General features: G+C 68.7%; 58 protein-coding genes and 4 pseudogenes (1 of these 62 cut by a window edge). 41 read left to right on the forward strand and 21 right to left on the reverse strand.

The window, feature by feature from the left end:
- Positions 1-17 precede the first annotated feature (17 nt).
- From ACWCPY_RS04795 to ACWCPY_RS04805, 3 genes are all read left to right on the forward strand, one after another.
- A complete protein-coding gene (locus ACWCPY_RS04795) occupies positions 18-218 on the forward strand; it encodes a hypothetical protein (RefSeq protein WP_451262878.1) in 201 nt (66 codons plus the stop codon).
- 81 nt (positions 219-299) lie between these two features.
- Positions 300-920 carry a hypothetical protein gene (locus ACWCPY_RS04800; protein WP_451262879.1) on the forward strand — a complete coding sequence of 207 codons (621 nt, stop codon included), beginning with the start codon at positions 300-302 and terminating at the stop codon, positions 918-920.
- Positions 917-1570: a hypothetical protein gene (locus ACWCPY_RS04805; protein ID WP_451262880.1), complete on the forward strand. Its 654-nt coding sequence runs from the start codon at positions 917-919 to the stop codon at positions 1568-1570. The genes ACWCPY_RS04800 and ACWCPY_RS04805 overlap by 4 nt, the downstream gene beginning before the upstream one ends.
- A gap of 152 nt (positions 1571-1722) precedes the next feature.
- Here ACWCPY_RS04805 and ACWCPY_RS04810 read toward each other — a convergent pair whose 3' ends face one another.
- Entirely contained in the window at positions 1723-2241 is a 519-nt protein-coding gene (locus ACWCPY_RS04810; protein ID WP_451262881.1) for a hypothetical protein, read from the reverse strand.
- 331 nt (positions 2242-2572) lie between these two features.
- Between ACWCPY_RS04810 and ACWCPY_RS04815 the strand changes: the two are divergent.
- From ACWCPY_RS04815 to ACWCPY_RS04830, 4 genes and pseudogenes are all read left to right on the forward strand, one after another.
- Positions 2573-2716 (forward strand): annotated as a pseudogene (locus ACWCPY_RS04815) (diguanylate cyclase domain-containing protein); the annotation flags it as partial.
- 485 nt (positions 2717-3201) lie between these two features.
- Positions 3202-3648, forward strand: coding sequence for a hypothetical protein (locus ACWCPY_RS04820; protein ID WP_451262882.1), 447 nt, complete (start codon positions 3202-3204; stop codon positions 3646-3648).
- A gap of 110 nt (positions 3649-3758) precedes the next feature.
- Positions 3759-3857, forward strand: a pseudogene (locus ACWCPY_RS04825) (SAM-dependent methyltransferase); the annotation flags it as partial.
- A gap of 141 nt (positions 3858-3998) precedes the next feature.
- Positions 3999-4379, forward strand: coding sequence for a hypothetical protein (locus ACWCPY_RS04830; RefSeq protein ID WP_451262883.1), 381 nt, complete (start codon positions 3999-4001; stop codon positions 4377-4379).
- 34 nt (positions 4380-4413) lie between these two features.
- On the opposite strand, the gene ACWCPY_RS04835 is transcribed toward ACWCPY_RS04830, so the two are convergent.
- A complete protein-coding gene (locus tag ACWCPY_RS04835) occupies positions 4414-4995 on the reverse strand; it encodes a hypothetical protein (RefSeq protein ID WP_451262884.1) in 582 nt (193 codons plus the stop codon).
- Positions 4996-5181: 186 nt separating this feature from the next.
- Here ACWCPY_RS04835 and ACWCPY_RS04840 point away from each other — a divergent pair, with 186 nt between their 5' ends.
- Positions 5182-5730, forward strand: a complete 549-nt coding sequence (locus ACWCPY_RS04840) for a hypothetical protein (protein WP_451262885.1) — start codon at positions 5182-5184, stop codon at positions 5728-5730.
- Between the two features lie 212 nt (positions 5731-5942).
- On the opposite strand, the pseudogene ACWCPY_RS04845 reads toward ACWCPY_RS04840, so the two are convergent.
- Both ACWCPY_RS04845 and ACWCPY_RS04850 read right to left on the reverse strand, forming a co-directional pair.
- Positions 5943-6389: pseudogene (locus ACWCPY_RS04845) on the reverse strand (Tn3 family transposase); the annotation flags it as partial.
- A 13-nt stretch (positions 6390-6402) separates the two neighbouring features.
- On the reverse strand, positions 6403-7161 hold the full coding sequence (locus tag ACWCPY_RS04850; RefSeq protein ID WP_451262886.1) for an SDR family NAD(P)-dependent oxidoreductase: 759 nt from the start codon (positions 7159-7161) through the stop codon (positions 6403-6405).
- Between the two features lie 235 nt (positions 7162-7396).
- On the opposite strand from ACWCPY_RS04850, the pseudogene ACWCPY_RS04855 reads away from it, so the two are divergent.
- Positions 7397-7617, forward strand: a pseudogene (locus tag ACWCPY_RS04855) (DUF6009 family protein); the annotation flags it as partial.
- A 131-nt stretch (positions 7618-7748) separates the two neighbouring features.
- Positions 7749-9014, forward strand: coding sequence for a cytochrome P450 family protein (locus ACWCPY_RS04860; RefSeq protein ID WP_451262887.1), 1266 nt, complete (start codon positions 7749-7751; stop codon positions 9012-9014).
- Between the two features lie 550 nt (positions 9015-9564).
- On the opposite strand, the gene ACWCPY_RS04865 is transcribed toward ACWCPY_RS04860, so the two are convergent.
- Positions 9565-9924, reverse strand: coding sequence for a DoxX family protein (locus tag ACWCPY_RS04865; RefSeq protein ID WP_451262888.1), 360 nt, complete (start codon positions 9922-9924; stop codon positions 9565-9567).
- Positions 9925-10096: 172 nt separating this feature from the next.
- Complete coding sequence (locus tag ACWCPY_RS04870) at positions 10097-10591, reverse strand: cupin domain-containing protein (RefSeq protein WP_451262889.1); 495 nt, start codon at positions 10589-10591, stop codon at positions 10097-10099.
- A gap of 81 nt (positions 10592-10672) precedes the next feature.
- Between ACWCPY_RS04870 and ACWCPY_RS04875 the strand changes: the two genes are divergently transcribed.
- The 11 genes from ACWCPY_RS04875 (at position 10673) to ACWCPY_RS04925 (ending at position 20407) form a co-directional block, all read left to right on the forward strand.
- Positions 10673-11524, forward strand: coding sequence for a LysR family transcriptional regulator (locus ACWCPY_RS04875; RefSeq protein ID WP_451262890.1), 852 nt, complete (start codon positions 10673-10675; stop codon positions 11522-11524).
- A 438-nt stretch (positions 11525-11962) separates the two neighbouring features.
- Positions 11963-12160, forward strand: coding sequence for a hypothetical protein (locus tag ACWCPY_RS04880; protein ID WP_451262891.1), 198 nt, complete (start codon positions 11963-11965; stop codon positions 12158-12160).
- A gap of 1529 nt (positions 12161-13689) precedes the next feature.
- Positions 13690-14118, forward strand: a complete 429-nt coding sequence (locus ACWCPY_RS04885) for an Asp23/Gls24 family envelope stress response protein (RefSeq protein WP_385327609.1) — start codon at positions 13690-13692, stop codon at positions 14116-14118.
- A 38-nt stretch (positions 14119-14156) separates the two neighbouring features.
- Entirely contained in the window at positions 14157-14387 is a 231-nt protein-coding gene (locus ACWCPY_RS04890) for a hypothetical protein (RefSeq protein WP_266692790.1), read from the forward strand.
- A gap of 248 nt (positions 14388-14635) precedes the next feature.
- Positions 14636-14854, forward strand: coding sequence for a hypothetical protein (locus ACWCPY_RS04895; RefSeq protein WP_451262892.1), 219 nt, complete (start codon positions 14636-14638; stop codon positions 14852-14854).
- Positions 14851-15531, forward strand: a complete 681-nt coding sequence (locus ACWCPY_RS04900) for a DUF6286 domain-containing protein (RefSeq protein ID WP_451262893.1) — start codon at positions 14851-14853, stop codon at positions 15529-15531. Before ACWCPY_RS04895 ends, ACWCPY_RS04900 begins: the two co-directional genes overlap by 4 nt.
- A gap of 8 nt (positions 15532-15539) precedes the next feature.
- Complete coding sequence (gene amaP / locus ACWCPY_RS04905; protein WP_451262894.1) at positions 15540-16136, forward strand: alkaline shock response membrane anchor protein AmaP; 597 nt, start codon at positions 15540-15542, stop codon at positions 16134-16136.
- A 665-nt stretch (positions 16137-16801) separates the two neighbouring features.
- Positions 16802-16957 carry a DUF6131 family protein gene (locus ACWCPY_RS04910; RefSeq protein WP_391745480.1) on the forward strand — a complete coding sequence of 52 codons (156 nt, stop codon included), beginning with the start codon at positions 16802-16804 and terminating at the stop codon, positions 16955-16957.
- 112 nt (positions 16958-17069) lie between these two features.
- The gene (locus tag ACWCPY_RS04915; protein WP_451262895.1) at positions 17070-17516 is read left to right on the forward strand and encodes an SRPBCC family protein; all 447 of its coding nucleotides are present in this window, start codon (positions 17070-17072) and stop codon (positions 17514-17516) included.
- An 884-nt stretch (positions 17517-18400) separates the two neighbouring features.
- Positions 18401-19270: a histone protein gene (locus ACWCPY_RS04920; protein ID WP_451262896.1), complete on the forward strand. Its 870-nt coding sequence runs from the start codon at positions 18401-18403 to the stop codon at positions 19268-19270.
- A gap of 6 nt (positions 19271-19276) precedes the next feature.
- On the forward strand, positions 19277-20407 hold the full coding sequence (locus ACWCPY_RS04925) for an SRPBCC family protein (protein ID WP_451262897.1): 1131 nt from the start codon (positions 19277-19279) through the stop codon (positions 20405-20407).
- A gap of 421 nt (positions 20408-20828) precedes the next feature.
- Here ACWCPY_RS04925 and ACWCPY_RS04930 read toward each other — a convergent pair whose 3' ends face one another.
- On the reverse strand, positions 20829-21116 hold the full coding sequence (locus ACWCPY_RS04930) for an FAD-dependent oxidoreductase (RefSeq protein ID WP_451262898.1): 288 nt from the start codon (positions 21114-21116) through the stop codon (positions 20829-20831).
- A 398-nt stretch (positions 21117-21514) separates the two neighbouring features.
- Positions 21515-21706 carry a hypothetical protein gene (locus ACWCPY_RS04935; protein ID WP_451262899.1) on the reverse strand — a complete coding sequence of 64 codons (192 nt, stop codon included), beginning with the start codon at positions 21704-21706 and terminating at the stop codon, positions 21515-21517.
- Positions 21707-21912: 206 nt separating this feature from the next.
- On the opposite strand from ACWCPY_RS04935, the gene ACWCPY_RS04940 reads away from it, so the two are divergent.
- The 10 genes from ACWCPY_RS04940 (at position 21913) to ACWCPY_RS04985 (ending at position 27449) form a co-directional block, all read left to right on the forward strand.
- Positions 21913-22320, forward strand: coding sequence for a gas vesicle protein GvpO (locus ACWCPY_RS04940; protein ID WP_451262901.1), 408 nt, complete (start codon positions 21913-21915; stop codon positions 22318-22320).
- 61 nt (positions 22321-22381) lie between these two features.
- Positions 22382-22846, forward strand: coding sequence for a gas vesicle structural protein GvpA (locus ACWCPY_RS04945; protein ID WP_451262902.1), 465 nt, complete (start codon positions 22382-22384; stop codon positions 22844-22846).
- Between the two features lie 3 nt (positions 22847-22849).
- Positions 22850-23563, forward strand: coding sequence for a GvpL/GvpF family gas vesicle protein (locus tag ACWCPY_RS04950; RefSeq protein ID WP_451262903.1), 714 nt, complete (start codon positions 22850-22852; stop codon positions 23561-23563).
- A 9-nt stretch (positions 23564-23572) separates the two neighbouring features.
- Complete coding sequence (locus ACWCPY_RS04955; protein WP_403774516.1) at positions 23573-23824, forward strand: gas vesicle protein GvpG; 252 nt, start codon at positions 23573-23575, stop codon at positions 23822-23824.
- Between the two features lie 81 nt (positions 23825-23905).
- On the forward strand, positions 23906-24358 hold the full coding sequence (locus ACWCPY_RS04960; protein WP_451262904.1) for a gas vesicle protein: 453 nt from the start codon (positions 23906-23908) through the stop codon (positions 24356-24358).
- The gene (locus ACWCPY_RS04965) at positions 24355-25170 is read left to right on the forward strand and encodes a GvpL/GvpF family gas vesicle protein (RefSeq protein WP_451262905.1); all 816 of its coding nucleotides are present in this window, start codon (positions 24355-24357) and stop codon (positions 25168-25170) included. Before ACWCPY_RS04960 ends, ACWCPY_RS04965 begins: the two co-directional genes overlap by 4 nt.
- The gene (locus ACWCPY_RS04970; protein ID WP_451262906.1) at positions 25167-25415 is read left to right on the forward strand and encodes a gas vesicle protein; all 249 of its coding nucleotides are present in this window, start codon (positions 25167-25169) and stop codon (positions 25413-25415) included. Before ACWCPY_RS04965 ends, ACWCPY_RS04970 begins: the two co-directional genes overlap by 4 nt.
- Entirely contained in the window at positions 25405-25812 is a 408-nt protein-coding gene (locus ACWCPY_RS04975) for a gas vesicle protein K (RefSeq protein WP_403774528.1), read from the forward strand. Before ACWCPY_RS04970 ends, ACWCPY_RS04975 begins: the two co-directional genes overlap by 11 nt.
- A 16-nt stretch (positions 25813-25828) precedes the next feature.
- Positions 25829-26002: a CsbD family protein gene (locus tag ACWCPY_RS04980; protein WP_266735693.1), complete on the forward strand. Its 174-nt coding sequence runs from the start codon at positions 25829-25831 to the stop codon at positions 26000-26002.
- 442 nt (positions 26003-26444) lie between these two features.
- On the forward strand, positions 26445-27449 hold the full coding sequence (locus ACWCPY_RS04985) for an iron-containing redox enzyme family protein (protein ID WP_451262908.1): 1005 nt from the start codon (positions 26445-26447) through the stop codon (positions 27447-27449).
- On the opposite strand, the gene ACWCPY_RS04990 is transcribed toward ACWCPY_RS04985, so the two are convergent.
- The 4 genes from ACWCPY_RS04990 to gndA form a co-directional block, all read right to left on the reverse strand.
- Positions 27429-27632 (reverse strand): CDGSH iron-sulfur domain-containing protein, encoded by a 204-nt coding sequence (locus tag ACWCPY_RS04990; RefSeq protein WP_451262909.1) that lies wholly within the window; start codon positions 27630-27632, stop codon positions 27429-27431. The genes ACWCPY_RS04985 and ACWCPY_RS04990 overlap by 21 nt on opposite strands.
- Positions 27633-27669: 37 nt before the next feature.
- Positions 27670-28332 carry a HemK2/MTQ2 family protein methyltransferase gene (locus ACWCPY_RS04995; RefSeq protein ID WP_451262910.1) on the reverse strand — a complete coding sequence of 221 codons (663 nt, stop codon included), beginning with the start codon at positions 28330-28332 and terminating at the stop codon, positions 27670-27672.
- Between the two features lie 162 nt (positions 28333-28494).
- The gene (locus ACWCPY_RS05000; protein WP_451262911.1) at positions 28495-28668 is read right to left on the reverse strand and encodes a CsbD family protein; all 174 of its coding nucleotides are present in this window, start codon (positions 28666-28668) and stop codon (positions 28495-28497) included.
- 761 nt (positions 28669-29429) lie between these two features.
- On the reverse strand, positions 29430-30869 hold the full coding sequence (gene gndA / locus ACWCPY_RS05005) for an NADP-dependent phosphogluconate dehydrogenase (protein ID WP_451262912.1): 1440 nt from the start codon (positions 30867-30869) through the stop codon (positions 29430-29432).
- 391 nt (positions 30870-31260) lie between these two features.
- On the opposite strand from gndA, the gene ACWCPY_RS05010 reads away from it, so the two are divergent.
- The gene (locus ACWCPY_RS05010; RefSeq protein ID WP_451262914.1) at positions 31261-31857 is read left to right on the forward strand and encodes a TetR/AcrR family transcriptional regulator; all 597 of its coding nucleotides are present in this window, start codon (positions 31261-31263) and stop codon (positions 31855-31857) included.
- Positions 31850-32737, forward strand: coding sequence for an alpha/beta fold hydrolase (locus ACWCPY_RS05015; protein ID WP_451262915.1), 888 nt, complete (start codon positions 31850-31852; stop codon positions 32735-32737). The genes ACWCPY_RS05010 and ACWCPY_RS05015 overlap by 8 nt, the downstream gene beginning before the upstream one ends.
- A gap of 32 nt (positions 32738-32769) precedes the next feature.
- Here the strand turns inward: ACWCPY_RS05015 and ACWCPY_RS05020 are convergent, their stop codons facing one another.
- The 4 genes from ACWCPY_RS05020 to ACWCPY_RS05035 form a co-directional block, all read right to left on the reverse strand.
- Complete coding sequence (locus ACWCPY_RS05020; RefSeq protein ID WP_451262916.1) at positions 32770-34086, reverse strand: haloacid dehalogenase-like hydrolase; 1317 nt, start codon at positions 34084-34086, stop codon at positions 32770-32772.
- A gap of 87 nt (positions 34087-34173) precedes the next feature.
- A complete protein-coding gene (locus ACWCPY_RS05025; protein WP_353791529.1) occupies positions 34174-34959 on the reverse strand; it encodes a 3-oxoacyl-ACP reductase in 786 nt (261 codons plus the stop codon).
- 5 nt (positions 34960-34964) lie between these two features.
- Entirely contained in the window at positions 34965-36353 is a 1389-nt protein-coding gene (locus ACWCPY_RS05030) for an aldehyde dehydrogenase family protein (protein WP_451262917.1), read from the reverse strand.
- A gap of 38 nt (positions 36354-36391) precedes the next feature.
- Positions 36392-37756, reverse strand: coding sequence for a glutamine synthetase family protein (locus tag ACWCPY_RS05035; RefSeq protein ID WP_451262918.1), 1365 nt, complete (start codon positions 37754-37756; stop codon positions 36392-36394).
- A 286-nt stretch (positions 37757-38042) separates the two neighbouring features.
- Between ACWCPY_RS05035 and eat the strand changes: the two genes are divergently transcribed.
- The 3 genes from eat (at position 38043) to ACWCPY_RS05050 (ending at position 41773) form a co-directional block, all read left to right on the forward strand.
- Entirely contained in the window at positions 38043-39503 is a 1461-nt protein-coding gene (gene eat, locus ACWCPY_RS05040; RefSeq protein WP_451262919.1) for an ethanolamine permease, read from the forward strand.
- Positions 39504-39612: 109 nt separating this feature from the next.
- On the forward strand, positions 39613-40335 hold the full coding sequence (locus ACWCPY_RS05045) for a gamma-glutamyl-gamma-aminobutyrate hydrolase family protein (RefSeq protein WP_451262920.1): 723 nt from the start codon (positions 39613-39615) through the stop codon (positions 40333-40335).
- 112 nt (positions 40336-40447) lie between these two features.
- Positions 40448-41773 carry a transglycosylase family protein gene (locus ACWCPY_RS05050; protein WP_451262921.1) on the forward strand — a complete coding sequence of 442 codons (1326 nt, stop codon included), beginning with the start codon at positions 40448-40450 and terminating at the stop codon, positions 41771-41773.
- On the opposite strand, the gene ACWCPY_RS05055 is transcribed toward ACWCPY_RS05050, so the two are convergent.
- Entirely contained in the window at positions 41743-42894 is a 1152-nt protein-coding gene (locus tag ACWCPY_RS05055) for a DMT family transporter (protein ID WP_451262922.1), read from the reverse strand. The two genes, ACWCPY_RS05050 and ACWCPY_RS05055, sit on opposite strands and share 31 nt — an antisense overlap.
- Before the next feature lie 235 nt (positions 42895-43129).
- On the opposite strand from ACWCPY_RS05055, the gene ACWCPY_RS05060 reads away from it, so the two are divergent.
- The 3 genes from ACWCPY_RS05060 (at position 43130) to ACWCPY_RS05070 (ending at position 49076) form a co-directional block, all read left to right on the forward strand.
- Entirely contained in the window at positions 43130-43810 is a 681-nt protein-coding gene (locus tag ACWCPY_RS05060; protein ID WP_451262923.1) for a (2Fe-2S)-binding protein, read from the forward strand.
- 159 nt (positions 43811-43969) lie between these two features.
- Complete coding sequence (locus tag ACWCPY_RS05065; protein WP_451262924.1) at positions 43970-46579, forward strand: PA14 domain-containing protein; 2610 nt, start codon at positions 43970-43972, stop codon at positions 46577-46579.
- Positions 46580-46712: 133 nt separating this feature from the next.
- Positions 46713-49076, forward strand: a complete 2364-nt coding sequence (locus ACWCPY_RS05070) for a GH92 family glycosyl hydrolase (protein WP_451262925.1) — start codon at positions 46713-46715, stop codon at positions 49074-49076.
- A gap of 42 nt (positions 49077-49118) precedes the next feature.
- Here the strand turns inward: ACWCPY_RS05070 and ACWCPY_RS05075 are convergent, their stop codons facing one another.
- The 3 genes from ACWCPY_RS05075 to ACWCPY_RS05085 form a co-directional block, all read right to left on the reverse strand.
- Complete coding sequence (locus tag ACWCPY_RS05075; protein WP_072488966.1) at positions 49119-49574, reverse strand: ATP-binding protein; 456 nt, start codon at positions 49572-49574, stop codon at positions 49119-49121.
- Between the two features lie 99 nt (positions 49575-49673).
- The gene (locus ACWCPY_RS05080; protein WP_451262926.1) at positions 49674-51284 is read right to left on the reverse strand and encodes a sensor histidine kinase; all 1611 of its coding nucleotides are present in this window, start codon (positions 51282-51284) and stop codon (positions 49674-49676) included.
- Complete coding sequence (locus ACWCPY_RS05085) at positions 51281-52555, reverse strand: PP2C family protein-serine/threonine phosphatase (protein WP_451262927.1); 1275 nt, start codon at positions 52553-52555, stop codon at positions 51281-51283. The genes ACWCPY_RS05080 and ACWCPY_RS05085 overlap by 4 nt, the downstream gene beginning before the upstream one ends.
- 246 nt (positions 52556-52801) lie before the next feature.
- Between ACWCPY_RS05085 and ACWCPY_RS05090 the strand changes: the two genes are divergently transcribed.
- Together ACWCPY_RS05090 and ACWCPY_RS05095 are read left to right on the forward strand one after the other, a co-directional pair.
- Positions 52802-54286, forward strand: a complete 1485-nt coding sequence (locus ACWCPY_RS05090) for an SDR family NAD(P)-dependent oxidoreductase (protein ID WP_451262928.1) — start codon at positions 52802-52804, stop codon at positions 54284-54286.
- 348 nt (positions 54287-54634) lie between these two features.
- Complete coding sequence (locus tag ACWCPY_RS05095) at positions 54635-54811, forward strand: hypothetical protein (RefSeq protein ID WP_451262929.1); 177 nt, start codon at positions 54635-54637, stop codon at positions 54809-54811.
- A gap of 84 nt (positions 54812-54895) precedes the next feature.
- On the opposite strand, the gene ACWCPY_RS05100 is transcribed toward ACWCPY_RS05095, so the two are convergent.
- Positions 54896-55080, reverse strand: partial view of a fluoride efflux transporter FluC gene (locus tag ACWCPY_RS05100; RefSeq protein ID WP_451262930.1) — the final stretch only. 190 nt of this gene lie beyond the right edge of the window; the window shows 185 of its 375 coding nt (coding positions 191-375); its start codon lies beyond the right edge, outside the window; the stop codon is at positions 54896-54898.

Here is a 55080-nt window from a genome sequence, read left to right on the forward strand (position 1 = left end):
TCGACCCAGATCATCCGGTGGTCAGCAGAACATTGCTTCGCAGAACCCTCCCCAAGAACGTCACACTCGTCGGCCTGCGGCAGGACCGCATGCTCAACGAGGCGTTTGCCACCGGTGATCCCCTCAAGCTGATGCGGCTTTTCGGGATCACCGCGCAGACCGCCATGCGCTATGTCGCCGCCGCCTGCCCGGAGCGCACCGCGAAACTGCCCAGGTAGCGGCCCCGCTCCGAGCCCGATGCCAGCCGAAAGCCCGTGGCGGTGTAGCAGTGGGTCCGGCATCATCCCCATGTGATTGTGATGCAACCTGTTCTGGAGATCTCCACCGCCGAGGACTTCGCGCTCTGGCCGGTTGGCGAGCACGAGTCATATGGCTACCTCGTGCTGAACGGGGAGCTCACTCCGGCGGGGGTCGGCACGGCGGTCATGCAGATCGCCGACTGCAACGACTTCGAGCCGGAGGAGGAGCACGGGCCGTGCCCGACCGACCCGCTCGGCACATTCCTGCACGGGCTGCTCACCATGCCTGATCTGTTCGCCGCCGGAGGGTTCCGGGTGACCGAGAATGCCACCGACACCGTCTTCGTCGAGCCGGGCTGCTGCAACGGCCTGGAGACCTGGCGGGACTGGCTGGAGGTGCTCGACGGCACCGGCTGCTCCTCCTTCGGCCACGATCCGTCGTCGGTGGCCGAACGCGTTGGCGACACTGTCCGGCTGACGTTCGACGCTTACGGGACGGACGACAGCCCGGTGATCGAGCTGTCGGTAGACCAGGCACGCACGCTCGTCGCAGGCGCCCAGCAGGACTTGCAGGACTTCCTCGGTCTTGCCGGAACCTGGGCTGAACAACACCTGCCAGCACACGCCGCCGCCGTCACCGCCGCCCTGGCACGGGCACTGGACCTGGCGCCCACACCATGACCAGCTTCCTGACCCACCGATCGCACGTGCACGACGCCCGTCTCCCCCTCCACCGCCGGCACAGCGCGCTGCGGACCTGCATCACCCTCTTTGCTCCGTACGGCTTCCGGGCGACGTACCACCACCTCACGCTCAGCGCCGCGATCCCCCGGCGGCTGGAGGCGGACCCGGACGCGCTGGTGCGGGCGGTGGAGGAACTGCATGAGGCGCGGGTGCTGTGGCTCGCGCGAGCGGAGGAGTACGCCGCGCAACGCCGGGCGGAGAAGCGGGCGGGGCGGCGGGCTGTAGTGAACCCGCGACCGTGGTGGCTGCGGAGCTGGTGGGAGGGCCCGAACCGCGCCTGGTACGAAGACCCGTTTCGCCATCCGTCGCTGCGGCTGCCTGAGTACGTCCGGCGACAGAACGCGATTCTGGACGGCGCCGACCTCCCCGGCTGCCCCGCCTGCGGGGACGAGAGATCGCTGGTGTCGAACTCGACCGGGCACGGCTGGGTGGAGCTGTGCCGTGGGTGCGCGTGGGCGCTGGCGCCATGTCCGTGCGGGCAGCGGCACCGGTTCGTCCCGGAGACGCCGTTCAACTGGAAAGGGATCTGGCAGCGGGCGCACATGAGCGATGACGGCATGCCGAACCCACATTGGCCTGCGGGCTAGCCGGTTGGATGCGGCACGGGGGGGCTTGAGTGTGGCTGATCAGCTGGGTGGCGCGCGCTCTTCAGATCGTTGCCCGCCGCGCAGGTGATCGTTGCCCGGCGCTCCTCGTAGCGAAGAGATGTCACGGGCGCTGCTGGGAGGTCGCCGGCTGGTCACCACACGTCGACGGACCAGACGTCGCCCCTCTGATGTCCGTCTGGATCTGGGTCGCCTGACCCGTACGGGTCAGGGTCAGCGATGACGTGGATGCGGGCGGCGGACGCGGATACGCGGTAGCAGTCCATGTCACTCGACGTGTTGTGCTTGTCGAGTTCGATCGTGTGGCCCAGGGCCAGGATGGCGGTTTGCAGTTCCTTGAAGGGGACTCTGGGTGCGAATTCCCCGTATTCCCGCGAGAGCGGGGACGGCACGGTGCTCGGGGACTGGTCGTACAGCAGTCGTTGGATCTTCACGCCGAAGCCGAAGCACGACATCTGCCCTTGCCGCCCTGGCTGGTCCGGCGAGAAGTTGATTTCCACGAGCCCGTAGTCCCGCCGCAGTAGGCCACCACCGGGAACACCGAGGCATGTCGCCCCCAGGGCGGCTTCCCAGGCTTCGGGGTCGGCACCGAGGCCAACTCCCAGGACCTCACCGCAAACGGCGACGTGAGCGTAGAAGTCCAAAGCGGACACCCGCCAACTCCCTCAACTATCCGGCCAAGGCACCACTTGCTGATCTCCGTACAGGACAGGCGGACCAGCGCCCAGTATTCGGTGGTCGTACAGAGCAGCCTGTCAGGGCGGTCGCCGGGTGAGTTCGTCGCCGTCGTCGAAGTCGAAGTCCCAGGCAGGATGCGTCTTTCAGATTAGCCGTGGTCTTCCCAATCCTCCTGGCAGAACCGGGCTTCGCTCACCATGTCCCGTCAGCTAGGCCGGAACCCGCGCGTGGGACCGCCGCAGCCATCAGCTGGCATGCAGGTTCCGGCTTACCAACGTTCAGGATTCCGGGAACCCGCGTGCTTCCGACGCCGACAGGTTCAAGGCCATCAATGATGGCCTCGGGCACGCGGCGGGCGATACCGTCCTCGCCGCGATCGGCGCCCGGCTCACCGCCTGGGCGGGCCCGCGCGCCACGATCGGCCGCCTCGGAGGCGATGAGTTCTCTCTGAACCAACCAGGGTGTCCTGTGACCAGGTGGTGATGGGACGATCAGTCCTGGGGAGGAGGGCCGGAACGGGGCCGGAGAACGGCTGCGAACAGCGCGGGTGTTAGTTTCCCGCCCGTGTAAAACACCAGGATGAGACCAGGGCGGCCCACGACGGGGTCGTCGAGCTCTATGCGTCGATGTTCACTGGCCGGCGGTCCAGAAGAAGTTGATCAGCGTGACCGCCGCTCCGCACAGGATCGCGGCACCGCACGGTCTTGCCACGGGACGCACTGTTGGGGTCAATATCGATCACAGCTTGGTCCTCCTGTCGGCGTGCGGACGTGGCTCGTCCGACAGACAGGTGCACCGACCGAGCCCGTCCGCGACCGCAGACGGCGATCCCATCGGGACGGGGCGATGCGCCGGAGGTCGAGAATGGCCGCGACGTACAATCGCAGTGAAGGCGAAGCGCCAGGCCGAGATTCCGGCGTGAGGGAGGGGTCAGGATGTTCGGTTCGAAGAAGAAGCGCATCGATTTGAACGATCTGATGGCGCAGCTCAGGCCCGACCTGAGTCGGGAATCGCTCGGCGTCGGGCCCGACTTCCCGGGCGTCGCCCCGAACCCGGTCCTGAGCAGTGATGCACGGAAGCGCAATGCGGAACTGCGTACTGGGGCGCTTGCGCTCGGCGTTCTCGTCGACTGGCGGGAGGTCAACGGCAATCCACGCGTGGTCCTGATGTTCGACGTGGAGACCGTCGGCGGCATCTCGTTCCGCGGTATCGCAGACGAAGACCTCACGATCACCGAGCTCACCCGACTCGCCCCAGGACAGACGTTGCCCGTGCGCTACCGGCCGGCCGTCATGGACCACTACGTCGCCCTTGCCCGGGACGCGGACCCCGCCCACGTGCAGCAGCTCTCTGACGAGATCGCGAGCCGCAAGCGGACCTGACCCGAAGCCATTGGCCGGATCTCTAGGGCGTGTCTGGCAACGGTTGAGCGTCCTGGCTGGAACTCTGGTTCCGTGTCGCGTTTTTCAGTTGCTCTCGGATGCCCAGTGGTCTGGCCGGTGCCGGCCTCGTCACAGTGGCTCGGTTGCTCCACGACCCAGCGTCCGAGCGGGGCTTCCTCGACACCCACTTGCTGGCCCGCCGCCCGTAGAGCGTGGCCTGGGTCAGGGTGGTGTAGATCATCCGCGTGGATGAAGCTCGTCTAACTTGAAGGTCCTCTTGCCGTACTAATTCGTGTCGCGATCTGGTTGAAGTGGGGCATGCCTAGATCGATCACTTGACGTTGACGGACTTGCTCTGTATCGAGCTGGATGAGCTTCTCCTCTGCGCTGGCGAGGCTGACTTGGAGTCCTTCGATCTCACCGAGCCATCCCTCCTGTTCTGCTTCGGTGATTCGGGCGATCAGGTTGTCGCGGATCTCGACGAGGCGGTGTCTCTGATCCGGGTCCGGTCGGAGCATGAAGCATCGAATACACGCGTGTTCGTGGATGCAGGGCGTTCCGAATGTGCGAGCGCAGATTCCGATGGAGAGTTTGCGTCACTCGAAGTGCCCGAGGAAGGCATCCCATTCTTCGTTGGTGAGGGTTCGGTACTCCTCGCTGGGCCGGAGTGTTCGGCGCCGGGCAATGAATGCGTGATGGGCTTCGATGGCCTCGCCGGGGTAGATGGCTAATGGTGGAGTCGGGTATTGGAACTGCCCGAATGCCTCAGCCGGTGCGGACCCACGCCGTGAAGTCATCGGCGAGTCCGGCCGGGTTGGCGGCCTCAGTCCGGCGAGCGATCCCCCCGTAGTACTCCAGCTCGTGGAGGACCACGGGCACCGGCTTGCCGATGGCGCTCTTGATGACGCCATCGTTGTGGAGGTCGCGAGCGAGCTGGACGCATGCCTGGTTGAAGTTGGCCTCGATCAGCGAGGCGGTCGGCCCCACGGTTGTCATCCAGTCCTCAGGGTGTGTGGGCTCGTCGTCGTACCGAAGTCCGAGTTCAGTGATCCACTGACGGCGTGCTGTGGCTCCGCCGGGGCCTCGGGTGAGGTCGCCGATGACCGTGAGCTCGTTCTGGAGCCAGAAGGCGTAGTTCCAGCGGGCTTCCGCCTCGTCGGAGGCGTTCGCGATGCTGCGTCGGAACTGAATTGCGGTGTTGTATCCGATGGTCAGGGTGGGCTGTCGAGGGTCGTCCCTCTCGTTGTCGATGAAGAACGAGATGACGTAGATGTCCTCTGCCTCGGCCGCTGAGATCGAGCTGATTGCTCGCTCGGCATGGGTTCGGAGGTGGTCCTGGAAGGTCACGGGGCTGGAGCCTTTCGAATTCGGTTGCTGACATCGGCGGCGTAAGCGGCCCAGTCACCGGCGGCGGCTCGCTGCCACTTGACGGCGACGGTGATGTCGATGCCGAGAGTGCGGGCAAGGACCGCGGCGGGCAGCTCGGTGGCGAGCTGGAACAGAGCGCTTGAGCGGGTCTCCGCATGCGGTGCAATGAGCCTGGCGTCGGTCGCAGCCGCCGCAGATCGAGCAGACGAGGACGGGCAGGGGGCAACAGTTCGAGCAGAGAGGACCGCTGGAGGTGCGGTTCTGTACTCGCTTCCGCTTTCCGCAGTTGATGCAGACCTCGACGTTCGCGGGGTCGTTGACCAGGCAGTTCGGACACAGCGGGCGCCCCTGGTCGTCACGGGTGGCTGGCTCGCGGCGGGCGCCGCAGCGTACGCATTCTTCGACGCGGGACTTGGCGATGCAGTTGCGGCAGACCCGCTGACCGTCGAGCGGCTTGTCGATGTGAATTACCCGGTGGCAGCGAGGGCAGGACGGTCGGATGATCCCGGCAAAACCAGCCTCGTGCAGAAGGTCGATGAACCTCAAGATGGCGCGATGCGGGGCGAGATGGGCCTCGGCGGTCAGCAGGCGAGGGTTCTCCTCCAGGGCCCAGACCACGCGCTGGCGATAGTGGGGACGGTGGGGGACCGGCGCAGAGCCTCGGCGACCACGTCGCGGTCGGCGCCCGGGGCGATCGTGTTGATCACCGTGTGAATGACCGTGGCCGGGTCACGGTCATCGTGGTCGGGACACATCGAACTGAACCACCGTAGTGTCCGGTCGGCACCATTGATCAGCGGAACCATCCGCTCGCGCGGCCCCGAGCCGCAGGCCCCCTTGCCGTGGCGGACGTGGAGCTTGCCGAAGCGGCCCAAGTCCGCCGAGATACGGGGCAATGAGACAACCGTCGAGCAGCACCCTCGTGCTCACTCCTCGCCCTCTTCGTCCTCATCCAGCTCGGGCACATCCGGGTCGCGCAGCGGATGCAGGGCACCGGCGGCCGGGACGCCGGCGGTGGAGCTGTAGCGGCCGAGCAGGTTCAGGTTGCGGTGCTTGAGCGGGGGGAGCCGGGCGACGGCGGCGTCGATGTAGCGGGTGGTCCGGAGCACGATGGGATGGAGGACCAGGCCGAGCGCGCCGAGCTGGTCCTCCATCCCATCCTGGCACGCCTCGTGGACCGCGCCGCGCTTGCTGTGACACACGTCCCGGGCCAGTCTGTGGCGGGATTCCCGCACGGTGAGCGGCCGGTTCACCGGCCGCCGGTAGGCGTCGTCGACCGGCTCGACCACGCGCAGCAGGTGCTCGGTCCTGGCGATCCGCCCGTACTCCGCGAACGCCGCACCCAGGGGAGTCGGACGCCCCTCGTCGCCGAACCGCGGGCGGTGGTCAGCGGGTTGTGAATCCACCGTCGATCGCGAGGGCTGCGCCGGTGATGAACGAGGCGTCGTCGCTCAGCAGGAACGCCACGAACGGGGCGATCTCCTCGGGCCGGGCGATGCGGTTCACCGGGTGCATTGCCGAGATCTGCGCGACAGCCTCGTCGCTGGTCAGCATCGAGGTGCGGGCCAGCGGCGTGTCGACGCCGCCGGTGGTGATGGCGTTGACTCGCACGCCCTGTTCGGCCACTTCGAGCGCGGTGGCCCGGGTCAGGCCCACGACCGCGTGCTTGGCGGCGACGTATGGGGCGACGCCGGGCAGTGCGACGACCCCCATGTTGGAGGCGTTGTTGACGATCGCCCCACGGGTCTTGAGCACCTCCGGTATCTGGTGCTTGAGGCAGTTGAAGACGCTGGTGACGTTCTGTGCGATCTCGGCGTTCCAGGCGGCGCCGTCGATACTGGACACCGGGCCGGAGGCGTTGACAGAGCCGGCGTTGTTGAACGCCCCGTCCAGGCTGCCGAATTCGGAGAGCGCCGCCGTGACCAGCGCGGCGGCGTCGGCCTCGACGGAGACATCGGCGGGAACGAAGAGCGCCCGGCCACCCGTGGTCCGGATGCTCTCGGCAGCCGCTTCGCCGATGTCCTTGCGACGGGCGCCGATGACGACGGCGGCGCCTTCCGACGCGAGTCGCCGCGCGACGGCGAGGCCGATGCCGGAGGAGCCGCCGGTGACGACGAAGACCTTGGAGTCCAGACGGGAAGACATGGAGAGACCTTTCGGGGGAGAGGTGGTACCAGTGGGGTCGGCTGGGCCCGGAGCACGACCACCTCCGTCAGACTGCAGTACGACGGCAGCCGAGTCTGGCGGGTATCGGACCTCACGTTGCGCCCGGTCACCCCCGGAAGCAGGCTGGGCGTCGGGGGCGGCAACCTCGGCCATCAGTGACAGCTGAAATACGCGAGCCCACCAGTACCGAGGCCGGACAGGGCCTGCTCCCGAACTCGACGTGCAAGCCGAAGCCGATCCCGACAGCGGCTTCCCGCTTCGCCGGGTCCTGCTCCTCCGCCCGCACGACCGCGACGCCAACCCCGACGGCCCCTACCACGAAGGCGCACCGGACGAGGCCGTCGACCCCCGCACCATCGCACCCAAGCGCGGGGGAGACGAACCCCCCGCTCCCGGCGCGGCCACTCTGCATCAATAGCAGCCCCCGGCACCTGACCCGCGGTGAGACCGAGGGGCAGGTGGCAACTACGTTCGTTCGATGGGTTTGTTGCCCGTGAAGGGATACGGAGGGCGGTCCTTGCACATGATGCCGTCACCGAATGTTCCGCTGCTGTGGAGGCTCCGAAGTGACTGCTCAGGACCAGTGCACCACCGAGACCGACGGACAACCACTGGACCTGGCCGATCAGGAACTGGTTCGTGATCCGTTCACCGCCTACGCGCCCGTCCGTGAACGGGAACAGATGGTGCGGGGACGCGTGCAAGGCGTCGATCCGATGTGGGTGGCCACCCGCCACGACGATATCCGTACGATCATGAGCGACTCCCGCTTCACCATTGACGCCGCGACCGTCCCCGGCGTGCCGGTGGCTCACCGCACCGAACAGACCTGGCAGGCCCGCGGTATGTACCCCGGGCACGAGAAGTACCTGCGCGCCGGAATCTTCGACGCGGACGGCGCCGATCACCGACGTCTCCGCAGCCTGGTCACCGCTGCGTTCTCCCCGGGCCGTGTGGCCGCATTGCGCCCCAGGATCGAGGCCATTGCCGACCAACTGCTGGATCGCCTGCCGGGTCACGCGGAGAACGGAGTCGTCGACCTCATCGAGCACTTCGCCCGGCCTTTGCCCATCACCGTCATCTGCGAACTCATCGCCGTCCCTGAAGCCGACCGGGACCGCTGGCGGGCACGGAGCGCCACACTGACCGCAGGTATCTGCGGTGACGAACTGGGCGCCGCGCTCGCGGGCATGGTCGAGGACGCACGCACCCTCGTCGACCACCACACCGGCCACCCTGGCAACGACCTCATCTCCGAACTGCTCGCGCCCCATCACCACGACCCGCTGAGCACCGACGAGTTGGTCGCTCTCATCACAAACCTCGTCGTCGCCGGACACATCACCACCGTCAACCTCATCGCCAACAGCACCGAAGCGCTTCTCACCCACCCCGACCAGCTCGCCCTGCTGCGCGAGGACGCCACTCTCATGCCGCACGCCATCAGCGAACTCATGCGCTACTGCGGCCCCGTCGTACGCGCACTGCCCCGCTATGCCACCTGCGACACCGCTGTCGGCCGCACCTTCGTACGTACCGGGGAAGCCGTCCTCCCGATCATTTCCGCGGCCAACCGTGACCCGGTCGCCTTCGCCGACCCCGATCGCCTCGATCTCGGCCGCACCCGCAGCAGCAGAGAGTCCCACCTCGGATTCGGTCACGGCGCACACCGCTGTCTGGGCGCGCACCTCGCCCAGGAAGAGACCGCTGTGGCTCTGGCCGCGCTGCTCAGCCGTGTTCCCAACCTGCGGCTGGCCACCGACCCCAAACACCTGCAACGCGGTACCAACCCGGTCAACTGGCACCTGAAGGCCCTCCCCGTACGCCTGTAACCCCCGCGGTGCGTGGCCACCTCCCCGGTCGCCCAGGGCTCGCGACCGTGCCAGAGAGGTACTTCATCAGGACGATCTCGCCTGATCACGGCTACCTGAACGGTCCCCGACGACCGCCGCCGGCGTCGACCGGTGCGGTCCGTTCGGCCCGAGGTCTTCGAGGAGACTCCGGCGCCCGGTGTACGGCAGCCCGGTCAGACCGTGGCCGTCCAGGTGTACGGCATCGAACAACACCAGATGTGCCGGCACCAAGTTGTCGCTGACGACCAAGTGACGTGCTCAGTCGCAGTGGGCGTCCAGCTTCCCTGCGCCACCGGACCTTGAACGCGTGCCATCGATTTTCAGTGCCGGTTGTCAAGCCGTTCTGGTTGAGGCCCAGAAGGAGTTGACGCGATGGCGAGCCAGGGCGAGGACGGCTTGGGTGCGGCGTCTGCGCTCGGCTGTGCGTGGTGCGCAGGGTCAGTGTCGCCACCAGCAGCCGTGCGGCTGTGTTCACGAGTTGCGGCGGCCGGTCCTGTATGCGCAGCCTCCGGTCGAGGACCGTGCTGGATCACAGCCTGGTGGCCAGCCAGATGGTCACGGCCGCGGTGGCGGTGAGCCCGACGTTGAGTGCGATCCGGCGGTCTTCGCCGGTCAGGTGCACGGCGATCGCACCGGTCTGCAGGAGGACGAAACCGATGGCCGAGGCTGGCGCCAGCGAGGGCGCGATGCCGGTCAGCGGTGGCAGGACCAGGCCGGTCGCGCCGAGTATTTCGACCGTCCCCAGTGCCCTGAGGGCGGGCAAGGGTACGCGGTCGGCCCAGGCCATCATCGGGCGGAGTTGATCGCGGCTGCGGATCACCTTCAGCGTTCCTGCGTAGCAGTAGAAGAGGGCGAGCAGCCCGGCGACGATCCAGTAGGCGATGTTCATCGTTCCCGTTCATGGGCCACCGGTTCGCGTGGCCCCGTCGATTGCGTCGATTGTCGGGCAAGCCCCTGGAGAAGGCCCGGTTCGTCGTCCGAGGAGGCCGGACGGGAAAGGCGGCAGCGCCACGGCCGCGCCGGTCGTAGGAAGGGGGCTGGGCCGTTCTGTCCCATCGGCATCAGGCGAGGTCGGCGGCGGGCTCGGTCGCGTAGCGGCTCATCGCATCGATGTTGGCCTGTCGCGTCAGCGGCCGGCCGTCGGAGAGCACCTCCTGGAGGTCTCGGAAGTACTGCACGTACAGGTCGGGGGTGAATGTGCTGAGCATGACGGCGGGCTGGTCGGTCGGGTTGGCGAAGGTGTGCGGGGTGCCTGGCGGAACCATCACGAGCGTGCCCGTGGTGGCGTCGTGGTCCTCGTCCCCAATGGTGAACCGCACGGTGCCGGAGAGGACGTAGAAGCCCTCGTCGTGTTGGGCGTGACGGTGCTGCGGCGGTCCCTGGGTGCGCGGGGCGAGGATGGACTCGGTGATCGCGAGGCGGTGCCCGGTGTGGCTGCCGTCCTCCAGGACGCGCATGCGCGTGGTGCCCAGAACGATCGTCTCGCCGTCGCCGGGCCCCACCACCGACACGGCGGGGCCGGCCTGCGGCTCGCTGGTCTTCGCTTCTTCGGTCATGCTCACCAGTGCACCGCCGAGGCCCCGCCGGTGTCCAAGACCCATCCTGCGGTGGCGATACCTCGTGGGTATCGTTGCAGCGTGGAGCTGAGGACCTTGCGCTACTTCGTGGCGGTCGCCGAGGAACTCCACTTCGGCAGGGCCGCCACCCGACTGCACATGAGTCAGCCGCCGCTGAGCCGGGCGATCAAGCAGTTGGAGGCCGACATCGGGGCCCTGCTGTTCGCCCGCTCGCCCACAGGCGTCACGCTCACCGAGGTGGGCGCGGTGCTGCTCGACGAGGCGCGGGCCCTGCTCGACCATGCCGACCGCGTCCGTGTACGCGTGAGCGCGGCGGCCGACGTCGCGACCCTCACCGTCGGCATCCTGGGCGACGGCACCGACCCGGGAGTATCCAGGCTGGCCGCCGCCTACCGACGACGCCACCCCGGCATCGACATCCGCATCCGCGACACCGATCTGACCGACCCGACGTGCGGGCTGCGCGCCGGACTGGTCGACGTCGCCCTCACCCGGGCGCCGTTCGACGAGACCACCTTGACGGTGCGTGCGCTGAGGACCGATCCGGTCGGCGTGGTCCTGCGCGTCGACGATCCGCTGGCCCGCTGCGAACGGCTGCGGCTGGCTGAGCTGAGCGACCGCCGCTGGTTCCAGTTTCCGCAGGGCACCGACCCCATCTGGCAGTCGTACTGGAACGGCGGCAGGCCGCGTGAGGGCCCCGTGGTGCGCGCGGTCCAGGAATGCCTGCAGGCCGTGCTGTGGAACGGCACGGTCGGCCTGGCGCCACTCGGACACGACCTGCCCGCGGAGCTGGCCGTGGTTCCGCTGACCGATATGACGCCGAGCCGAGTGGTAGCGGTGTGGAACGAAGGCGACACCAACCCGTTGATCCGAACATTCATCGAGATCGCGACAGCCGCGTACCGTCGCTGAGCGCCGGCAACCTATGCTGCCGCAGCTCGGGTTCTGGCTCAGCTTCCGTGCAGCGACCGCTCTGAGTGACGGCTGACTGTCTGCAGACGGGACTCGAAGTTGCCCGAAAAAGGGCTGTGGTCAAGGCAGTTGGGCTGACAGTTCGGGGCCGTGGAAGAGATCGTGCTCCATCTGAAGGAGCCTGCCCGGAGTGTGGGGCCTGATCGACCCGCGTTCATAGTTCCTACCTGCGTTTTCCCGCCGACGTGCCGAGCGCCGGGCGAAGGGCTGTGCTGCAACTTCGCGGCCGGCGGTTCCGCTGCCGGAACACCATGTGCCCGCGCCGGACCTTCGTGGAGCAGATATCCGGCCTGACCCGCCGGTACGGTCAGCGCACGGAACGACTGCGCTCGACCCTGGCCGCACTCGGTCTCGCCCTGGCCGGCCGCCGTCCTCGGCGTGTCCGTGAGCCGGAGCACGGTCTGGCGCCTGGTCAACGCGCTTCCCGAGCCGGACGTGCCGACGCCGCGGGTGGGCGGTGTCGACGAGTACGCAACCCGCAAGGGCCGCCACTACGGCGCTGTCCTGGTGGACGTCGAAACCAGCCGTCCCATTGATCTCCTCCCGGACCGAGAGGCATCCGGTCCGGCGGCCTGACTCGCCCAGCGGCCAGGCGCCGAGGTGGTCTGCCGGGACCGAGCACCGTTCTTCGCCGAGGGCGCCGCCGCCGGAGCGCCGCAGGCGGTCCAGGTCGCGGACAGATGGCATCTCTGGCACAACCTGAGCGAGGCCGCCGAGCGGAGTGTTGCCCAGCATCGTCGCTGCCTGCACGTTCTGAGACCCGCGACATCTGAGCCCCAGCCTGGCCGATGCGGCTACCAGGGCCTCGGCGCCCAGACCGGCGGGCGCGTGGTCACGCCACCGCATCGCAAGTGCAAGAGGAACCCGCCCGAGTGGTACGAAGAAATGCATGAACGCCGGCGCAAGGCCCACTCCTCGCGGCGTATCCGGGTCGAGCACGGTATTGGGCACCTGAAGAACTGGCGGGCTCTCGCCCGACACCACGGGCGCCGCGAGCACATGAGTGACATCGTCCAAGCCGTTGCCGGACTCCTCTCCCGCCAACAGAACGCCATCCTGGGAAGCAATCCGCACATGTGAACTCAGCAGCGAATCCGCGGGCCTCGACACGCCACCGTCAGCCATGCACGAGCTCGTCAGGCCGCAGTTTCTGCGATGAGGACGGCGGCGGTTACCGGGCCCGAGGTGTCAGTGGTGGCTGCGTCGGCTACCGCTGCCCGGACGGCGCGGGCTACTTCCAGCGGATGGTACCCGGGTGCGACTGCAAGCTGGACTTCGATGTGCCGGCCTGGTGGATGGTCATGTTGCTCCACTTTGACCGGGCGGCTTCCCAGTACGGCGGTGAGGTGGGACACGCCCGGAACAGCCGCTGCGACATCGGCCAGCTCCCCGATGGGGCCCCGCATGGGTCCCGTTCCGGTCGTTGGGAGCGAGCTTCGCGCCGCTGCGGCCTCCGGAGGGGGCCCCATGGCGTTCTCTGCGGTCTGTGGCCTGACGCCTCTCTCCGGGCCCTCGTGGAGATCCGTGACGCGCAGATCGACTGACTCAGTGGCAAGGCCGAGCTTTTCAGTGGCCACGTTGAGCAATGCACTCCTCAACTGCTCCGTGGTGCGGGGAAGTGGCTCCCCCACGAATGCGGTGAATGCGGCCTCGATCCTGAGCGGGCCAGGCGGCAGCGCGCTGGACGGCGGACGGACGGACGGCTCGGACACGGGGCCGAGCGATGCCGGCCCGATGCGCAGGCTTTCCAGCCGAACGCCGGGAATCTCGGCGGCCGTGCGCCCAAGGGCCCGGACGGCTGCTTGCTCGGTGATCCACGTTCCGTCGTCAGGCCCGCCGAGAGGAAGCAGCCGACCCAGGTCGAGATGGCGCCGTACTGCCTGCATCCATGCCTCAGTTTTCACCGGACTCTCACCCGCTTCCATGGCCGCGGCTCTCTTCCTCCCGCATTGCGCCCCGATTCCGCAGGAGCTCTGGGCAGGGGCACCTCGTACCACTCGTTGAACCACTCCGTCTCATGGCTCACACCCTGATAGATACCGCTAAAACGAATATAATCCTGTCAAAGAGTGCCTTGGTGATCTCCTTCAGGGAGGAATAGCCCGATGACTGAGAACACCGGCGGAAAGCACGGCCGTGCGCCCGGCTCTCGCGGTCGGACGACCATTGCCGATGTGGTGGTAGAGAAGATCGCCGGAATGGCGGCCCGCGATGTGCCCGGCGTCCATGCCCTGGGTAGCGGATTCGCACGCTCGATGGGATCCATGCGGGAGCGGATGCCCGGCGCAGGTAGCGGCAAGTCCGTCACGCGCGGGGTCAGTGTCGAGGTGGGAGAGGTGCAGGCGGCCATCGATCTGGAGATCGTCGTCGACTACGGCGTCTCCATCACGGACGTGGCCAGTGACGTGCGCGAGAACGTGATCTCCGCAGTGGAGCGGATGGCGGGCCTGGAAGTCGTGGAAGTCAACATCGCGGTCAGCGATGTGAAGCTGCCCGACGAGGAGGACGAAGAGGAGCAGCAGCGGGTCCAGTAGCCAAGGGGGAGCAGCCCGCTTGAGTGAAGGAGCGCGTGATGAGCAAGGCTGTGGTCGGCTTGATTGCCGGAATGGCACTGGGCTTCGCCGGTTACTTCGGTGGCTTCTGGGCCTTTCTGCTGGTGCTGGTACTGGGTGCCGTCGGACTTGTCGCCGGGCGCTTGATGGAAGGTGATCTCGAGCCGGGTGACTTCATCCGCCGGCGCCATGATGACCACCAGCGAGTGCGCGACAGCCGACGACAGGCTCAGGGAGACTGGCGGCAGTGACCAGTGATGTCGATCGTCGTCCGGGCATACCTCGCAGAGAGCGGGGTGCGACCACGGTCTCCGACCATGTCGTCGCGAAGATCGCTTCCCACGTGGCCCGCGAGGCGCTGAGCCGGTTCACCGATTCGGCCCGCCGTGTACCGCCCGGCCGCCGGACACCACGCGTGACGACATCTGTGCGGCGGGCACCGGAGCGGAACGAGCACGCCGCAGGACGAGTCGGCGATACCAGCCATGGCCCTCCGGACATGCTCGGCGAACCGGACATGCTCGGCGAAGTACGGATGCGTATCGCCGTTGAGCTGGGCTATCCGTCCGACATCGGGGCTCAGTGCGCTGCGGTGCGTCGCGAGGTCATCGAGCAGCTCAGGACATGGGCCGGCATGGATGTCTCCGAACTCACGGTGTCGGTCGAGAAGTTGCACTCGGTGCACTCGCGGCATGGAGACCGGGAGAGAGTGAGATGAGCGCGAACACCAGACGGCAGCCGACCGGCGATGGCGAAGTTCCCTCCGGTACGGGACACGCAACTTCATCCGCAGGTACCCCCACCGGCGGCGCGACAGCAGCGGTCCACGGATCGGGCCGGTCGGCGCGCCGCTTCTGGTCCGCGCGACGGATTCCCGCAGCCATCGTGGCGTTGCTGTCCGTCGCAGGCATTGGGCTGCTCCTGTACGACGTGGTCTCGGTGCGTGCAGGCCGGCCCGGGATGAGCTGGCGACGGCGGCTCGCCGAGGAACTGGCCACGCGACCGCTGCACGACATCTGGATGACTGTCGGGGCCGCGGTGGCGATGGCCCTTGGACTGTGGCTTTTCCTGCTGGCGGTGACGCCGGGACTGCGCAGAGTACTACCCATGCGGCAGCCCACCGGAAGCGCCGGAACAAGGGAGGTCCACGCCGGGCTCGACCGCCACGCAGCCGCACTGAATCTGCGCGACCGGGCCGTACGGGTGTCCGGTGTGCAATCGGCACGGGTCGATTTCGGCCGCCGGAAAGTCAAAGCCCGGGCACAGGCACATTTCCGCGATCTCAACGAGGTCCACGCGGATCTGGATGCCGCGCTGAACGAAGCCGTGACGAACCTGGGTCTCGCCCGGACGCCCACGCTGGATGTGCGCGTCCGGCGCCCGAAGAAGGGGTGAGGTGTCCCATGCTCAAGGCAGTGAACCGGGTGTTGCTGGGACTGCTCGGCCTTGGACTGTTCGCCCTGGGCGGCGGCGTGCTGCTCGGTGGGCTGGATCTGCAGAGCCACTGGGGGTTCTACATGCCAGGCTGGTGGCCCTTCCGAGGCCCGGAGGATGTCGTGCTGGGCACCTGGGGACGCGCCCGGTGGCGGGAGGAGGACTGGTGGTGGCCGGCCGTCATCGCGGTTCTCGTCGTGCTTCTCGCGCTGCTGCTTTGGTGGCTTCTGGCGCAGTTGCACAGACACCGGCTGGGCCAGGTCCTCATCGAGAGCGAAGGTGACGCGGCGGCCCGACTCAATGGACGTGCGCTGGAGGACGCAATCGAGGAAGAGGCGCAGGTGCTGGATGGGATCTCGCAGGCCCATGTGCGGCTGACAGGTCGGCGTGCTGCTCCGGCCGCACGAGTAAGGCTGTTGCTCAAGCCTCACGCAGAACCGGTGCGGACTCTGGAGCAACTGAGCGGGGAAACGCTCGCACACGCACGGGACTCGGCAGGCCTGGACCGCCTCCCGTCGGAGGTCAGGCTCCGGGAAGGCCGCCACCGCGCCCGCCGCGTTGCCTAGGTGTTCTGTCCACGGGAGTTGGTGAGGGTTATGGCACGGATGTGGTGATCTTGAACGAGTGAGGCCTTCTGGTCCGGTGTGGATTGCGATACCTCCGTCGGCAGGAGGCTCTCCTGCGGGGGTGGCGAACGATCTGTGCCACTCACGTTGTTGAGGTATCTGGTGGGCTGCTGAGAGACGGCCTGTCTTCGAGGGTGATGTCGATGCCGTTCAGTGCGCGCTTCGGTGCGGCCTTTGTTGAGGATGGACCGCGGGCCTCGACCGTTCGGCAGAGGCTTCTGCAGCTGGCGCGGTCTTCGGCTCGAACGCACCTTCACGGTGCCTGGGCACGGCGGTCTTCATGGGGTCGAAATGTCGGTCAGTACGGTCTTGGAGCGGGTCCCGTTACGCGAGATGCTGCCATAGAGCTTCGTGCGGACGAGGCCATACCTCTCGAATTGAATCGCGCTTTCAGGATGATTTTCGGAAGCTGAATGAGTCGCGTCGTGGCGTCGCTGGCGACGAGGGCTCGGACGATGATGACGGCCATACGGAAGCACCGGGTGTGCCTGTTCTCGTGGCACATCCCTTTTCCTGGACTGGTGGACGAGCTCCTCGCGCGGTCTGCATCGCGGTGCATACGTGTGAGGCGCATACTAAAAAGACCTGGGAGAACGGAGGACGCCATGATCATCCTCGGCGTCATTCTGCTGGTCATCGGTCTGTTGGCCGGCATATCGATTCTGTGGACCATCGGTATCGTGCTCGTCGCGATCGGCATCGTTCTTTGGATCCTGGGTGCCGTCGGGCATGCAGTGGGCGGTCGACGGCACTACTGGTAGTGCCGCTTGCTCCGGTTCCTCGTGCACGCGGCCACTGTGATGTCCAACGGCGGCTTTGATCCGGGCGTACTCGGACGCCGCGTGCTGTTCAGCGTCCCGGAGGGGAGCACACATGGCTGTACGTCATCAGCTCATCGCCCGGGATCCGTCCGTGCTCTGGGCGGTTCTGGAGGACGAGAGCCGCTACGCGGACTGGGTGGTGGGGACCTCGGACTCCGCCCCGGGCAAAGGGCATTGGCCGGAAGTCGGATCGTCGATCAAATACACGGCGCGTGTCGGGCCGAAGGAGTTCCACGGACACACGACGGTCCGTCGTCTCGACGCCCCGCGCGCACTGGAACTCGAAGTGGACGGGGGACCGTTGGGTACGGCACGGATCGCTTTCGACATCCGGCCGTGGGGCGAGAAGACCCTCGTCATTCTCGACGAGCATCCGCTGCGCGGCCTGGGAGGGAGTCTCCACAACACAGTTGTCGACGCCCTCGCGCAGATCCGGCACCGCAGCATGTTGCGGCGACTTGCGGAAGTCGTCGAAGGAATGCCTCAGGACACGGGGTGATTGACGGGCCGAGAGGACCAGCCCCAACTACCGGTCAGTTGAATGGGTCCAGTAGCTCAGCGAGACGCTCGGCTGGGGTTGCCCAGGCGAGCGTCTTTCGTGGTCGGCAGTTGAGTCCGGAGGACACCGCCTCCAGCTGTTCAGGATTGTGGGACGGGTCAATGTCCCTGGGGAAATGCTGTCGCAGCAAGGCCGTTGGCCTCTTCGAGCCGTGCCGCCCGGGGCCGGCCGCATAGCGGAAGTGGACCGAATGCCTGTGGACTTGGTGCACGGCTGGTGGGCCGCCACCCCCACGTCCTGGTCACAGGGCAGGGAACGCCGAAGGCGCGGCGGAAGAGGATTGGACGGTCGTGGTCGGAAGCGTTACGTGTGGCCAGGAAACCGTGGTCGCACGGCAGATGGAGGATGAGCCTGTGCCGTCGTCCGATGCACCCCCAAATCATCGATCCCCACAGCAGCCGCCCACCCCGGCTGATGCGCCTCTAGCTTTTGCTCAAGGTGCGAGGCGCCCGATACCGATCAGACTTGAATGCATGGCAGAAGAACGACAGCCCTACGACGAAAGCCACGACTTCCCAAACGCGGCGGAGCGATTTGGAAACGCGCGCCGCGAACACGTCAAGCTACGTATTGTGGGCTGGTGCCTTGTTGCAACTTCGTCGCCGCTGCAGGCAGTCACGTTGAGGCCGCCGGAGTCCGGCCATGGGATTGATCACGGGACTGCTCACGCTCTCTGTCGCACCGGTCAGCGGTATTCCGCGGTCTGATCGGGGCGGCGGAAGCTCAGCGACACTGCCGAGCACGAACTGTACGACTCGGGAAGAGGAAAGGCTACTCGACCAGCCAGGTCGGCCCCGCACCGAACGATCGAAGGTGACGCACTCATGGATGACACAGCCAAGGTGACCCTCGCGGCCGCAGTAGTGGGCGGCTACGTGCTGGGCCGGACGAAAAAGGGCCGGCTTGCCCTGACCATTGCAACGTACCTGGCGGGAAGACGATTCGGCCTGGAACCCCGACAGCTCGCCGCCGAAGGGATGCGCAGACTAGGAGAGATTCCCCAGTTCGCCGAGCTGCAGGAGCAGCTGAAAGGGGAAGTCTTCGACGCAGGCCGTAAGGCAGTGGCTGCCGCCGCCGACCGGGGCATGAGTTCGCTGGCCGACGCCATCAGCGACCGTACGGCCCGGCTCGGTGAGAAGCAGGATGAGGGGGAGGAGGAGGGGGACGAGGAGGAGTACGAGCTGGAAGAGGGAGGCGCGGAGTACGAGGAAGAGGAGGAACCGGAAGAGGAAGAGCCGGAGGCCGAGTACGAAGAGGGCCAGGATGAGGAGGAGCAGCCAGAAGAGGAATACGAGGAGGAAGAGGAAGAGCCGGAAGCGAGGCAGTCGAAGCAGCGCCGCAGTTCTCGTCAATCAGCCCAGCCCAGAGGAGGCGCGGCGCACGAGAAGGCCGCTCCCGCTCGTGGAGAGAAGCCACGGACAGGCAAGAAGTCTGCCGCCCGGAAGACGGCCCCGGCGAAGAAGACGGCTGCGAAGAAGGCTGCTCCGGCCAAGAAGTCCGCCGCCCGGAAGACGGCCCCGGCGAAGAAGACGGCTGCGAAGAAGACTGCTCCGGCCAAGAAGTCCGCCGCCCGGAAGACGGCCCCGCCAAAGAAGACGGCTGCAAAGAAGACCGCTCCGGCCAAGAAGTCCGCCGCCCGGAAGACGACGTCGTCGAAGCGAGCAGCGTCCAAGCGCGCCGATCGTCGGAGGTAGTCAGTCATGACCAGGACGGAAACAGACCAGGCCGCAGCAGAAAAGTCGGGTGTGGATCGGCTTCGCGAAGAGGCGTCCAACTTCCTCAGCGCACAGGTGGAGAGGCTCGCCGAGAAGGCGGGCGAAAAACTGACCGACGTCACTGGGCAGCTCACCGATGTGGCCGAGAGCGGATCGCTTCCCGCGATCGGCTCCCGCATTCTCCAGGGCGACTCCCCGCTGAAGGCATTCGTCGGAGAGAAAGCCAAGGGCGTCAAGGACAAAGTCGTGGGGAAGGTCAAGGAGGCGTTCGGCGGCGGAAAGGGGAAACGCAAGTCGAGCGGCGGCAAGGTCATGAACATCATCGAGGTTCTCGATGTGGGAGTGCCCTTGCGTGTCGCGTACGACCACTGGACGCAGTACGACCAGTTCAGTAGCTTCGCGAAGGGCGTTCGCGACGTCTCGAAGAGCGATGAGATGTCCAGTGACTGGAAGGTCAAAGTCGGCCCTTCCTCGCGCAGCTTCAAAGCGACTGTCCAGGAACAGATTCCCGACGACCGCATCGTTTGGACATCCGAGGGAGCCAAGGGAACCACCCGTGGTGCGGTCAGCTTCCATGAGCTGGCACCCAGCCTGACTCGAATCGTCCTGGTCGTGGAGTACTACCCGTCCGGGTTCTTCGAGAAGACGGGCAACCTGTGGCGCGCCCAAGGGCGTCGCATGCGACTCGACTTCAAGCACTTTCAGCGATACGTCTCCCTCGCCCAGGAAGAGCCCGAGGGCTGGCGCGGTGAAATCCGGGACGGTGAAGTCGTTGTGTCCCACGAAGACGCCATGGAAGAAGAGGAGGCAGCCGAGCAGGAGGACGCACAAGGCGAGGAGGCCGAGGACGAGGGTTCCGAGGACTACGAGCCCGAGGACGAAGACTACGAGGACGAGGACGAGCCCGAGGACGAGGACGAGCCCGAGGACGAGGAGGAGCCCGAGGACGAAGACTACGAGGACGAGGACGAGGAGGAGCCTGACGACGAAGACTACGAGGACGAGGACGAGGACGAGGACGAGGACGAGGACGAGGACGAAGAAGAAGGAGAAGAAGGCGAAGAAGAGGAAGAGGAGGACGCAACCCCCTCTCGGGGACGAGGACGACGGCGGTGACGCCGTGACTGGCGACGCCTTCAGACAGGGGCCTACCCGTTTCGGGGCCGCAGGCCACCAATCTTGTCGGGCCGCAGTTCAGGCCTCCCTGAGAAAGGAGTTCGTGCACAGCCTGATGCCGTTAGCGGACACCGGCGAGGATGCGGCGCGGACGGCCGTTGACGTCCGTGGTTCCGTCCGGGGCCAAAGGTGCGGCTCTGCTCCGGAAGAGGCGCGCCAGGAACTTCCGCGGATAGGAATGCAATTGCTCCCGCCACGCATACTGCTCCGGCCACCTCGAAGGGCAGCTCCGTGTCCGTCACGAAGGGCGGGTCGAGCCCTGCCTGCCGTGTGGCGTCTGCCTTGTCCCTGACCGCATCGATGTGCTGCGGATCCCGTGTGTAGGTGTAGGCAGGTCAGTGCTCCAGGGCGGCGTCGATGTTCAGTTCGGCACAGAGCGCGGCCGTCCGGTGGAGCGGGTCCTGTTGTCATAGTGCGTACAGTCGGCGCTGCGGGCGCCGTGCTTCGCTTCCAACCGCGCGTACACCAAGCCATGCGCAGCCGCCAGTTCGGCGGTGGTGTATCCGGGCACGCCTGCGGCGATCCGGACCGCCTCCAGGACAACAACGTCCACACCTGCCCGGACCAGTTCCCATGAGGTGCAGAGGCCGGCGATGCTGCCGCCGATGACTGCGACGTCTGTGGTCAGATCGGTGCTGGGGGCGGACAACCGGTACGCGGCGTGGTGGCGATCCAGTACGCCGCGTCAACAGTCCGGTGTTCTGCAGCCACGAGACTGAGGCAGGGTGCTGGTGCCGAAGAGGTGCCTCCGAACTGGTCGCCGAAGGCACCTCCAGCGCAGAAAAGCTCCTGCTGCAAGTCTCTGAGTGGCGAGACTCTGCCGGGCTACCAGTAGTGCTTCGACCAGCGACCGCGTGCCCCAGCGACCCCAAGATCCACATGGCAACCCCGATAGCTGCGAGAACTATCCCGATGGTCCACGGTGTGGAGATTCCGGTCACGAACCCGGCGAGAAGCAAAATGATTCCGAGGATGATCACGGTGTCTCCGATCTGGCACATATCCTCATTTATTACGGTGACCCCTGTACACCGCAAGGGCAACTGCTCAGAGAATGGGCACATGCGCCTGCCGTGAACTGTTCTTCAGTGCCGGATCGTCGGAGAAAAGGTCAACGAGAGCGAACTCCGGCGTTTCATCAATTGCAAAACGCGCGTTACGCTGGTCGCCTTTTGCATTCGTCACCAGCGCCCAGGGCCTCAGTGAAAGCGGTCCCTTCCTCGGCGGATAGCGTGCCACCACCCCTCACGTACGGCGTTTCTTATGCGGCAGCAATGACGCTATGCAGCCAGTGGGGAGGCTGGGGCACGCGGCCAGGAGGGTGCGTCCGGCGCTGAAGCAATGTGCGAGCTCCGAGATGCGGCCAGCCCAGGCCGTATATCATGGAACGGCGTCTTGTGAAGGTGACGTGGGCATCATGTCGTCTCCGATTCCGGAGCGGGAACATGGCCGTAGGCGAAGAGGACGAGACAGGGCGCGTCCGGCGTCCGTCCAGCAAGAAGCCCGTCAAGAAGACCGTCAAGAAGACCGCCAGGAAAGCCGGCGCCGCAGGGGCCGGCAGCCGCACGAACGAAACGAAGCGTGTGGCCCGTCGGGTTTCGGCCCCGCGAGCAATGAAGTATGCGGCTGAGCAGCTCCAGGAGCTTCTGGGGCGAGCACCCGAGTCCGTCTCGGCGGTGAAGCCGACGGAGGGCGGCTGGCAGGCGGACGTGGAAGTCATGGAGCTGGAGCGTATCCCCGGCACCACCAGCGTGATGGCGAGTTACCGGGTGACGCTGGACGAGGAAGGTGAACTGCTGGCGTACGAGCGCACCCGCCGCTACACCCGAGCCCAGATCGACCCGCGTGGCTAGGGCCGGAATACCACTGGCGGCCTCGTCCGGAGCCACGTGTGAGCTGCCGAAAGGAGGCACCATGACTATGGTGCCGCAGGGCGGAGGAACCGTTTCCAGGGCCGGCGGAGGAGGATCGGGGAACCTTTACGACATCCTCGAGTTGATTCTGGACCGCGGCCTGGTGATCGATGTCTTTGTACGCGTGTCCTTGGTGGGCATCGAGATCCTCAAGATCGATGCCCGCATCGTCGTGGCGAGCGTGGATACCTACCTGCGCTTCGCGGAGGCCTGTAACCGCCTCGACCTCGAAGAGGGCCGCAAGGCTCCGTCTCAGCTGACCGACCTGGTCGGTGAGGTGACCGAGGGCGGAGCGCATGGCAAGGCGAAGGGTGCGCTGAGCGGGGCTGCTGACGTGCTGACCGACGCCCTGAAGGGAGGGCATGACGACGAGGAGGCCGAGCAGTCAGAAAAGAGGCGCAAGGAACCCGAGGAGAGGCGGGAGCGGCCGCGGCGTCGGCCTGCCGCCCGACGCCGCGAGGAGTGAACCATGGCCGTATACGTGTATTCCATTGTCCTGGCCACCCATCCGCAGCGCTTGGACGGCCTCCACGGGGTGGGGGACCCGCCGGCGACCCTCCGCACAGTGCGCACCGAAACGCTGTCCGCGGTCGTCAGCGACGCGCCCGAGGAGCTGCGTCCCAAACGCCGAGACCTCGGCGCGCACCAGGCCGTCCAGGAACAGCTGATGGCCGACGGCACCGTTTTGCCACTGCAGTTCGGCTTCACCACCGTGGACGACGAAGCTGTTCGAGCGGTCCTGGAGGACGGTACGGACAACTTCAGCGAACGCTTGCGGGCGCTGGAGGGCTGCGTGGAGTACCACCTGAAGGCCGCCCAGGACGAGGATGCGCTGTTGCGCCAAATCCTTCGGGAGTCCGATGAGGCGCGTGAGCTCAACGAGGAGATCAGAAGCGGACGCGGCAGCCCGGAACTGCCGCTCGCCCTCGGGGAGCTCGTCTCCCAAGAGGTGCAGGCGCGGCAGGATCGGCTCGCCGTCACAGTCCTCGACGCGTTGCGCGGACTCGCGCGGGAAGAACGCTCGTCGAAGCCGACCGGGAACGACTTCTTGAATGTGTCCTTCCTTGTGGAGCGGGACCACGAGAAGACCTTCCTCGGTGCGGAACAGGATATCGCCAAGGAACTGGGCGAGGACTTCGACCTGCGACTGGTCGGCCCGCTGCCCGCCTACAGCTTCGTCTGAGGAGTCCTCATGGGACTGCTGACTCAACTCGCGACTCTTCCGCTGGCGCCGGTGCGTGGCGTGGCCTGGGTCATGGAGCGCGTCGTCGAGGCCGCGGAGAACGAGTACTACGACCCAGCCCCCGTCGAACGGGAACTCGCCGCACTTGAGCGAGCGCTCGTGGCGGGAGAAATCGACGAGGAAGCCTTCGACCGGCGCGAGGACGAGTTGCTGGACCGGCTGGACGAGATCAGGGCCCATGTCCAGGGCGTCGATACCTGATCGCGCAGCCGGTGGAACGGGCGCATTGCCACGCGCTCCCGTCGAAGCAACGGGACACCAGGGAATTGAGGTGCAGGGGCCGTGACCGAACCCGTCGCCAGGAGGCTGGGCGACCTCCCGTCCAGGTCCGCCCCGTACGGCCAGGGCTCCTCGGCCAATCTCGCCGACATCCTGGAGCGTGTCCTGGACAAAGGCATCGTCATCGCAGGCGATATCCAGATCAACCTCCTGGACATCGAACTCCTTACCATCAAGTTGCGCCTGCTGATCGCTTCGGTGGACAAAGCGAAGGAAATGGGCATTGACTGGTGGGAGCACGATCCCTCACTGTCGTCACGCGCCAACGACGGCCGCTCACTCGCCGAGGAGAACAAACGGCTGCGGGCAGAAATCACGGCGCTGCGCGAGGACCGTGAGTTGCCACGGGTCAGGGACGAGGAGGACCGCCCTGCGGCTCCCCGGCGCACCTCGCGCACCTCACGCACCAAACGAGCAGATCCCAGCCCCCGCAGCGAGAGGCGGGACGAGCCATGACCGCCACGATCTCCTACGTGTACGCCATAGCACGGGACGCCGACGGATCGCTGGACGAAGCTCTCTCCGGGCTCCCCGGAGTGGCGGAGGCGCCGGTGCATCTAGTGCGCGTAGAAGACAGCGACGATGTGGTGGTCGCCGTGAGCCCGGTACCCGAGCGGGACTTCCAAGAAGCCGCGCTGCGAGCGCATCTTGAGGAATTGGACTGGCTGGAGTCAGTGGCCCGCGCCCATCACCGGGTGATTGAGGCCTTGGCCGCCCGCACCGCCGTCCTGCCACTGCGTCTGGCGACGGTATACCTCGACGACGAGCGGGTGCGACTCATGCTCCGGGCTCGCCATGAGGCGTTTGCCGGCAGACTGAGCGACCTGGCGGCGCAGGTGGAGTGGGGCGTCAAGATCTATGTCGAAGCAGCCACTGAGGCCGAGAGGCCGGCAGGCCCACCCGCTGATGCGGGTCTGAGCCCCGGGCGGGCCTACCTCAGCGAGCGCAGAGCACAGCGACACGCCCGCGAAGACGCCTATCGGGGCGCCGAACAGGCGGCCGAGCGGGTCGAGGCCGCCGCCCGTGCTCATGCGGTTGATCGCGTCCAGCACCGGCCGCAGCAAGGCGAACTCGCCCGCGGGCCGGGGGAGAACGTCATCAACGATGCCTACCTTGTGCCGCTGCAACAGGCCGAGGATTTCCGTGCTGATGTCATGCAGGCCGCAGAAGGACTACCCGGGGTACGCGTCGAAGTCACCGGGCCGTGGGCCCCGTACTCCTTCGCCACCCTCGCCGAAACCGAACCGTTGAAGAGGGCCACGTCGTGAGGGCGGCGGGCAGGCCGGGGACCGCGCCGGAGGAGCCGCTGCCGCAACGGCAGATCGCACTGATCGACCTGCTGGACCGGTTGCTCAGCGGAGGCGTGGTGCTCACCGGTGACGTCGTGCTCTCCATCGCCGATATCGACCTCGTCCGCATATCGCTGCGCGCGCTGATCGTCTCCATCAGCGAACAGAATCCTTCCCCGTGGCATCCCATCTCAGCACCCAGGGGAGACGACGATGTCAGGTGAGGAGCGTCTGCCCGGAAGTCGCCTTGACGAGATCGCCGATGCCGCCGACCGCGCCTTCCGCATGCTGCCCGCAGTGCCGCAGGACATCCTGCCCCGGGGCGGTGCGGAGGCGCGAAGGCCGGCCCATCGGATCACTACCGCCCCGGACACGGTGGAACGGGACCTGATCAAACTCGTACTCACACTCGTCGAGCTGCTACGGCAGCTCATGGAACGGCAGGCCCTTCAGCGGGTCGACGCAGGAGACCTCACCGAGGAACAGGAGGAGCGCCTCGGCGCAACTTTGATGATCCTGCACAGTCGTATGATTGAACTCTGCTCTCGGTACGACCTTTCCATGCAAGATCTCAACTTGGATCTCGGACCTCTCGGAACTCTGCTGCCACCACCCGAATGACGTCAGGGAGAACGAAATGGGTATCGGAAAGAAGTCAAAGAACATTGGCGAAATCGCGGAGGGGAAAACAAAGGAATCGGTCGGGCGGGCCGTGGGTAACGAAAGATTGGAGGGAAAGGGGAGGGCCCAAAAGGTGAAGGGCAAGGTGAAGCAGGTCGTCGAGAAGGGCAAGGACACCTTCAGGCACTGAAAGAAAGACACGCCGCACCGACCCGCTGCCACACTCCGAAAAGGCGGGCCGGCGTTCGGTGGAGCAAGTGCCGATTCGTTGCAATCGACGCAACCGGCGACGGGGCAGTGCGCCCTCGTAGTGCGAGACGCTGAGGAGGGCATTTGTCTGCGCTCACATCATGTATGTACCGGGTGACACACAGTGGGCTGCTCAAACGAATGCGCCCGGCGAACGTCTCCGTAACCATCAACCACGGGCCATTCTTTTGTCGTCGTACCCCGGCGGTTATGGGAATGCACTGACCGGTCGGAGTCGCGGAGTCGCCGTACCCGTCTGCTCCGAGTCCGAAGCCCTGGCGAAGTTCTCCGACCTCTACTCGATGCGGAAATCCTGCTTGTGAGCGATCCTGATTCCGGTGTGAACGAGGTGGAACGCGAAACCGGAAGACCCGTCGCAAGCGATGGACATGCCAAGGAAGGGAAGCACCGTGAGGCTCCCGGAAACCCGAGGCGAGGTGTCTGCCGCTCTGATCGAGGCGCTCGGCCGGGAACCGGGTCGGCGCAGCCTGCCCGACGTACATCTGGTAGCGGGTACTGACCCGTACGACGACGACCTCCAACTCGCGCTGTACCTCTGCTACGAGTTGCACTACCGCGGCTTCGACGATGTGGACGGCGCCTGGGAGTGGGATCCGGAACTGCTCAGGGTACGTGCCGCGCTGGAGCGGGAGTTCATGGCGGCTTTGCGCGCTGACGTGCCGGTGGCCGAGGATGTCGGCAGCGCGCTGGACGAACTCGTCCTGGAGCCGGCGGACGCCGACGGCGTGTCGTACTTCCTGCGGGACGAGGGCGAGCTGTGGCATCTGCGCGAGTACGCCGCCCACCGCTCGCTTTACCACCTCAAGGAGGCCGATCCGCACGTGTGGGTGATCCCGCGCCTGACAGGCAGGGCCAAGGCGGGAATGGCCGCTGTGGAGTACGACGAATTCGGAGCTGGACGGGCGGAACAGGTCCACTCGAAGCTGTTCGCCGATCTGATGGCGGACCTCGACCTGGACACCTCGTACGGGCGCTACCTCGACGCCGGCTCACGCCAGATGCTCGCGACCGTCAACCTCATGTCACTCTTTGGACTCCACCGGTCACACCGTGGTGCGTTGGTCGGTCACTTCGCCTCGGTGGAGACCACATCGCCACCGGGGGCGCGGCGCCTCGCTCAGGCATTGAAGCGGGCCGGGGCCGGGCCCGCGGCCGTCCACTTCTACGCGGAGCATGTGGAGGCCGACGCCGTGCATGAGCAGCTCGTACGGCATGAGGTCGTCGCCGGCCTGCTCCAGGAGGAGCCTGACCTGGCACCGGACGTCGCCTTCGGTATCGCAGCCACGGGATGGTTGGAAGACCGGTTCGGGGAGCAGTTGCTCTGCGCATGGCGGGGCGGCGAGTCCTCAGTCTGTGTGCCGCTCTGAGGCCGACGGTGGGGCGTTCGGCCTCTTCCGGCCGCGGTGGCTCGTGTCGCACCAAGGGAAGATGAGGCTCCGCCGACAGGTGCACAGCGCGACGACAGGCCGGTCCGAGCGTGCGATGCGGCCGTCCTCCTGGACCACTTCGACCGGCCCCTCCACGAGCATGGGTCCGCCCGGCTCCTGCATGACGCGCCGTGCGGCTGCCCGCGGTGCGGTCTCCGGTTCAGTGCGGTCGTTGTGCACGGATCACCACCAGTTCCTCTGCCTCCTGGCCGTGCTCGATCAGGCCCTGGGTCTCCAGCCAGCCCGCCCGTTCTCGCAGGACAGGCCCGAAGGGAACGGACCGGCGGTCGGTCACAGCCACGTCCAATCCGGCTTCGGCCAGCCGCGCCAGGGTCATCGCCGGGCTGCTCAGCACGGAGTGGACCGCGAGCAGCACACCTCCGGGGCGCAGCAGAGAGGGGCCCCTGGCGCAGAGCCGGTCGAGCACCGCCCGGCCGTCGGTCCCCGCCTCCCAGGCCCGAGCAATACCGCGGCGCGGCATGCGGACGTTCGCGGATGGTACGTACGGCGGGTTCGCCAGCACGAGGTCGAACCTCAGGCCGGTCGCAGGCTCCGTCAGATCACCGCGGCTGGCCCGGATGGCCCGCGCGTGCCCCGACAGCAGTGCGTTCAGTCGTGTCGTGAGTACCGCCGCGGCCGACGTGTCGATGGCGATCACGTGGGCAGCGCCGTGGCGGGCGGCAGCGATCGCCACGGCGCCGGTACCGGTACCCACGTCGAGTACCTTCGCTCCGGGTGACAGATGCTCGCGCCGCAGAGCGGATATCAGCATGGCTGTGTCTTCCTGTGGCGTGTAGACACCCGGAGGCTGGAGGAGTTTCACTGTCGCGTCCGGCTCTCAGAGATCACGCTGGGCCGGCAGAAGGGTCTTCTCCGCCCAGTCGAGCAAGGGCTGCTGATGGTCGCCGACAGCAGGCGGCGCCGCGCCTCGGGGGCCATGAACCCGGATGCGGTCGCCCTGGGTGCGCGACCCACAACGCAGGGACTACCGTCCGGCCTTCTTCAGCCGCTCAGCCGCCTTTGCCGCGGTCTCCTGGGCCTTGCCTGCCATCTGCTCGCCGCGTCCCTCAGCCTTCATGTCCTTGTTGTCCGTGGCACCGCCGACGGTTTCCTTCAGCTTGCTCTTGACCTGCTCGGCCTTCGCCTCTGCCTTACCCATGACGATTCTGTCCTTCACCGTGGGGATGACGTAACCCACCTTCCGTCTACCACTCCGAGGTCGCAATCGGTGAGGCGCCGCGCTCGCGAGCAACTGGGGGGAAGAGCCGCGGGAGCGGCACTCTCCGATCAGTCGGGCGGCTCGGGGACCGGGCGAGAACCGGGACCCGGCGCCGGGGGCGGCTCCGAGTCCGGCTGGGGCTCGGGTTCGCCGGGACCTGGCTCGGACGGCGGCTGCGGGTCGTGCGGCACCGGATCCGGCCGACTGGGGACCGGCTCGGGACCCTCGGGGGAAGGTTCTGTGGTCATCGCTCTCGTCCTTTCTCGCGTCGCTGCCTCGCTACACCCCGGCGGACCGACCGCGAGTTGAGCGAGGTCACCTCGGAAATGGTCCGTGGCAACATGGCAGACTCCGGCTCCACCGTCGGCATCTGGCACGGAGGTGGAGACCGTCAGCGAAGGAACTGGGCCGCGATCTGCACATCGGACACGAGGCCCGCGTACGGCCGCGAGGCATGCTCCCTCGCCCGCTGCGCGGCCCGGGGGACGCACCGTGGCAAGGAACATCCGTGATGGTCCTCGCTGCTCGCCCCTTCGTCCTGCGCGGTGGCGGGGATGCCCCAGTCGGCAGCGAGAGGAGGGCGTCGCGGGATCGCGTCGCTTCAAAGGACCTGCCCATGAACGACTGCATGCGTCGGTCTTCGTCACGGGTGCCGAACGCGCCCCCGCTCACCGCCCCGTCATCAGCTTTCCGGGTGTCGGTCAGCTTTCGACCTCGGTCTTGTCACCGCCCCAGAGGGTGTGGAAGACGCCGTCGCGATCGATGCGGTGGTAGGTGTGTGCGCCGAAGTAGTCGCGCTGGCCTTGAGTGAGGGCGGCGGGGAGGCGCTCGGCGCGCAGGGAGTCGTAGTAGGCGAGGGTGGCGGCGAAGGCGGGGGTGGGGACGCCCTGGGCAGTGGCGGTGGCGATCACGGTGCGCCAGTCGTTCTGTGCGGCGGCGATTTCCTCTGCGAAGCTCTTGTCGGAGAGGAGGCTTGCCATCCGAGGCTGGGCTTCGTAGGCGCTGGTGATCCTGTCGAGGAACGCGGCCCGGATGATGCATCCGCCGCGCCAGATCGCGGCGACCTTCCCGAGGTCGATGTCCCAATCGTATTGCTCGCTGCCGGCCGCGATCTCGTGGAAGCCCTGGGTATAGGCGACGATCTTCGAGGCATACAGTGCCTGCTCGACCTGGTCGGCGAATGCCGCCGCCTTGTCCTCGCCGAGCTTGCGGGCGGTCGGTCCTGCGAGGTGGCGTGAGGCATCACGGAGGGCGGCGTGGCCCGAGACGGAGCGGGCGAAGACGGCCTCGGCGATGCCGGAGACAGGGACACCCAGATCGAGGGCGACCTGCACGGTCCAACGGCCGGTGCCCTTCTGCTCCGCCTGGTCGAGCACAACATCCACGAAGGGCTTGCCGGTCGCCGCATCGACATGTGAGAGCACTTCTGCTGTGATCTCGATGAGGTACGAGTCCAAGCGCCCGGTGTTCCAGACGCGGAAGATGTCCGCGATCTGCGCGGGGGAGTATCCGGCCACGTCGCGAAGCAACTGGTAGGCCTCGCCGATGAGCTGCATGTCCGCGTACTCGATGCCGTTGTGCGTCATCTTTACGAAGTGTCCGGCGCCGTCAGGACCGATATGCGTGACACACGGGGCGCCGTCCTTGGCCTTCGCTGAGATCTTTTCCAGCATCGGCCCAAGCGATTCATAAGATTTTCTGCTGCCGCCTGGCATGATGCTCGGTCCGTTGAGTGCACCTTCTTCGCCGCCGGAGACGCCGGTGCCGACGAAGTGGATGCCCTGCTCGCGCAACTGGCGCTCTCGGCGGCGCGTGTCTGCGAAGTGCGCGTTGCCTCCGTCGATGATGACATCACCGGGCTCCAAGAGAGGCGTGAACTCCGCGATCACTGCGTCCGTGGCCTCTCCGGCCTTCACCATGATGATCAGACGTCGTGGCCTTTCCAGGGCTGCCACGAATTCCTCGGCACTCTCGGTCGCGATGAAATCGCCCTCATTGCCGAACTGTTCGACGAGTTCGTGGGTGCGGGCCGCCGTGCGGTTGTGTACAGCAACGGTGTATCCGTTGCGTGCGAAATTCCGGGCCAGGTTGCGCCCCATGACGGCAAGTCCCGTGACACCGATCTGCGCTGTGCTGCTCATTGCGGCTCTGCCTGCTTCCGGTTTCGTGGTCCTCGGCAGTTCGGCCGACCACCATGATGGAACGGGCTGCTGAGCTTACGAGGTACAGACGATCGCGGACCGGGAGGCTGTCATGGTGTCGCAAATGATCCCCGGATGGTCGTCCGCACTCTGTGGTACGACCGTTTGGTCCGTGCGGAGCGCGCCCCGAAGGCACGGCATTCCTGGGTACTGCGGCTTCGCCGAACTGCGCGACGTTGTGGGCCATCTTCACGAAGTGCCCGGCCCTGTCGGGGCCGATGTGGGTGGTGCACGGGGTGCCGGGACGGCCTGCTCGGCATCGCCCGGACGGGCTCCCTGTGTATATTAGGCAACTGCCTAGGGTGCCTAGGTGCTTCGACGGAGGTGGCGGATGGTTCGGGCGGGTCTCACGACCGGACGCGTGGTGGAGGCGGCGGCCGATCTCGCCGACTCCATCGGCTTCGACAAGGTCACGATCTCCGCACTGGCCCGCGGCTTCGGAGTCAAGGACGCCAGCCTGTATTCGCACGTCAGGAATCTGCACGATCTGCGGACCCGGGTCGCGCTGCTGGCCGCCGGGGAGTTCATCGACCGGATCGCCGCGGCCGTGGCCGGCCGGGCCGGGAAGGACGCCCTGGTCGCGTTCGCCGGCGCCTACCGGGCCTTCGCCCTGGAGCGGCCCGGACGGTACGAGGCGACGCAGATGCGGGTCGACCCCGAAGTCGTCGCGCAGTCGTCCGCGTACCACCGCACCATCGAGACCACGGGCGCGATGCTGCGGGCCTACGGCCTGTCCGAGCCCGATCTCACGGACGCGGTACGGCTGTTGCGCAGCACCTTCCACGGCTACTGCGCCCTGGAGGCGAGCGGCGGCTTCGGTGCGCCACGCGATGTGCAGACGTCCTGGGAGCGGTCCGTCGAGGCCCTGCACTTCCTGCTGGAGCACTGGCCGTCCGCGACGGACGAGAGGAAGAAGGATCATGGCTGACCGTGCGGTGCCGGAGCACACCGGACATCTGAAGGTGCCCGGTGCGACGCTGTACTACGAGGTGCGCGGCGAGGGCCCGTTGCTGCTGATGATGCCCGGTGGGAGCGCCGACGCGGGGCTCTACGACCGGATGGCGGAGCGGCTGGCCGACAGCTGGAGGGTCGCGGCCTTCGACCCGCGCGGCTACTCGCGCAGCGTTCTCGACGGTGCGCCGGGCGACCAGAGGGCGGCTGTGCACAGCGAGGACGCCCACCGGCTGATCGAACTGCTGGCGCCGGACGGCGGGCCGGTGTCCGTCTTCGGTTCCAGTTCGAGCGCGATCGTCGCCCTGGACCTGCTCGCCCGCCACCCGGAGCGACTGCATCAAGTCGTGGCGCATGAACCGCCGTTGGTGGAACTGATGCCCGATCCGGAACGAGGAAGGAAGCTCTTCGCCGCGGTACGCGAATCCTTCCGCGAGGGCGGGGTGGCCGCGGCTATGGCCACCATGACCGAGGGCCTGACGGACCCGGAGGCGGAGCCGCCGGCCGGGGCCGAGCGAAGGGCCGCGCCCGAACCGTCCGCGCGGGAGGCCGAGGCGTTCCAGCGGATGCGGGCCAACCTTCCGGTCTTCCTGGAGCATGTGCTGTGCTCGTTCAGTGGTTACGCACCGGACCCGGCGGCGCTGCGCCGTGGCGCGGGGCAGCTGGTCATCGGCGTCGGGCAGGACTCGCGCACCCTGCTCACGGCGCTTCCCGGGGCCCGGCTGGCGGACGAAGCGGGCGCCAGGCTCGTGGAGTTCCCCGGTGGCCACACCGGGTGCACCGAGGACCCCGACGCGTTCGCCGAGCGGCTGCGGGCGGTCCTGCTCGACCGGACGCTCCGGGGAACGCTCGGCTGAGCCCCGGAGGGCGGCCCGCGGCTGTCCCTGCGTCAGCCCGCGAACACGGTGTCCTTCTGATCGGGGATCACACTGCCGTCGCCGCGGCGTACCGGCCGCGAGGTCCCGTCCGAGGCGGTGTATCCGGTACTGGCGCACGGATACACACCGTTCATCCGGCCCTTCGGCCCGATGAACATGGGGTTGACCAGCCACTTGCCGTCCGCGTCGTCGTAGGAACGGCACATCAGCTCGGCCTTGTTGCGGTTGAGGGCCAGTCGCAGCCCGGTCGCGTCACGGAGCATCGACACATCCGTGTCGGAGTCCCCGGCGGCGAACACCGGCCGCTTCGCGGGGGCCTGCACCCGGGAGGCGGCGGCGCCGCGCACGCCGAAGATCTCCTTGTTGATCCAGCAGCGCTTGCCGTCGATGTAGGTGATCTGCGAGTCGTCGCCGGGGCGTTCGGTGCCGCAGGAGCTCAGGTGCGAGGTGTGGCGGCCCCGTTCGGTGGTGGACCGGATCCCGATCACGTTCCCGGGCGCGACGTCCACACCCCTGGCCCAGACGTCGACCACGGGCTGCGGCGAGGCGGAGACGATCCACACGTCGAACCCGGCCCGGCGCAGCGTGCGGATCAGATCGCGCTGCTGGTCGTAGTAGCGGACGTAGCCGGTGGCGTCCGTGGTGCTGCCGACCTTCTGGGTGGCGCCCACGGGGGCGGCCAGGTTCTCGGCGCGGGCCGCGGCGGCGAAGGAGCGCACCTGCGCCGGCGTCCAGCCGTGGGTCAGCTGCGCCAGCCAGGCGTACGAGGGCTCCATCGTGCGCCGGTCGTAGCCGGTGAAGGCATCCTGCCCGGAGGTGGTGGTGGCCTCGCTGTAGACCGAGAGGATCTCGTCGGCGCAGGCCGTGTCGGTCGCGGTCGGCAGGGTGCGGTCGGGGCCGGTGCCGTCCGGGCAGGCGGCCCGCAGCGACCTGGCCGCCGCGTCGGTGAGGTAGCGGCTGGTGGTGCGCCAGTCTCCCCGCTCGGGCCGGCGGAACCGGGAGTTGCGCAGCAGCCAGAACATCGTGGCGTCACCGACGTCGTTCTTGATGACGGTGTTGTCCCAGTCGAAGACCGCCACCGGCGCGGCACGGCCGTCGAGGTGGTGGCGTGCGCAGCTTCCGTACCGGTCGATGAGCCCCTGGACACGGGACTGGTTGGCCCCGTACCAGCCGGTGGACACGGTCAGCCGCGGGCAGGAGCGGCCGGGAGCGGGGAGGTCGTGGGCCCGGGCGGGTGCGGTGACGGCGGTGGTCAGGGCCGCCGTGAGCGCGAGTGCAGTGACGGCCGGCCGGGCGGCGGACCGGAGTGCGGGACGGAGCTGAGGCACGCGAGGACACTCCTGTGGTGTGGGCGGTCTCCGCGGACGCGGGACGGGACGCCCTGCAGTCAGTCCCGTCCCGCGTCCGCACACGGTCTAGAGGGGTGTGACGTAGGCGCCGGTGAGCCCGCCGTCGACCAGGAAGTCGGTGGCGTTGACGAAGGAGGAGTCGTCGCTGGCCAGGAAGGCGACGGCGGCGGCCATCTCGGTGGGCTCGGCGAACCGGCCGGCCGGGATGTGCACCAGCCTGCGCGCGGCCCGCTCCGGGTCCTTGGCGAACAGCTCCTGGAGCAGCGGGGTGTTGACCGGGCCGGGGCAGAGCGCGTTGACCCGGATGCCTTCCCGCGCGAACTGCACACCCAGTTCGCGCGACATGGCCAGCACGCCGCCCTTGGAGGCGGTGTAGGAGATCTGCGAGGTGGCGGCGCCCATCCGGGCCACGAACGAGGCCGTGTTGATGATGGAGCCCTTGCCCTGACGGCGCATGTAGGGGATGGCTGCCTTGCAGCACAGGTAGACGGAGGTGAGGTTGACCTCCTGCACCCGGCGCCAGGCGTCGAGGCCGGTCTCCAGGATGGAGTCGTCCTCGGGCGGCGAGATCCCCGCGTTGTTGAAGGCGATGTCGACCGAGCCGTACGTGTCGAACGCGGCCTTGAACAAGGCCTCCACCTGCTCGGCGTCCGTGACGTCGGTACGTACGAAGAGGCCGTCGACCTCCTCGGCGGCGGCCTTGCCGCTCGCCTCGTCCACATCGGCGCAGACGACGTGCGCGCCCTCGGCGGCCAGGCGCCGGACGGTGGCCAGTCCGATGCCGCTGCCGGCTCCGGTGACTACGGCGGTGCGGCCGACCAGGCGGCGGCAGACTGCGGTGGTGTCGGTCATGGTGTTCAGGCCTCCGTGCTGATGAAGACGTTCTTGGTTTCGGTGAAGGCGGTGAGTGCGTCGGGGCCGAGTTCGCGGCCCAGTCCGGACTGTTTGTAGCCGCCGAAGGGGGTGGCGTAGCGGACGCTGGAATGCGAGTTGACCGAGAGGTTTCCCGCCCGCAGGCCCTGACCGACCCGCAGGGCACGGGCCACGTCCCGGGTCCAGATCGACCCGGCCAGGCCGTACTCCGTCGCGTTGGCGAGCCGTACGGCGTCCGCCTCGTCGTCGAAGGGCAGCACCACGGCGACCGGTCCGAAGACCTCGTCGACGGCGACCGGGGCGTCCGGCGACACCCCGGCGAGGACGGTCGGCGGGTACCAGAACCCCGGGCCGTCGGGCGCCGAGCCGAGGATCGTCCGTACGCTGTCCGGCAGCACGTCCACGAACCCGCTCACGCGCTCCCGCTGCACGGCCGAGATCAGCGGTCCCATCTGGGTCTTCTCGTCCGACGGGTCACCGACCACCACGGCGGCGACGGCCGGTGCCAGCAGGTCGAGGAAGCGGTCGTGGACCGTGCGCTCGACCAGGATGCGGGTCCGGGCGCAGCAGTCCTGGCCGGCGTTGTCCAGGAAGGACATCGGGGCGGCGGCCGCCGCGGCCTCCAGATCGGCGTCGGCGAAGACCACGTTCGGGCTCTTGCCGCCGAGCTCCAGGGTGAGGCGCTTCACGCGATCGGCGCAGCGGGTCATGATGTGCTTGCCGGTCCGGGTGGATCCGGTGAAGACGATCTTGGCGACACCGGGGTGGTCCACCAGGGCGGCGCCGGCCACCGGACCCTCGCCGGGCAGTACCTGGAACAGCCCGGCGGGCAGCCCGGCCTCCAGGGCCAGTTCCGCCAGGCGCAGCGCGGTCAGCGGTGTGGTCTCGGCGGGCTTGAGCAGGACGGCGTTGCCGGCGGCTAGTGCCGGAGCCACGCCCCAGGCGGCGATCGGCATCGGGAAGTTCCAGGGGGCGATGACGCCGATGACGCCGAGCGGCTCCAGGACGGTGAAGTCGATGCCGCCGGCGACGGGGATCTGACGGCCCAGCAGGCGTTCGACACCGCCCGCGCAGTAGTCGAGGAGGTCGCGCACATTGCCGGCCTCCCAGCGGGCGTTGCCGATGGTGTGACCGGCCTCGCGGACCTCGGCGAGGGCCAGTTCCTCGATGTGTTCGTCGACGACGGCGGCGAACCGGCGCAGCAGCCGGGCACGGTCGGCCGGTGCCGCCGAGGCCCAGACACGCTGGGCGGTGGCGGCGCGGGCGACGGCCGCGTCGACGTCGGCGGCGGTGGCGGCCGGGACGGTGGCGATGACCTCGGCGGTGGCCGGGTTCAGGATGTCCAGGCTGTGCGGTGCGGACTGTTGGGACACGTACGGGCCTCGATCGGGGGTGAGGGACGGGGCGGAGGTCACAGGCGCTCGAAGGAGCGTCGCAGCTCCCAGTCGGTCACGGCGGCGTCGTAGGCGGCGAGTTCGACACGCGCCATGTTCAGATAGTGCGCGACGACCTCCTCGCCGAACGCCTCCTTGGCGATGGGGCTGGCCTCCCACAGGTCGGCGGCCTCGCGCAGGGTGGTCGGAACCTGTTCGTACTCGGAGGTGTAGGCGTTGCCCGTGCAGACCTCCGGCAGCGCCAGCTCGTGCTCCACGCCGTACAGCCCGGCGGCGACCAGTCCCGCGGTGGCGAGATACGGGTTGACGTCGCCGCCCGGCAGCCGGTTCTCGAATCGGCGGGAGCGGCCGTGACCGACCACACGCAGCGAGCAGGTGCGGTTGTCGTGCCCCCAGGCGACGGCGGTCGGTGCGAAGGAGCCGGGCTGGAACCGCTTGTAGGAGTTGATGTTCGGCGCGTACAGCAGCGAGAAGTCGCGCAGGGCGGCGAGCTGTCCGGCGAGGAAGTGCCGCATCAGGTCCGACATGCCGTCCGGTCCGTCACCCGCCATCGCGTTGTCACCGCTGCCGTCGGTGAGCGAGAGGTGGATGTGACAGGAGTTGCCTTCGCGCTCGTCGTACTTGGCCATGAAGGTGAGCGAGACGCCCTCCTGCGCGGCGATCTCCTTGGCGCCCGTCTTGTAGATCGCGTGCTGGTCGCAGGTGATCAGCGCCTCGTCGTAGCGGAAGGCGATCTCGTGCTGGCCGAGATTGCACTCGCCCTTGGCGGACTCGACGGTCAGCCCGGCCGCCTGCATCTCGTTGCGGATGCGGCGCAGCAGCGGTTCGACGCGGCCGGTGCCGAGGATGGAGTAGTCGATGTTGTACTGATTGGCCGGGGTCAGTCCCCGGTAGCCGCGGTCCCAGGCCTGTTCGTAGCTGTCCTTGAAGACGATGAACTCCAGCTCCGTGCCCACCTGCGCCCGGTAGCCGAGGCCTGCCAGCCGGTCCAGCTGCCGGCGCAGGACCTGGCGCGGCGCGGCGACGACCGGACTGCCGTCGTTCCAGGCGAGATCCGCGACGAGCAGCGCGGTGCCCTCGTGCCAGGGCAGCAGGCGCAGGGTGGCGAGGTCCGGCAGCATCGCGAAGTCGCCGTAGCCGCGCTCCCAGGAGGACATGGCGTAGCCGTCGACGGTGTTCATCTCGGTGTCCACGGCCAGCAGATAGTTGCAGCCCTCGGTGCCGTGCTGCAGAACCTCGTCGAGAAAGAACCCGGCGGCGAACCGCTTGCCCTGGAGCCGGCCCTGCATGTCGGGAAAGGCCAGGACGACGGTGTCGATGGAGCCGCTCGCGACGAGTGAGCGCAGCTCCTCGACGGCGAGCGGGGGTGTGCGGTCTGCCACGGGATTCCTCCTTGGGTGCACCGAGATCCATAAGGTATGACAGAGAACCATTGCTTGGGAAGAGGGCTGCCCGATGGCGGCGAATCTGCCCCTGTGCGTCGTCCTGTTCAGTCGTCACGCGCATGGCGCACATCCGCAACCAGCGTTTAACGCGTGCCTCTTGTGTTTCCCCTGGTGTTCCATAAAGGTGTGGCGGTGAACCTTTGAACCGATGAGCCTTTGATGTAAACCCTCTTCGCCTCCCACGCCTCGACGCGGCGCCGTCGACCCACAACTGGAGTGCCCCATGGTCCAGGGAACCGACACCTCCACCAGCCCACCCGGCGGTACAGCGACCGGCACGGACGAGTACCTGCACCGTCGCACCCTGCGCAGGGGCAGCGCCGGCTGGCTCCTGCTGACCGGACTCGGTGTCGCCTATGTCGTCTCCGGCGACTACTCCGGCTGGAACATCGGCCTGTCCAAGGGCGGCTTCGGAGGACTTGCCGCGGCCACCGTGCTGATGGGCCTGATGTACGCCTGCCTGGTCTTCGCGCTGGCGGAACTCTCCGCCATCCTGCCCACCGCCGGTGGCGGCTACGGCTTCGCGCGCCGCGCCCTGGGCACCTGGGGCGGCTTCCTGACCGGTACGGCCATTCTCATCGAGTACATCCTCGCCCCCGCCGCCATCTCGCTGTTCATCGGTGACTACGTCGAATCCCTCGGCCTGTTCGGGCTGACCTCCGGCTGGCCCGTACACCTCGCCTGCTTCGCCGTCTTCATCGGCATCCACCTCTGGGGCGTCGGTGAGGCGCTGCGGTTCAGCCTGATCGTGACCGCCGTCGCCGTGGCCGCTCTGCTGGTCTTCGCCATCGGCGCGTTCACCGATTTCGACGCCGCGCGTCTCGATGACATCCCGGTGGACAGCGGCGCGTTCGGCTCCTCGTCCTGGCTGCCCTTCGGGCTGCTCGGAATCTGGGCCGCCTTCCCCTTCGGCATGTGGTTCTTCCTGGGGGTCGAAGGCGTGCCGCTCGCCGCCGAGGAGGCCAAGGACCCGGTCAGGTCGATGCCCAAGGCGCTCGCCATCTCGCTGACCGTGCTGGTGGGGCTCGCGGTGCTCACCTTCCTCTCCGCCACCGGGGCCCAGGGCGCGAAGGCCATCCAGGAAGCGGGCAACCCCCTCGTGGTCGCGCTGGAGGGCAAGGGCGGTCCCACCGGCCTGAGCCGCTTCGTCAACTACGCGGGCCTGGCGGGCCTGGTGGCCTCGTTCTTCTCGCTGATCTTCGCCGGGTCCCGCCAGCTCTTCGCGCTCTCCCGGGCCGGCTACCTGCCGCGCTTCCTCTCGCTGACCAACCGTCGCAAGTCTCCTTACCTCGGTCTGCTGATTCCCGGCGCGATCGGTTTCACGCTCGCCGCCTGGATCGGAAACGGCGGCCGGATGCTGAACGTCGCCGTCTTCGGCGCCACCATCAGCTACGCGCTGATGGCGCTCTCGCACATCGTGCTGCGCCGCCGCGAACCGCACCTCGAACGGCCCTACCGCACACCCGGCGGCGCGCTCACCTCGTCCGTGGCGTTGGTACTGGCATGCTCGGCACTGGTGGCGACCTTCCTGGTGGACCGCGACGCGGCGTTCATCGCTCTGGGTGTGTACGTGGTGGCGCTGGCCTACTTCGCGTTCTACAGCCGACACCGCCTCGTCGCGAGCGCCCCGGAGGAGGAGTTCGCCGCCCTCGCGGCGGCCGAGGCAGAGCTGTCGAGGGACTGAACCAGACTGCGAAACAAGGGTGTTGTCCCCGCACCCGCCCCTGCCACGTGCGTACGCGGCAAGGACCCGCACCACGACCGAGCAGCGAACGAACCAGAGGAGGGGCTCCATGACCCGGCCCGTCATCGGCATCAGCACCTATCAGGAGCCGGCCCGGTGGGGCGTGTGGGAAATGCCCGCCGCCCTGCTGCCCGCCTCCTACCCGCGCCTGGTGCGGGCGTCCGGCGGCCTTGCGGTGATGCTGCCCCCCGACGACACCGCCGACGCGGCCCGGGAGGCGGTGGCGGCACTGGACGGTGTGGTGATCGCCGGTGGTGCCGACGTCGAACCGGCACGCTACGGCGGGACGCCCGATCCCCGCACCGGCCCGCCCGCCCGCGCACGGGACGCCTGGGAACTCGCCCTGATCGGGGCGGCGATCGACGGGCAGGTCCCACTGCTGGGCATCTGCCGGGGCATGCAACTGCTCAACGTCGCTCTCGGCGGCACCCTGCACCAGCACCTGGACGGTCACACCGGAGGCACCGGCGTCTTCGGTGAACACACCGTCACTCCCGCTCCCGGCACGGTGTACGCGGCGGCGGTCGGGGAGCCGGCCGTGGTGCCCACCTACCACCACCAGGCCGTGGACCGCCTGGGATCCGGACTCACGGCAAGCGCGCACGCCCCCGACGGCACCGTGGAGGCCATCGAACTCACCGGCCACGAGAGCCTGGTGCTGGGGGTCCAGTGGCACCCCGAAATGGGCGAGGACATCCGGGTCATGACCGCCCTCGTGGAAGCGGCGGCCCGACGCCGATCCGCCACCGGGGCGGGCGCGCCCGTACCGTGACCGCCGGACGGGCCGGTGCGGGGGAGCGAGGGTGCACTCTTGTCATCAGCCTTTGCCTGCACATAAGTTGGGCGCTTGCGACGTGTCCTACTGTCAGTGGGGGAGCCAAGCCATGGCCGCGAACGGACGGCACCGCAGATATCAGCCCAGCCGGATCAACCGTGCCTCGCTCACGGTCACCGCGGGCGGTGCGGGCATCGCGCTCCCGCTCATCGCAGCCGCCTCGGCGGGCGCCGCCTCGACTGATGTCTGGGAGAAGGTCGCCGCCTGCGAGTCCACCGGCAACTGGCACATCAACAACGGCAACGGCTACTTCGGCGGGCTGCAGTTCAGCCGGTCGACCTGGTCGGCGTACGGAGGCACGGTCTACGCCCCGCGCGCCGACCTGGCCACCAAGGACGAGCAGATCGCCATCGCCGAGAAGGTGCTCGACGCCCAGGGACCGGGCGCGTGGCCCAGCTGCTCGACGAGGGCGGGGCTGACCAGGGGCGGGGACACCGCCGACATCAACCCGCAGTCGCAGCGGACCGGGCAGGTGCGGGCGCCCGGCAAGGCCGCCCCCGGCAAGAGCACCGCGGGGAAGCCGACGACGAAGCGCACCTCTGCCCCCGCCACGCCGACCACCGTCCCCGGCAAGCGCGAGTCGTACACCGTGGCACGCGGCGACTCGCTCTCGGCGATCGCGGCGGCGAAGCAGGTCCGCGGCGGCTGGCAGCACCTCTACACACAGAACCGTGAGGTCGTGGGCGACGACCCGGACCTCATCCTGCCCGGCCAGCGCCTGAGCCTGGACACGGCACGGTCGCCGAAGGCGGTGCCCCGGACGGGTACGCCCGCGCAGGCGGAGCCGAAGCCCCGGACGGCCACCGTGCCGAAGCAGCGTGCGGCCGCGTCGCAGCACCAGGAGGCGAAGCCCCAGCAGCAAGCGGCCGGGCCCGGGCTCCGGGCGGCGAAGCCGCACCACGACACCGCGAAGCCGAAGCCGCACCCGAAGAAGACCGGGAGTCACCGTCCGAAGGAGCGGACGGAGAACCACTCCGGTCTCGTCGCCCCCGTGGCGGCCGGCATCGGCACCCCGTACCACCAGGCCGGTTCCTGGGCCAGCGGCTATCACACCGGGGTCGACTTCCCCGTCCCGACCGGCACGTCGATCAGGGCGGTGGCCTCCGGCACGGTCGTCTCGGCGGGCTGGGGCGGGGCGTACGGCTACCAGGTCGTCATCCGGCACAGCGACGGCAAGTACAGCCAGTACGCCCACCTGTCCGCGCTGCATGTGCGTGAGGGCCGGCACGTCTCAGCGGGCCAGCGGATCGCCCGCTCCGGCTCCACCGGGAACGTCACGGGCCCGCACCTGCACTTCGAGATCCGCACCGGCCCCGGCTACGGATCGGACATCGACCCGCTGGTCTACCTCAGGGCGGGCGGCGTCAGCGTCTGAACGGCCGCGTCGTCGGGATCGGCGGACCCCGCTGACGAGCCGTCCCGCCGCTCCGTGCCGGTGTACGACGACGCCCCCGGACCGAACGCCACCCGGCCCAGACACTCCAGCGGCATCAGTGTGGGCAGGGCACGCGCCGAGGAGGACGTATCCGGGGCCGCTTCGAGAGCCACGGCGGGCGTCGGGGCCGCGGGCGTCAGGAAGACAGGCACCTCGCCCCCCGCGTCCGTCCCGCCCACCGGCGTCTCCGTGAGCCCGCTGCCCGCCGCCTGCGCGGCACGGTGCTCCGCGCCCAGCCGCTCCGTCGTGAGCAGTATCAGGCCGCCCGCGGCGAGCACCGCACAGGCCGGCGCGAGCATGGTCCCGGCCGTGCCGTGCCGGAACTCCTCGCCGAACATGGTGAGGCCGACGACCGCCGCTATCACCGGGTTCACCACGGTCACCGTCGCCAGCGGGGCGGTCAGCCCCGCACCCCGGTACGCGGCCTGGGAGAGCAGCATCCCGGCGGCCGCGAAACCGGCGATCGCCACCAGTGCCGGCAGCCCCGTCACCAGGGCGCCGGAGGTCCAACCCACCGCCACCGTCTTCACGAACACCGAGGCGATGCCGAACGCGATGCCCGCCGCCCCGGCCAGGATCACGCTCCGTACCACCGGCCGGCGCACGCCCACGGAGATCAGGGCGAGCAGGGCGACCGCGCCGAGCGCCGCACCGGCGACGATCAGCTGATCCGTGCCGTTCAGGGAGTGGGACTCGGCGTTCCCCGTGAGCGCGAGCAGGCCCGCCAGGCCGACGCTCGCCATGATCGCGCCCCGCCACGCCGTGGCTCCCGCCCGACGGCGTACGAAGAGCGCCGCCATCGGCAGGGCGAAGACGATGGTCAGCGCTCCGAGCGGCTGGACGAGACTGAGCGGGCCGTAGGCCAGGGCCACGACGTGGAGCACCGCGCCCCCGCCGTTCAGCGCCACGGCGGCCCACCAGGCACGGTTGCGCAGCGGTGCGAGTGAGCGGTCGTCGCCGGTCGTCGCCACGCGCTCCTGGACGATCGCCCCGGCCGCGTACGCGACCGCGGAGACCAGTGACAGCAGCACGGACAGCGCAAGGGAACTCATGTACACCACGATGTCTCTTCCACGCGGCTGCGTCGTCGTCCTTGAGACGGCGATTCGGCGTACTGCTTTGGTAGTACGGCCGTAGTCCCAGTGTCCTCCTGCGGAGGGTAGCTCTCCCCCCGGAGAGCTCAGCCCTCCCGGAGTCCTCGGCCCGCGGGGGGATACGGTGAACGGCGGGCCGTGGCGCGTCAGGGGCCGCACGGGTCGGGGCCGAAGGCCGGAATGCCGAGAAGGAGCGCAATCGATGGACGGGTCCGCGGCGGCCTCGGTGGGCGGATTCTTCGCGCTGCGGACCACCGCGCCGCCCGGCGGGACGCACCGCCCGCTGGCGCGGCTGTACGCGGGGGAGCAGGACCCGCTCACGGCCCGGATCGACACCGTCGCCACCCGGCTGGACACCTCCGAGCGGCGAGTGGCCGCCTCCGTCGCGCACCTGGGACTGGCTTCCCGCCTCTGGTCGATCGCCCTCGGACCGGCAGTCCTGACCGGAAGCTTCCCCGGTCTCCCGCCCGCCGCCCTGCACTGGGACCCGCGGCACCCGGCCCCCGACGAACTCTGGCTGGCCGGCACCGGATCGCTGCCCGGCACCGCCTGCCGGATCAGGGAAGCCGTCCAGTACGGCCACCTCGTTCCCCTCGCCGAGGCGATCCACCGGGACGGCCCCCTGTCCGACCGGCTGCTGTGGGGCAACGCGGGGTCCGCGCTGGCGGGAGCGGTGCGCCAACTCGTCGCCTGGGCGCGGACGCACCACCGCCCCGACGTGGCCGCGCGGGCCCGCGCACTGGCCGCCGAACTCTTCGACCACCCCGACCTCCGGCACACCGGCGCCCCGCACGACACGGCGTTCCGCCGGCGCAGCTGCTGTCTGTACTACCGCACACCGGCCAGCGGCCTGTGCGGTGACTGTGTCTTCGAGAGCGTCTGACACACCGTCGCCCCATCGGATACCGGCGCACTCGACCCTCAGTTTGTCATGTACCTGGACATCGACTCGGGTGTCGTGCTGTCATGCCAACTGCCGTTCCTTCCAACGTTGTACAACCTGTCGCAACGAGCCGCCACCCTTCCTCAGCTAGGAGGATCCGTGCGCATCAGAAAGAACCTGGTACTGCTTCTCGCCGCAGTTCTCGGCGCCGCCGGTCTGACCGCCGTGCCCACCGCATCCGCCGCCCCCGACCCCGCCGGCTCCGGCGGAGTGCGGGGCCTGAAGGGCGAGTACTACACCCAGTCCGCCCCCGGTGCCTTCGACTTCGGGCAGCTCAGGGCGACCGGATTCGACCCCGCCATCGACTTCCCGACGCTGGAGCCGCGGCTGGCCTCGGCCACCGGGCAGAGCGACGACGTCAGCATCCGGTGGACCGGAAAGATCGTGCCGGAGGAGACCGGCGCCCACGTCTTCTCGATGATCGGCGACAACGGCTTCCGGCTCTGGATCGACGGGAAGCCGGTCATCGACCACTGGGTCGACGACTGGGAGAAGGAACAGACCTCACAGCCGGTCGAGTTGACCGCGGGCAGGGCCTACGACCTCAAGGTGGAGTTCTTCGAGCACCAGGGAGGATCCAACCTCCACCTGAAGTGGACCGAACCCGGCGGCAGCAAGGTCCCGGTGCCGCAGTCCGCCTTCCGGCTGCCCGACGGTTTCGCGTACGACGGGGCCATCGCCGCCACCGTCCTCGCCGACGGCCGCACGCTCAAGCTGGACTTCGCGCAGGAACTCGCGCCCCTGCCCGCCGGGCTGGTGAACCACCTGGACGCCGTCATAGGCGGCGCCGAGTGGCCGCTGGGCGCCGCCGAGGCCGACCCGTCCGACCCGCGCAGCCTCACCGTCGCCCTCGAGGAACCCGTGGTCGGCAACAAGGCCGGGGACGCCAAGGGGCTCGCCGATGTCCGGTACGACGGCGCGGGGGGACTGGCCGGGGAGGGCGGGAAGGCCGTCGGGGCCTTCTGGTCCAGCGGGCCGAACCGCTCCACGTACGAGCTCCGGACCGAGTGGGCCGCCGAGGTCGGGCCACGCAACGCGCAGCCCGAGTACCCGCGGCCCCAGCTGACCCGGGACGACTGGCAGAACCTCAACGGCACCTGGGAGTTCGCCGCGGCGAAGGCGGGGGAACGGCCTCCGGTCGGCAGGAAGCTCGGTGAGAAGATCCTCGTCCCGTATCCGGTCGAGTCGCAGCTCTCCGGGATCGAGCGGCACGAGGACCGGATGTGGTACCGCCGCACCTTCACCGTCCCCGAGGGCTGGAAAGTGGGGGCGGGCAAGCGGCTCCGGTTGAACTTCGGTGCCGTCGACTGGCAGTCCGAGGTGTACGTCAACGGCAGGCGGGTCGCCGAACACAAGGGCGGCTACGACAAGTTCAGCGCCGACATCACAGACGCGCTGAAGCCCGGCCGCACCCAGGAGCTGATCGTCGGCGTCCACGACCCGACCGACTCCGCGGACGGCGAGAACCCGCCGATGGGCAAGCAGCGTCTCGATCCGAGCGGCATCTGGTACACCCCGTCGTCCGGGATCTGGCAGACGGTGTGGATGGAGCCGGTCGCCGCCGATCACGCCGATTCCCTGAGCATCACCCCCGACGTCCCGGGCGGGAAGGTCACCGTCGAGGTGCGCGGGGTGCGGGACGGGGTGCCCGTCACGGCGACCGCGTACGACGGGAGGCGCAAGGTCGCACGGGTCACGGGACGCACCGGTGCCGCGCTGGACCTGCCCGTGCCCCACCCGCATCTGTGGTCCGCGGACGACCCGCATCTCTACCGGCTGGAGCTCACCGTCGGATCCGACCGGGTCGGGAGCTACTTCGGGATGCGGTCGATCGCCGTCGAGAAGGTGAACGGCACCCCGCGCACCGTCCTCAACGGCAAGCCCGTCTTCCTGATGGCCACCCTCGACCAGGGATTCTGGCCCGACGGGCTGCACACCGCGCCCACCGACGAGGCCCTCGCGTACGACCTGCGGATGCACAAGGCGATGGGGTTCAACTCCGTCCGCAAACACATCAAGGTCGAGCCCGACCGCTGGTTCTACTGGGCGGACCGGCTGGGCCTGCTGGTCTGGCAGGACATGCCCGCGATGAACACCGTCGACCCGTCCGCCGCCGCCCGGGCCGAGTACGAGCGGGAGATGAAGGAGATGATCGACGAACACTCCGGTCACCCCTCCGTCGTCATGTGGGTCACCTTCAACGAGGGCTGGGGCCAGTACGACCAGGCCCGCATCGCCGACCAGGCCAAGTCCTGGGACCCGACCCGGCCGGTGAACAACATGAGCGGGTTCAACTGCTGCGGCGCGGTGGACGGCGGCAACGGCGACATCGCCGACGCACACGGCTATCCGAGCCCCGCGCTGCCCCGGTCCGACGGACGACGCGCCCTGGTCAGCGGCGAGTACGGGGGGCTCGGCCTGGCCGTACCCGGGCACGCCTGGGCCGTGCAGCAGTCGTACATCGCAGTCGAACCGGCCGGCTACACCGACGACTACCTGGCCAGGCTGGACGAAGTACGCAAGCTCGCCTGCCAGGGCAGCAACGGCGCCGTCTACACCCAGATCTCCGACGTCGAGGGGGAGTTGAACGGGCTCCTCACCTACGACCGACGGGTCGTCAAGCCCGATGTCGAACGGATCAGGAAGGCGCAGGAGGCGCTCGTCCGCGACGCCTCGCGGCCGGTCGTGGCGGGGTGTCCCGCCGCCTGACCCGTCACAGTGCCGCGGCCCGTCCCGTCCGCCCGGGACGGGCCGCGGCGTTCGTGTCCGAACCCTTGACGCCCCTCACCGGGGACCCAAGAATGATCGCGCTCTGACAACGTTGTCCAAGGAGGAGTTCCCCATGCACCGGACCCCACGGCCGCGGCTCCGCGCCCCGGCGGCCGCACTCGCCGCCGTCGCGCTCCTCGGCGGCTTCCTCACCACCGGGGCCACGGCCCAGGCCGCGCCCCGTATCGACGGACAACTGACCGACCTGGTCAACCCGTTCATCGGCACCCAGAACGAGGGCAACACCTACCCCGGTGCCTCCGTGCCGTTCGGCATGGTGCAGTTCTCCCCGGACACCGGCCACAACACCGGCTACGACTACGGCGAGAACCACATCCGGGGCTTCTCCACCGTCCATCTCTCCGGCGTCGGCTGCGGGCTCGGCGGCGATCTGCCGGCCCTGCCCACCACCGGCGACATCACGGAGACCGACTACGCCGAGTACGCCGCGGAGTTCAGCCACGACGACGAGAAGGCGAGCCCCGGCTACTACCGGGTCGGACTGAAGACCGGCATCGACGCCGAGCTCACCGCGAGCCCCCGCACCGGTGTGCAGCGCTACACCTTCCCCGCCACCGACAAGGCCAACGTCCTGCTCAACGCGGGCCAGTCGCTGCACCGGACGCTCTCGTCGGAGGTGGAGATCCTCGACAGCCGGACGGTACGGACCACGATCACCGGCAGCGGCTTCTGCCAGGACACCAAGCCGTACACCCTCTACACGGTCACCCGCTTCGACCGGCCGTTCACCACCTTCGGCACGTGGAACGGCGACACGGTCACCGAGGGCACCAGGAAGTCCTCCGCCGCCGGCGCCCGCAACGGAGCCTGGCTGCGCTTCGACACCACGAAGGACCGCACCGTCGAGGCCACCACCGCGCTGAGCTACGTCGATGCCGACGGCGCCGCGCTCAACCTCCGTACCGAGGTCGGCCGCAGCTTCGACCGCGTTGAGCACGCCGCCCGGCAGGCCTGGGAGAAACGGCTCGAAGGCGTACGGGCACGGGGTGGCAGCGAGCAGCTCCGCCGCACCTTCTACTCCTCCCTCTACCGGTCCTTCCTCGCCCCCAACATCGGCAGCGACGCCGACGGCCGCTACACCGGATGGGACCGGAAGACCCACCGCGCCGTCGCCGCCGACGGAGCCTTCACCTACTACCAGAACTGGTCGCTCTGGGACACCTACCGCACCCAGGCCCAGCTCCTCTCCCTCCTCGCCCCGCGCGAGTCCCGCGACATGGCGCTCTCGGTCCTGCGCATCGACGCCGAGAGCGGCTGGCTCCCCAAGTGGGGCTACGGCACGGTCGAGACGAACATCATGACCGGCGACCCGGTCACCCCCTTCCTCACCAACGCCTACCAGCAGGGGCTGCTCAAGGGGCATGAGGAGGAGGCGTACCGGGCTCTGAAGAGGAACGCCGACGGGGTGCCGCCCGCCGGCTCCGCACCCGTGGGCCGCGAGGCCAACGTCCAGTACCTGAGGGACGGGTTCGCCCCGTACATCAAGGGCCGGCCGCACGCCAAGCCCGGCGACTCGGACTACGACCACGGCGCCTCCGCCACCCTGGAGTACGCGCTGTCCGACGCGATGCTCGGCGAGATGGCCCGCGACCTCGGCCACGAGGCCGACGCCGAGCGGTACGCGGAACGAGCTCAGAACTACCGGAAGATCTTCGATCCCTCGACCGGCTTCTTCCGCGCCCGAGACACCGCCGGAGCCTTCACCGGCCCCGCCGACCCGGCCGGGAGCGAAGGCTTCCACGAGGGCACCTCCTGGCAGTACCAGTGGCTCGTCCCGCAGGATCTGCCCGGCATGGTCGGGCTGATCGGCGGGAAGGACGCCGCCAACCGGCGACTCGACTCCTTCTTCGCCTACGACAAGCTGCTCGCCGACCCGGCGAGGACCGCGCGTGAGGTCTGGGTGAACGGCCCTTACGCGTACTACAACGCCGACAAGTACAACCCGCAGAACGAACCCGACCTGATCGCCCCGTACACCTATCTCTCCACCGGCCGGCCCTGGCAGACCACCGATGTGGTGCACGCAGCCCTGACCCTGTTCACCGACACCCCGACCGGCATGACCGGCAACGACGACCTCGGCACCATGTCCGCCTGGATGGTGCTGTCCGCCATCGGTGTCTTCCCGGTCCAGCCCGGCACCGACACCTGGGGCCTGTCCACGCCCGCCTTCGAGCGCGTCGACCTGAGGCTCGACCGCCGCTACTACCCGCACGGATCGTTCACGGTCAGCGCACCCGGCACCTCCGCCACCGACCGCTACATCCAGTCGTCCCGCCTCGACGGCACGGCACGTACGCGCACCTACCTGACCACCGACGACATCCGCTCGGCCCGCTCGCTCTCCTTCACGGTCGGCAGCGAGCCCTCGTCCTGGGGCACCGCCACCGCGGACGCCCCGCCCGCACTGGGCTGACCGGTGGTCGTGGGGCGGGCGGCGTCCCGCCCGCCCCACAGCTCAGCTGCTGAGTTCGAACTCGGCCCGGATGCGCTTGCCCACCGGCACGCGCTCGGCGGTCAGCCGGTCGCACAGCGCCACCACGATCTCCATGCCATGGCCGCCGGGGCGCGTCGGGTCGGGGGAGTAGAACAGCGGCAGCGCGGTGCTGGAGTCGTACACCGTGACGCTGACGCGCTCCGCGGTGCCCTCCAGCTCCAGCAGGTACGGGCCCTGGCTGTAGCGGTCGGCATTGGTGACCAGCTCGCTCACCGCCAGGAGAAGATCGCTGCGGGTGTGCTCACCGAAGACCGCGAGCCACTCGGCGGCCAGCCGGACCAGGAAACGGTCGGCCAGCGCCCGGGCCTGCGCGATGCAGCCGGGCTCGCCGTCGAACACCTCGGCGCTGTGCAGAACCTCCGTGGACCGGTCCGGGCAGGGGCGGCCGGCCGGTCGCGAGGTGACCTGTTCGTTCATGTGCTCCAGCCAGGGCGACGCAGGGGTGTTCGGTGACAGCTTCTCGGTGTCCGCCTACCCGCGACGAACGGTCCCACTCCGGGAAGGACCCGGCAGTTCTCAGCCATGGCCGGGCCCCCCGGCCATGGTGTCCGTGACGAGTGGTTCCGCCGCGGCGCGCGCGGGCGCATCGGGGGCGACCGGCAGCGTGAAACGGATACGGGTGCCTTCGCCGGTCTCCTCGTCCAGCCAGATCCGGCCGCCGTGGAACTCCACGATCTTCCGGCACAGGGCCAGACCGATGCCCGTTCCCTCGTACTCGTCCCTGCCGTGCAGACGCTGGAAGATGACGAACACCTTCTGCGCGGACTCCGGCGCGATGCCGATGCCGTTGTCCGCCACCAGGAAGTGCCAGTCCTCGCCGTCCCTTGCGCAGCCGACGGAGATCCGGCACGGTACGTCCGGGCGGCGGAACTTCACCGCGTTGCCGATCAGGTTCTGCCAGACCATGGAGAGCGCCGTGGCGTCCCCGGTCACCTCGGGCAGCGCGCCCTCCCGTACGACCGCGGCGCCGGACTCCTCGACGACCAGCGCGAGATCGGCCAGCGCACGGTCCAGCGTCCGGTCGAGAGCGACCGGCTTCCACTTGTCGTGCACCCGGCCCACACGCGAGAAGGCGAGCAGATCGTCGATCAGCACCTGCATCCGGTCGGCACCGTCCACCGCGTAGTCGATGTACTGCCGGGCCCGGTCGTCGAGCGAGGCCGCGGCCCGCTTCTCCAGGAGCCGGCAGAACGAGGCGACCTTGCGCAGCGGCTCCTGGAGATCGTGCGAGGCGACATAGGCGAACTGCTCCAGCTCCGCGTTGGAGCGGCGCAGCTCCTGCGCCTGCTCCGCCAGCAGCTTCTCGCGTTCCCGGGAATCGGCGAGCTCCTCGACGATACGGCGGCGCATGTCCTCGACGGCCGCCGCCACCGCGCGCACGTCCGAGGGGCCGGTGATCTCGATCCGGCTGTCGAACGACCCCGAACGGACCGTGTCGGAGGCGGCGGTCAGCCGGTTCAGCGGGCGGCCCACCGTCCGGTGCAGCAGCAGTCCCAGCGAGACCACGGTCAGCAGAAAGCCCACGACCAGCGCGATGAGCACCTGGTCCCGGGTGGTGCGGGCGGTGCCCAGATCGGCGCGGGCCCGGTCGCGGGCCACGTCGAGATGGGCCTGCTGGGCCGTGTACAGCCGCCGCAACGTGTCGAACTCGTCCTTGCTCTGCCGGATCGGCACCGAGGACTCGGAGGCCGGGCCGTCCCGGCGGACCGCGGCGACCAGTGGCTCGGCGTGCCGGCCCCGCCACTCCCGCGCGGCTTCGGCGATCCGGTCGAGATCGTCGGCGAAGGGCTGCTCGTCACCGACGAGCGCCCGCACCCGGGCCAGCCGCAGCCTCTCGTCCCGCATCCCCTGCTCGTACGGGCGCAGGAAGGTCGCATCACCGGTGAGCGCGAAACCGCGGACTCCGGTCTCCTGCTCGAGCAGGGCGTTCTGCAGCTGGAACGACGACGAGCGGGCGGGCTGGATACGGTCCACCAGCTCGGTGGTGCGGTCGGATATCCGGGACAGCACGAGGCCGCCGACGACCGATCCGGCGCAGACGATCAGCACGAAGAAGGCCAGGATCAGATGCACCCGGTGCTGGACCGACAGGCGCGAGGCCGGGCCGCCCGCGTCACGGCCGCTCACAGCCCGCCGCTCCGTCCCCAGCCCAGGTGGAGCACGGCGACATCGTCCGCGAGGCCGCCGTACGGGGACGCGGCCCCCGCGGCCCCGTCGACCAGTGCGTCGACGAAGGCACGGGCCGCCAGTGACCCGTGCCGGCGGGCCATCGCCAGCAGCCCCTCCTCACCCAGCCGGGAACCCGGGCCCGAGCGCCCCTCGAAGAGACCGTCGGTGAACAGGACGGCCCGGCCGTCCCCGGGAAGCGACAGCTCCGAGACGCTCCACCGCCCCGTCCCCGCCCCCGGCACCAGACCCAGCGCCATCCCGGGCTCGGGCTCCTCCCAGCTCACCCGGGCACCACTGCGCAGCAGCAGCCCGGGGTGCCCGGCCCGCACCACCCGCACCCGGCGCCGGTCCGGAGCGAAGGCCAGCGAGGTGACGGTGGCGAAGACATGCGGGTCGGAGCGCTCGGCGACCAGGATCTCCTCCAGCAGCCGGACCTGTTCGAGCTGGCCGGTCGCGCACAGCACCGCCGTACGCCAGGCCACCCGCAGACAGACCCCCAGCGCCGCCTCCGCCGCCCCGTGTCCCGACACATCGCCGATCACCGCGTGCACCGTGCCGTCGGACGTCTGCACCACGTCGTAGAAGTCCCCGCTCAGCAGGGCGTGCGCCCGGCCCGGCTCGTACCGCGCGACCGCCTCGAAGGAGTCGTCGTGCAGCAGCGGCACGGGCAGCAGACCGCGCTCCAGGCGGGCGTTCTCCTGCGCCATCAGCCGGTTGGCACGCAGCGCCGCCGCCGCACGCTCGACCTGCTTGCGCTGGAGGGCGTACCGCACCGAGCGGCCCAGCGCCTCCGGATCGAGCCGGCCCTTGACGAGATAGTCCTGGGCGCCGGTGGCCACGGCCGACAGCCCCGTATCGGCCTCGGCCCGGCCGGTCAGCACCACGATGGCCGCGTCCGGCGCCGCCTCGACGATCTGGGTGACCGCGTCGAGACCGAACACATCGGGCAGATGCAGATCGAGCAGTACGCAGCACGGGGTCCGGCTGCCGGCCAGGAACCGGCGGGCCTCCGTCAGTGTCTTGCACCAGGTCAGCGCGGAGTCCAGCTCGCTGTCCGCGAGCATCTCCTCGACCAGGAGCGCATCGCCCGCGTCGTCCTCGACGAGCAGGATCACGGCGTCGACGTCCCACACCGAACCGGTGCCGGCCGGGGCAGGACCCGGCTGCACGGGGATGGCGTCGGAACGCGCGGGATTCGCCGGAGAGCCGCCCGCGGGGAGCCCGGTCACACTGCACCCCCTCGTACGTACGGCACGGCACGCCCCGGCCGCATGGCAGCGAAGCATATGTGACCGGCTCATGGAGGAGACGCCGGGACGGGGCGGCCGAAGGCCGTTCGCATCCGCGCCGAACGCACGAGAAGTCACGCGAACGGAGCAGCATCAGGTGCATGGCAGACTTGATCGGGGCGTTCGGCCCGGCAGGAGCAGGTACGGCGGTCGGCGCCACGAGAGACGGATGACAGAGGAACGGCAATGACGGTGACTAAGGACAGCCCGGAGCTCGCTCCCGGAACTGAGGAGTTCGGTCCCGGTATCGACCCGGAACGGCTGGCCGTCTGCCTGAGCGTGCTCGACGAACTCGACACCATCGAGATCGACCACCCCCACGCCATCGCCGTGCGCCGCGCCACGGCCGGGATCTACCGGACGGTGAAGCAGCGCCGCCGCCAGGAGCGCCGCGCCGCCAAGACCGCGCACGACAAGGCGGTCACCGAGGCCACCGCGACCGGCTCGGCCGACCGGATCGACGACGAGACCCAGGGGGTCCTGCCGTCGTCGTCCGCCCGCGCCGAGATCGCGGGAGTGCTCCAGCGGCCCCGCTCCTGCTACATCTGCAAGACCAGGTACGTGGAGGTGGACGCGTTCTACCACCAGCTCTGCCAGTCGTGCGCGAAGGAGAACCGCTCGCGGCGCGATGCGCGGACCGACCTCACCGGGCGGCGTGCGCTGCTGACCGGCGGCCGGGCGAAGATCGGTATGTACATCGCGCTGCGGCTGCTGCGCGACGGGGCGCACACCACGATCACCACCCGCTTCCCCAACGACGCGATCCGCCGCTTCAAGGCGATGCCGGACAGCGCCGAGTGGATCCACCGGCTGAAGATCGTCGGCATCGATCTGCGCGACCCCGCCCAGGTCGTCGCGCTCGCCGACTCGGTCGCCGCCGAGGGCCCGCTGGACATCCTGATCAACAACGCGGCGCAGACGGTGCGCCGCTCCGCGAACGCGTACAGCGAACTGGTCAACGCCGAGTCCGCGCCGCTCCCGGCGGGCGAGCTGCCCGCCGCCGAGGTCATCGGCACCTTCGGCAGCGGCACCGTCGACCGGGTCGCGGCCCTGCCGGCCGCCCGCAAGGACGGCCTGAGCGCGCAGGACGTCACCGAACTCGCCCTGGTCACCGGCTCCGCCTCGCTGGAGCGGATCGCCGCCGGGACGGCGATCGACGCGGGCGGACTGGTGCCCGACCTGCACGACACCAACAGCTGGATCCAGACGGTCGAGGAGGTCGAGCCGATCGAGCTGCTGGAAGTCCAGCTCTGCAACTCCACCGCCCCGTTCATCCTGATCAGCCGGCTCCGCCCGGCCATGGCGGCGACGGCAGCCAAGCGCGCCTACGTGGTCAACGTCTCCGCGATGGAGGGTGTGTTCAGCCGCGGCTACAAGGGCGCGGGCCACCCGCACACGAACATGGCCAAGGCCGCCCTGAACATGCTCACCCGCACCAGCGCCCAGGAGATGTTCGAGAAGGACGGCATCCTGATGACCGCCGTCGACACGGGCTGGATCACCGACGAGCGCCCGCACCCCGACAAGATCCGCCTCGCCGAGGAGGGCTTCCACGCCCCGCTCGACCTGGTCGACGGCGCAGCCCGGGTCTACGACCCGATCGTGCGCGGCGAGGACGGCGAGGATCTGTACGGCTGCTTCCTCAAGGACTACGCACCCGCCAACTGGTAGTCGTCCGCCGATGCGGCGTGCGTGAGCCGCCGTGGGCCCGGCCGGGAGTCGCTCCCGACCGGGCCTTTCCCGTATCCGGTGGCTGAAAGTGACCTAGAGCACACGTTCCATCGAGCGCGGAAGCGCTCATTTGGTTACCCTGATGTGAACGGACGTAATCGAGGAGTCCACAAACCTTCCTCGACCGTCCTGGGACAGGCTTTCAACCAAGTCGCCGTCCCGCCCCGTACCCGGCGCCACCGCGACCGAACTGTTCTTGCCCCCTGCCCCTCCACGGGCAGCCGATTCCCGGTAATGAGGCCGGAACATCGGCGATGCCCGGGGCTACGTGACACAAAGGAGTGCGCGGTGACGACACCGGAACTGACGAAGCACGAGAAGCGACCGGCCGAACGGCACGGAGAGCGGGCCCGCGGGCCCGAGAAGCTCCGGAACATCGAGGTCTGGGCCCGGTCCGCGCCGATCCGGCTGGCCGGCTACGAGGACGACCTCGCCGAGCCGCACATCCTGCCGAGCGTCGACTGACTTCGCTGCGCACCCCGGCACCGACACCCGAGCTCCGGCCCGCATCGCGCGGTCCGGAGCTCGGCCCGTCGGGGCGTCCGACGTTCACAGGGCCGCCCGCGCCACGGCCGCCCCGGCGAACGAAAGACCGACGCCCGCACCGACGGTGAGCACCAGATATCCGGCCGCCATGGCCAGCCGGCGGGCCGACGTCAGGGTCAGCAGCTCGTACGAGAACGTCGACCAGGTCGACAGCGCGCCGCAGAAACCGGTGGCGAGCAGCAGCTGGG

It is taken from the genome of Streptomyces sp. NPDC002403, assembly GCF_053593015.1.

Excerpts from the sequence above, each read along its gene's own strand:
- ACWCPY_RS05070 (WP_451262925.1), top strand. The coding sequence starts at position 46,713 with ATGCACCGGACCCCACGGCCGCGGCTCCGCGCCCCGGCGGCCGCACTC.
- ACWCPY_RS05025 (WP_353791529.1), bottom strand. The coding sequence starts at position 34,959 with ATGACCGACACCACCGCAGTCTGCCGCCGCCTGGTCGGCCGCACCGCC.
- ACWCPY_RS05075 (WP_072488966.1), bottom strand. The coding sequence starts at position 49,574 with ATGAACGAACAGGTCACCTCGCGACCGGCCGGCCGCCCCTGCCCGGAC.
- ACWCPY_RS05010 (WP_451262914.1), top strand. The coding sequence starts at position 31,261 with ATGGTTCGGGCGGGTCTCACGACCGGACGCGTGGTGGAGGCGGCGGCC.
- ACWCPY_RS04920 (WP_451262896.1), top strand. The coding sequence starts at position 18,401 with ATGGATGACACAGCCAAGGTGACCCTCGCGGCCGCAGTAGTGGGCGGC.
- gndA (WP_451262912.1), bottom strand. The coding sequence starts at position 30,869 with ATGAGCAGCACAGCGCAGATCGGTGTCACGGGACTTGCCGTCATGGGG.
- ACWCPY_RS05060 (WP_451262923.1), top strand. The coding sequence starts at position 43,130 with ATGGACGGGTCCGCGGCGGCCTCGGTGGGCGGATTCTTCGCGCTGCGG.
- ACWCPY_RS04865 (WP_451262888.1), bottom strand. The coding sequence starts at position 9,924 with ATGAACATCGCCTACTGGATCGTCGCCGGGCTGCTCGCCCTCTTCTAC.
- ACWCPY_RS05045 (WP_451262920.1), top strand. The coding sequence starts at position 39,613 with ATGACCCGGCCCGTCATCGGCATCAGCACCTATCAGGAGCCGGCCCGG.
- ACWCPY_RS05090 (WP_451262928.1), top strand. The coding sequence starts at position 52,802 with ATGACGGTGACTAAGGACAGCCCGGAGCTCGCTCCCGGAACTGAGGAG.
- ACWCPY_RS04950 (WP_451262903.1), top strand. The coding sequence starts at position 22,850 with ATGGCCGTATACGTGTATTCCATTGTCCTGGCCACCCATCCGCAGCGC.
- amaP (WP_451262894.1), top strand. The coding sequence starts at position 15,540 with ATGCTCAAGGCAGTGAACCGGGTGTTGCTGGGACTGCTCGGCCTTGGA.
- ACWCPY_RS04895 (WP_451262892.1), top strand. The coding sequence starts at position 14,636 with ATGCTCGGCGAACCGGACATGCTCGGCGAAGTACGGATGCGTATCGCC.
- ACWCPY_RS04885 (WP_385327609.1), top strand. The coding sequence starts at position 13,690 with ATGACTGAGAACACCGGCGGAAAGCACGGCCGTGCGCCCGGCTCTCGC.
- ACWCPY_RS04805 (WP_451262880.1), top strand. The coding sequence starts at position 917 with ATGACCAGCTTCCTGACCCACCGATCGCACGTGCACGACGCCCGTCTC.
- ACWCPY_RS04945 (WP_451262902.1), top strand. The coding sequence starts at position 22,382 with ATGACTATGGTGCCGCAGGGCGGAGGAACCGTTTCCAGGGCCGGCGGA.
- ACWCPY_RS04870 (WP_451262889.1), bottom strand. The coding sequence starts at position 10,591 with ATGACCGAAGAAGCGAAGACCAGCGAGCCGCAGGCCGGCCCCGCCGTG.
- ACWCPY_RS04915 (WP_451262895.1), top strand. The coding sequence starts at position 17,070 with ATGGCTGTACGTCATCAGCTCATCGCCCGGGATCCGTCCGTGCTCTGG.
- ACWCPY_RS04890 (WP_266692790.1), top strand. The coding sequence starts at position 14,157 with ATGAGCAAGGCTGTGGTCGGCTTGATTGCCGGAATGGCACTGGGCTTC.
- ACWCPY_RS04900 (WP_451262893.1), top strand. The coding sequence starts at position 14,851 with ATGAGCGCGAACACCAGACGGCAGCCGACCGGCGATGGCGAAGTTCCC.
- ACWCPY_RS04850 (WP_451262886.1), bottom strand. The coding sequence starts at position 7,161 with ATGTCTTCCCGTCTGGACTCCAAGGTCTTCGTCGTCACCGGCGGCTCC.
- ACWCPY_RS04985 (WP_451262908.1), top strand. The coding sequence starts at position 26,445 with ATGGACATGCCAAGGAAGGGAAGCACCGTGAGGCTCCCGGAAACCCGA.
- ACWCPY_RS04940 (WP_451262901.1), top strand. The coding sequence starts at position 21,913 with ATGGCCGTAGGCGAAGAGGACGAGACAGGGCGCGTCCGGCGTCCGTCC.
- ACWCPY_RS04990 (WP_451262909.1), bottom strand. The coding sequence starts at position 27,632 with ATGCAGGAGCCGGGCGGACCCATGCTCGTGGAGGGGCCGGTCGAAGTG.
- ACWCPY_RS04955 (WP_403774516.1), top strand. The coding sequence starts at position 23,573 with ATGGGACTGCTGACTCAACTCGCGACTCTTCCGCTGGCGCCGGTGCGT.
- ACWCPY_RS04820 (WP_451262882.1), top strand. The coding sequence starts at position 3,202 with ATGTTCGGTTCGAAGAAGAAGCGCATCGATTTGAACGATCTGATGGCG.
- ACWCPY_RS04975 (WP_403774528.1), top strand. The coding sequence starts at position 25,405 with ATGTCAGGTGAGGAGCGTCTGCCCGGAAGTCGCCTTGACGAGATCGCC.
- ACWCPY_RS05015 (WP_451262915.1), top strand. The coding sequence starts at position 31,850 with ATGGCTGACCGTGCGGTGCCGGAGCACACCGGACATCTGAAGGTGCCC.
- ACWCPY_RS04910 (WP_391745480.1), top strand. The coding sequence starts at position 16,802 with ATGATCATCCTCGGCGTCATTCTGCTGGTCATCGGTCTGTTGGCCGGC.
- ACWCPY_RS04980 (WP_266735693.1), top strand. The coding sequence starts at position 25,829 with ATGGGTATCGGAAAGAAGTCAAAGAACATTGGCGAAATCGCGGAGGGG.
- ACWCPY_RS04965 (WP_451262905.1), top strand. The coding sequence starts at position 24,355 with ATGACCGCCACGATCTCCTACGTGTACGCCATAGCACGGGACGCCGAC.
- ACWCPY_RS04925 (WP_451262897.1), top strand. The coding sequence starts at position 19,277 with ATGACCAGGACGGAAACAGACCAGGCCGCAGCAGAAAAGTCGGGTGTG.
- ACWCPY_RS05000 (WP_451262911.1), bottom strand. The coding sequence starts at position 28,668 with ATGGGTAAGGCAGAGGCGAAGGCCGAGCAGGTCAAGAGCAAGCTGAAG.
- ACWCPY_RS05050 (WP_451262921.1), top strand. The coding sequence starts at position 40,448 with ATGGCCGCGAACGGACGGCACCGCAGATATCAGCCCAGCCGGATCAAC.
- ACWCPY_RS04800 (WP_451262879.1), top strand. The coding sequence starts at position 300 with ATGCAACCTGTTCTGGAGATCTCCACCGCCGAGGACTTCGCGCTCTGG.
- eat (WP_451262919.1), top strand. The coding sequence starts at position 38,043 with ATGGTCCAGGGAACCGACACCTCCACCAGCCCACCCGGCGGTACAGCG.
- ACWCPY_RS04840 (WP_451262885.1), top strand. The coding sequence starts at position 5,182 with ATGAGCCTGGCGTCGGTCGCAGCCGCCGCAGATCGAGCAGACGAGGAC.